The following is a 57671-nucleotide window of genomic DNA, read 5'->3' on the forward strand; positions in this document are numbered from 1 at the left end:
CGGAGCAGCCCGGCCGGAACGGGCAGGGAACGAACCATCCATGTCTCGGCCAGGGTGCGGGCCTCGGCGGCGTGGTCCCGGATCCACTCCGCCAGGGCGGTCAGCTCCGCGAGCGCCGGCTCGCCCTTGAGCGCGGGCGGCACCTTCTTCAGCTCCCGCCCGGTGGCGGTCTTCCGGCACCGCACCGCGGGCTTCGGCTCGGCATACGCGTCGAGCGTCACTTCCCAGTCCCCGACAGCGGTCCAGCCCGCGGCCACACCCATGACGCATCCCCCGTGTCCGTGCCCCCCGCCCCTGCCCGAGCGGGTGATCACACCCTACGGGGAGGCACTGACAGCGCCTCCCCGCAGGGCGTCCCGTCCGGCGGCGGGTGGGCTCACAGGCGCGGGTCGACCGGCTCCGACTCCAGGGCGAGGACGGCGAAGACCGCCTCGTGGACCCGCCACAGCGGCTCACCGCCGGCGAGCCGGTCCAGTGCCTCCAGCCCCAGGGCGTACTCGCGCAGGGCGAGGGACCGCTTGTGGCCGAGGAAGCGGTCACGGAGCCGCTCCAGGTGTTCGGGGCGGGTGTACTCGGGGCCGTAGATGATCCGGAGGTACTCCCGGCCGCGTACCTTGATGCCGGGCTGGACCAGCCGGCCCTTGCCGTCCCGTACGAGGGCCTGCAGCGGCTTGACGACCATGCCCTCGCCGCCGGCTGCCGTCATCTCCAGCCACCAGTCGACGCCCGCCCGCACCGATGTCTCGTCGCCGGTGTCGACGACCATCCGCCGGGTGACCTGGAGCAGGCCCGTCGGGTCGTGCTCCACGAGCCGGTCCAGCCACGCCAGTTGCTCGTCGTGCGGCACGGCAGCGAGCGAGCGTCCCTGGGCGGCCAGGATCTGGAAGGGGGCGAACCGCACTCCGTCCAGACCCTCGGTGTCCCAGCAGTACCGCCGGTAGGCCTCGGTGAACGCGGCCGCGTCCGCGGCCCGTTCCCGCTGCTTGTCCAGCAGCCCGCCGACGTCCAGGCCACGGCCCGCGGCCGCCTCCAGGGCCGCGACGGCGCCGGGCAGGACGGCGCCGGACGCGGCGCCCACCGCGGCGTACTGGGTGCGCAGCAGGCCGGACGCCTTGAGCGACCACGGCATGAGTTCGCCGTCCAGCAGCAGCCAGTCCGTGTCGAGTTCCTCCCACAGGCCCGCGGCCGTGATCGCCGTGCGCAGCCGCTCCAGCACCTGCTCGGTGACGCTCGCGCCGGCGTCGGCGCCGCCGGTCGACTCCGCGAAGAACGGCCGGCCGGTACGGGTGTGCAGGGAGCCCGTCGGAACCGTGCCGGGGCCCTCGGTACCGGCGGTGCCGCCGACGCCGAACCGTTCGCGGGCCGCGTCGGCGTCGCGGCAGACCAGTGCCACCGCCCGCGAGCCCATGTGTTTCTCCTCGCACACCACCCGCTCGACGCCGTCCGACCGGTACTGCGCGAACGCCTCCGCCGGGTGTTCCAGATAGCCCTCCTCGCGGGAGGTCGCGGTGGGCGCCATCGTCGGCGGCAGGTAGGCCAGCAGCCGCGGGTCGACGGCGAACCGGCTCATCACCTCCAGCGCCGCGGCGGCGTTCTCCTCGCGCACCCCGACGTTGCCCAGGTGCCGGGTCTCCACGACCCGCCGGCCGTGCACGTCGGCCAGGTCGAGGGGGCGGCCCTGGTGCCCGCCGGGTGCCTCGGGGGCGAGCGGCTTGGCCGGCTCGTACCAGACCTTCTCGGCGGGTACGTCGACCAGTTCGCGCTCGGGCCAGCGCAGTGCGGTCATGCGTCCGCCGAACACGGCTCCGGTGTCGAGGCAGATGGTGTTGTTGATCCAGGAGGTGCTGGGGACGGGCGTGTGGCCGTAGACGACGGCGGCACGGCCGCGGTAGTCCTCGGCCCAGGGGTAGCGCACGGGCAGGCCGAACTCGTCGGTCTCACCGGTCGTGTCGCCGTACAGCGCGTGCGAGCGCACCCGGCCGGAGGTGCGGCCGTGGTACTTCTCCGGCAGTCCGGCGTGGCAGACGACGAGCTTTCCCCCGTCGAGGACGTAGTGGCTGACCAGCCCGTCGATGAACTCCCGCACCCGGGTGCGGAACTCCTCGCTCTCCCCCTCCAGCTGCTCGATGGTCTCGGCGAGCCCATGGGTGTGCTGGACCTTCCTGCCCTTGAGCCAGCGTCCGAGCTTGTTCTCGTGGTTGCCGGGAACGCACAGCGCGTCGCCCGAGGCGACCATGCTCATCACGCGGCGCAGCACTCCGGGGCTGTCGGGGCCGCGGTCGACGAGGTCACCGACGAAGACGGCCGTGCGCCCCTCGGGGTGCGAACCGTCGTCGTAGCCGAGCTTGGCGAGCAGGGTCTCCAGTTCGGAGCTGCAGCCGTGGATGTCGCCGATGATGTCGAACGGACCGGTGAGGTGGCGCAGGTCGTTGAACCGCTTCTCCAGGACGACCTCGGCGGCCTCGACCTCCTCGACGCCGCGCAGGACGTGCACCTTGCGGAAGCCCTCGCGTTCCAGGCCGCGCAGCGAGCGGCGCAGCTCGCGCCGGTGTCGCTGGATGACGTGCCGGGGCAGGCCGGCGCGGTCGGGCCGGGTGGCGTTGCGTTCGGCGCAGACCTCCTCGGGCAGGTCGAGGACGATGGCGATGGGCAGCACGTCGTGTTCCCGGGCGAGCTGCACCAGCTTGCGGCGGCTCTCCTGCTGGACGCTGGTCGCGTCGATCACCGTCAGCCGGCCGGCCGCCAGGCGCTTGCCCGCTATGTAGTGCAGGACGTCGAAGGCGTCACGGCTGGCGCTCTGGTCGTTCTCGTCGTCGGCGACGAGGCCGCGGCAGAAGTCCGAGGAGATGATCTCGGTGGGCTTGAAGTGCTTGCGCGCGAACGTCGACTTGCCGGAGCCGGTGGCTCCGACCAGGACCACGAGGGAGAGGTCGGTGACGGGCAGCTTGCGGGTCGTACTGGTTGCTTCGGTGGTGCTCATGCGACCTTCTCCTCCTTGTCGGTCGGGGCCTTCGCGGTCAGGGTGAACACGGCCATCTGGGTGGGCGGGCCGACCTCCGGGTCGTCCGGCCCGACGGGCACGAACTCCACGTAGTAGCCGTGCCGTTCGGCGACCGTGCCGGCCCAGGCGCGGAACTCCTCGCGGGTCCACTCGAACCGGTGGTCGCTGTGGCGTGTGTGCCCGGCGGGCAGCGTCTCCCAGCGGACGTTGTACTCGACGTTCGGCGTGGTCACGATCACCGTGCCGGGCCGGGCGGCACCGAACACGGCGTATTCGAGCGCCGGCAGCCTCGGCAGGTCGAGGTGTTCGACGACTTCGCTCAGCACCGCCGCGTCATAGCCCTTGAGCCGCTTGTCGGTGTACGTGAGCGAGCCCTGGAGCAGGGTGACGCGGCCGGCCTGGCGCTCGCCCATCCGCTCCAGCCGCAGCCGGCGCGAGGCGACGGTCAGGGCCCGTACGGAGACGTCGACACCCACAATGTCGGTGAACCGGACGTCCTTGAGCAGTGCCTGGACCAGTTGTCCCTGGCCGCAGCCCAGGTCGAGCACCTTGCTCGCGCCGGCGTCGCGCAGCGCCTTCAGGATGGCGTCGCGCCGCTGCTCGGCGAGCGGCACGGGTTTGGCTTCCGTGTCGGTCGTCTCGTCGACCGCGTTGTCGACGTCCTCGACGTCGAGGTCTTCGGTCTCGGCGAGCCGCACCAGCTCCAGCCTCTCCATCGCCTGCCGGGTCAGGCCCCAGCGGCGGGAGAGGTAGCGGCTGGTGATGAGCTTCTGCTCGGGGTGGTCGGCGAGCCAGCCTTCGCCGGCCCGCAGCAGCTTGTCGACCTCGTCGGGTGCCACCCAGTAGTGCTTGGCGTCGTCGAGGACCGGCAGCAGGACATACAGGTGCCGCAGCGCGTCGGCGAGCCGCAGCTCGCCCTCCAGGACCAGGCGCACATAGCGGGAGTCCCCCCACTGGGGGAACCGCGCGTCGAGCGCCACCGGCTCGGCCTCGACCGACGACCAGCCGAGCGGCCCGAAGAGCGCACGGACCAGGTCGGCACCCCCGCGCGCGGGCAGCGCCGGGACCTCGATCCGCAGCGGCAGCGGCGCCGCGGCCCGTTCCGGCAGGGCGTTGCACACGCCGCGCAGGGCGCTTTTGAAGACCGTGCTGACGGCCACGGACAGCAGCGACGAGGCGGCGTACGGCCGGTCGTTCACATACTGCGCGAGCGCCGCGTCGGGAGCGCCGCCACGGCCCTTGCCCCGGCCGCGACGGACCAGCGCCACGGGATCCACCTCAAGCAGCAGGGCCGCCGTGCAGCGCTCCGACGTCGCCTCGGGGTAGAAGACATGCGCCGTGCCGTGCGAGGTGGAGAACGCCTGCGCCTTGTCGGGATGCTTGTGCAGCAGGAAGCCGAGGTCGGTTGCGGGGCGCTCTGGGGAGCCGGTCGTACTGATCGTCAGGAACACGCGTCCGAGTATGAGCCGCTCCGGCCGCTGTGAACAGCGGTTTTCATAGGGGCCTGGCCGCACCGAGTGGACTCGGCACCGCTGCGGAAGACCATGCGCCGGGGTGTGTGGCCTTCCCCGCGGGAACCGGCGCACGGACAGCGCTCATGGGGCGCGCGCGGAGGGCGCAGGGCGCACGCTCCCCCGTCGCTGTTCCGAACGGTCGTCAACAGGTAGCCCCTGCCGCGCCCACACCGGCACGCCCGGGTGAACCTTCGTCAACCTGGTGGCGCGCGTCCGTCCCCGCCAGTGACCAGCGGCCCGCACCCCTCGTTGGCTCGGGCGGAGCCGGACCGCCCGGCCCGCGCGCCGGCGGCAGCTGTCGGCGCGTCGTAATGTCGCGCCACCCTCCCCCACGGGGTGGGCCAGGGCCGAGGAGGCCGCCATGTCCCAGGAAGCCGTGCCCGAACAGACCACGCCCGAGCAGCCGGTGCAGGAGTCCGTGCCCGAGCAGAAGGGCGCCGGCGCCCCCAAGAACCTGCTGCAGCAGATGGAGGAGTTGATGGCGGCACTCACCGCCGATCTTTCACAGCTCGACGCCGATCTTCAGTCCTCGGCCGACCGCACGGGGTCAGCCGGTTCCACCGCGCCCGCCGAGAGCGCCGCCGAGGGCCGCCCCGCCGACGGGAGCACCTCCACACTCCGCTGACGGCCCGCCCGGCACCGAGGTCAGGACGCCGACCCCGCCGCCGAGTCCGCCGGGTCCGCCATCTCCACCCGCTCACGTCCCGCGCCGGAGGGTCTGCTCCGGTCCCGGACCGCGAGCCGGCGCAGCATGACGCGCACCCGGTCGCTCGACTCGTCGGCGGCGTCGATCGCCTCGATGCACTGCCAGTACAGCCCCTCCTCGTCGGTCGCACAGGCGACGCCGACGAGTGCGATGCCCACCTCGCCCAGCAGCGCGACGAGCGCGAGCAGCGCACCACGCAGGTCGGTGACCACCGTCAGCTGCGCCGCCCGCACTCCTCCCGTGCGCAGCACCGGGTGGTCGGGGCCGGTGCCCCGGCCGCCCGTCTCGCTGAGCCCTCGCGCCTCGCCTCTCAGCTCCGGCGGTCCGCACATCGCCAGATGGCTGCCGAGCGCCTGGGCGAGGGCTTGCGCCTGCCAGGCCTCCGCCACGATGTCCTGCGCCGACCCGCTGTCCGCCAGAGACCGCCGACTGGCCGTGATGAGCCGCTCCGCATCCATGTACGCCGCCCCCGTTCGTACGACTGTCCGCCCATCTATTCACTACCCAGAGTGAAGGCGAACGGACCCAAACGCCAGGGGAATTCGGAAATCTGTGGACACGAAGCTCAGTGTGAATATGTGGATCACTCCGTAGAGTGACGATCCTTGCGTGCGGCACGTCCCGGAGGCCGCCCGACGGGGAAGCGGAGCTCATTGCGGTCGATCTTGGCGGAGAGAGCCGCCAGCGGATCGACGCCCAGGACGCCGCAGAACTGGAGCAGATAGGCGAGGACGTCCGCGACCTCGTCCGCCACGCGATGCGCCGACTCGGGTTCCTCCATCACCCGGTCCGCTTCCTCGGGAGTCAACCACTGGAAGATCTCCAGCAGTTCGGCCGCTTCGACGCTCAGCGCCGCGGCGAGGTTCTTGGGGGTGTGGTACGGCTGCCACTCGCGGGACGCCGCGAACTCCGCCAGCCTGCGCTGCAATCCCTGCACATCCAGTTCTGTCACGGCCCCAGGTCTACCACCGTCACCCCGTCGGCCCGGTGCGCGGCCCCCGCCCCCGTCCCGCCGACGGTCCCCACCAGCCGGATGTGGCCCTCGCCGCAGATCGCCGCTGCCAGCGACATCAGTTCGGCCGCCTGCCGGGGGTCGAGATCGCGGTCGAAGCCGTCGGCGAGGACCGTGAGCGTCTGCATGGCGTCCGGCACCTCCGCCGCCCGGTCCACGGCCAGCACGCCCGGCCCCGTCAGCAGCACGAGCGCGAGGGCGAGGTAGCGCAACTCGCCCTCGCCGAGCCGTTCGACCGGCATGCCGGCGCCGTGCCCGTCGAGTCCGAGCACCGCCCGGACCCTGCCGTCGGCGAGTGTCTCGACGCCCAGCTCCCGCACCGGCCCGGCGCATCCCGCACGGGCGACCGCGGCCAGCCGGGCGTGTCGTCTCGGGCAGTCCGTGCGGGTCCGGTGCAGCACCGCGGCCAGGTTGTCGCAGCCGCGCCGCAGCCGGCCCTCGCCCGGGGCGACGGGTGCCCTCATGTGCTGCGGTTGCGGCTCGCAGGTGAAGAGGGAGCGAAGCGCGACCACGACCTGTTCGGCGGCGGCCAGCACTTTGAGCTGCCCTTGCGTCTTGCCCGCGACGCGCAGGGGCAGCAGCGCCGTGGCCAGACGGTCGTCCGGCAGGGGCGCCCGGGTCACCGGGGCCGCGCCCGCCGTGTGCCACTCGGCCTGGACGCTGCTGCGCCCCGGGTCCCGCAGGGCGGTGGTCAGCAGGGTGCGTCCGTCGCCGTCGGTCAGCCGTTCGCCGGCGATCCGGAGCCGGGGGTGGGCCTGTACGGCGAGGTCGAGGCGTACGGGGCCGGCCGGGCCGTCCACCGTGCAGCCGATCCGGAAGCCGCGCCGCCCCTGCGCGTCGGGCGCGGCGCGCTGGGGCACGCACGCTTCGGGGTCGGGGAAGACGTCGGGGAGCGCGGCCCCGGCGGCGAGCAGTGCGAGCGCCTCGTACGCCTGTAACGCGCCGGACTTGCCGCTGCCGCTCGACCCGGTGAAGAGGGTCACGGGCCCGAGGCGGAAGACGGCCCCGCGGTGCGACTTGAACGAGGACAGCCGCAGCTCGGTGACGGCCGGGCGGCCGGGGCTGCGGAAATGGGAGGGAGTCGGGAGGCCGGCGGGGGCGGGGAAGCCGCCGGGGCCTGAGGGACGGGCGCGGCCGGAGGGGTCCATGGCCGGACCGTATGAGCGCCCGTCCCTGCTGAACCGTTCCGCCCGAACATCTTTCCTACGAATGAGGGACGGAAGCGGCGGCGGCGCCCTCGACCTCCGTGCCGAGCGGCGCGAGCAGGAAGACGTTCCGGTCGACCCGGTGCATACCGCTGCCGAGACCGAAGACGACTCCGCTGCTGAAGTCCAGGATGCGCTTGGCGACCTCGGTGTCCGCCCCGGTGAGGTCCAGCAGGACCGGGATCTGCGCGATGAGGTACTCGGCGACCTCGCGCGCGTCGGCGAAGACCTGCACCCGCAGTACGACCATACGGCGCTGCTCGGCGGCCTCGTAGTCCCGCGGAATCGTCCGGTGGTCGATCCTGGACGGCCACTCGTTGCGCCCCCGCAGCGGGACGACCTGGGCCAGGCCCTCCCACTGTTCGTCGGTGACGTCGTACCTCTCGTACCTACTCATACGCCTATCCTCGCCTCCCTCACCCGTTCGGCCCAACTCCGACACGAACGGGTCCGGAACGAATCCGCGCCGCCCGCCGCTCCGGGGTCCGGGGTGCGGGTCAGCGGCGGGGGCGGAGCAGGGCGGCCGCCCCCCAGGCCGCCGCGGAGGCGCCGAAGCAGTCACCGCCGCCGTCGTGGCCGGTGAAGAACAGCACCACTCCCGCGACGAAGGCGACCACCGCGCTCACGATGGCGACGACGAACAGGGATTTCCGGGCCGCGGCCGGCGCTTTGTGGCGCACGGCACGGCGGGTCTCACGCCGCCTGCGGCGCCGCAGGCGACGCAATTCGGTCCTGGCCGCGGCGGCTTCCGCCCTTCGGCAGAACAATTCGTGCTCGGCCGCGGCCATGAGCTCGTCAAGGTTTGGCATATTCCAGTCGGGCAGGTGCGGGGTGTCCGGGCGCTCGTGCATGCTGGCCATGGGGGGCTTCCTCGGGGGTGTGTGCTCTGGGGACGTCTCCGTCACGCCCGCTGCTCACGGGTTCCTACGCCGGGTGAGCAGCGGGCTCCTCGGTGACTACATGCTGCTGAACTGGCTGATCGCGGCGAGGGCGAGAAGCAGGCCCACCGCCGGTACACCGGTCAGCAGCGGCCAGATCAGACGGCGGGGGCGGCCGGACCCGGCTGGGCCCGCCTCCTTGCCGGCCTGCCGCTCGCTGCGCCGGCGGTCACCCTCGGCGAAGATCCGGTCCAGTTCGGCCTTCACCTCGGCGGGCGGAGTGGAGCCGTAGTGCGCCAGCGCCCACAGGCGCAGAGCCGAGAAGTGCTTCGCGTACCAGCGGGGCGGGATGGGCGGCCCCCCGCCGGGGGTGCCTTCCGGCTGGTTCTCCAACATGATTGATACGCCTTCCTCTGTTGGTCGGGAGGTGAGGGCCGGCGCCGGTCGATCCTGCCCGACGGACCGGGGCCGGCCCCGTGTGCGCTAGATGTCGAAGCGGTCGAAGTCCGCCTTGTGGCGCTCCAGCCGCTCGTGAGCCCGCGTCAGGGCGGTGCGTACCGTCCGCCTGGTCCGGTGGATGCGCTTGGCGATCTCCTCCACGGACAGGCCCTCGCCGTAGTGCAGCTCCATGACGTGGAGCTGCCGGCCCCTGAGGTGCCGACGCATCAGCGTCCACAGCTCGCGGATCTGCTCCGGGGCGTGCTTGCGCACGCTGTCCGGCATCTCTTCCCCGTCGTCACCGTCCACGTCCTGGTCGCGCTCGTCGTCGTGGGACATGAGCGGGTCGAAGACGCAGGTGACGTACTCGTGCTTCCTCTTCCTCCTCCCTTCACTGCGCTTGCCGCGGGCGCGCCGGTACACCTCGGCGGTGAGCCGGTCGGTGACGACCTCGAAGCTGGTGATCTCTTCCGGTCTCGACCACGCGTCGGCGAAGGCCTCGTGGAGGACCTCTTCCTTCTCGTCGTCCTTGAGTCCCTGGAAGTCCAGCCCGGTGAGGAGCTCCGTCCGGAGAGCCTCGTACACGGCGGTGAGGATCTCTTTGGGCTGCTGCCCCCCTCTTTGAGCGGGGATATCAGGCACCGGGTGGCCTCCAGATCGTTCGCTGACGGTGAGAACGCGGAGAACGCGAATACGTCCTCACCCACTAGGCCGTCGGTGGCGGCAAAGATGCCCATGGCAACGGAATTGCCGCGTCCGGAACGCCGGGCGGGGCGGCTTCGTCACTCCGGCGAAAAGGCGGACGGCGCACGGCCCGAGGCGGGCGCCGAAACCCTTTCGGGCCGTGCCGCAATCGACGGGGACGGGTCGGCCGGCCTCACGTGGCGTCAGACGACGGCCATAAGAAGGGTGTTGTCCACAGGGCACGGCGGGCAGCATTGACAGCCCAAATGTGCACGGTTACTTTCGGCCCAGGCCGAAACTGTCCAGGTTCCCAGGCCTTCCGGAGGCCCCCATGAAGACAGGCTTCAAGCGCGCCACCGCACCTCTCGCACTCCTCACGCTCACCGCACTGACCGCGGCCGGCTGCGGCGACGGCGACAGCGGCTCGGGGTCGGACAAGGTCACCGTCTGGATGTATCCGGTGATCATGGATCCGAAGGCCAACGCCGCGTACTGGGACGGGATCGAAAAGGGTTTCGAGGCGGCGGAGAAGGGCGTCGACCTGAACATCGAGCAGCTGCCCTGGGAGAACCGCGACCAGAAGCTCGCCACGGCGTTCGGCAGCGGCAAGGGGCCGGACGTGGTCCTGCTCGGCCCCGACCAGATCCCCCAGTTCCAGGCGAACGGCGCGGTCCAGCCCGTGGACCGGGCCATCGAGAAGTCCAGGAGCGCGTTCCGGCCCGCCGCGCTGGAGGCGATGACCCAGGACGGCAAGGTCTACGCGGCGCCCATCTACCACACCGTCACCAGCACGCTCTACAACAAGAAGCTGCTGGACAAGGCGGGGATAAAGGAGCCACCCACCACCTGGGACGCCATCAGGGCGGCCGCGCCGAAGCTGAAGCAGGCCGGGGCGGCCACGCTGGACTACTCCGCGAGCAACGAGGCGTCGCTCAACATGAGCTTCTACCCCCTGCTGTGGCAGGCGGGCGGCAAGGTGTTCGACGAGAGCGGCAGGAAGACGGCCTTCAACAGCCCCGAGGGCGTGGAGGCGCTCACCTTCCTCGTCGACCTGTACAAGAGCGGGGCCGTGCCGAAGTCCGCCCTGACCAACGCCAACCTCTTCACCGACCAGGCGCTGGGCAAGGAGCAGGTCGCGATGGGGTACACGAACACCCCCGCCGACGCGCTGCTCGCGGAGAAGACCTGGGGCAGGGGGAACGTCATCGTGGGCCCCGCCCTCGCCGGCCCCGGCAAGCAGGTCTGCTTCGGCATGCCCGGCGGCCTCGGCATCAATGCCCGGACGAAGAACCTGGACGGCGCGGAGAAGTTCATCGCGTACATGACCGAACCGGCGCAGATCGAGTCCATGGGCAAGGCCGGTGGCTTCTTCTCGCCACGCAAGGACGTCACGGTACCCAGCGACAACGCGTTCGCGAAGGAGTACCAGGCGGCGCTGGAGCACACCTTCCCCGGTGAGCCGAACCCGGCCGCCCGCCAGCTGATGGCGCTCGTGTCGCCGGAGATCCAGGCCGCCCTGACCGGCAAGAAGAGCCCCAAGGAGGCGCTGGAGGCGGCGGCGGAGGAAGGCGACGAACTGCTGGCGCGGCAGCGTTGAGCAAGGTCGAGCCCCGCGAGGCCGCGCCCGACGAGCCCGACGAGCCGGGCCCCGGACCCACGACCGGGCCCGGCTCGGCGACCGGGACCGGCGCCGGTGCCGGTGCCGGTGCCGGTGCCGAATCCGCCCAGGGGGTCGCCGGGGCGGTCACGACCGCTCCGGCGACCGCCCCGGCAGCCGCACCCGGGCCCGCCTCGCGGCGGCGGCCCGCGGTGCCGCGACGGCGCGAAGCCCTCGCCGGGCTGGCCTTCGTCGCACCGATGCTCGTCCTGTTCCTCGTGTTCCGGTTCGGGCCGACGCTCGGTGCGGCGTTCCTCTCCCTCACCGACTACCGGCTCAACGGCTCCTGGGAGTTCATCGGGGCGGCCAACTACACCCGGCTCCTGGACGACGACCTGTTCTGGGAGAGCCTCGGCGTCACGGCGCTCTACACGGCCCTGTACGTCCCCATGACCGTGCTGCTGGCGCTCGGCACGGCCGTGCTCCTGCACCGCACGCTCTGGCTGCGCGGCTTCTTCCGGGGCCTGTTCTTCCTGCCGTACGTGACGAGCATCGTCCTCGCCGCCGTGATCTGGAAGTGGATCTACGAGGTGGAGGACGGGCTGCTCAACAGCACGCTGGGCGCCCTCGGCCTGGGGCCCGTCGACTTCCTCGGCAGCGACTCCCTGGTCCTGCCGTCCATCGCCGCGGCCTCCGCGTGGAAGGGCTTCGGGTACTCGATGCTGATCCTCCTCGCCGGGCTGCAGTCGATCCCGCGCGAGGTGGTCGAAGCGGCCACCATCGACGGCGCGAGCGCCTGGCAGCGCTTCCGCTGGGTGACGCTCCCGCTGCTGCGGCCCGTCCTGTTCTTCGTCCTCGTCATCGAGGCGATCCAGGCGTTCCAGGTCTTCGACGCCATGTACGTGATGACGGCCGGAGGCCCGGTCAGGGCCAGCTATTCGCTGGTGTACTTCCTCTACGACTCCGGCTTCAAGTTCTTCGACTTCGGTTACGCCAGCGCGGTCGGCCTGGTCCTCTTCCTCGTCGTCCTGGTCTTCTCGCTGATCCAGCGCCGGCTCATCGGAAGGGACGCCGACTGATGGCACGGCTGAGACTGCCGGTCCTGCTGATCCTGGTCGCCGTCGTGACGGTCACGCCCTTCGCCATCATGGTGCTGGTGGCCTTCGCGCCGCCCGGCGGCCGCACCCTGCCCGGCGCCCTGGACATCACCCGGGCCACCTGGCAGAACTTCTCCGACGTCCTGGCGAGCGCCGACATCACCCGCTGGGCGATCAACTCGCTGGTCTACTCGCTCGTGTCGGTGCTGCTCATCCTGCTGTTCGCGTCGATGGCCGGATACGCGTTCGCCAAGAAGCGGTTTCCCGGCCGCGAGCTGCTGTTCTGGTCGTTCCTGGCCACCCTCATGGTGCCGTTCCAGGCCACCCTCATCCCGTACTACATCCTGGTCTCCGAACTCGGCGGCGTGGACACGTACTGGGGCCTGATCGTGCCGACCCTGGCCAACTCCCAGGCCGTCTTCCTGATGCGGCAGTTCATCGTCCAGCTGCCCGACGAGCTCTTCGAGGCCGCGAAGATCGACGGGGCTTCCGAGTGGCGGGTCTACACCACGGTCGTTCTGCCGCTGATCCGGCCCGTCCTCGCCACACTCGGCGTCTTCGTCTTCCTCTGGCACTGGAACGACTTCCTGTGGCCGCTGGTCATCGGCCAGTCCGAGGGGATGCGCACCCTCACGGTCGGTCTCGCCACCCTGGAGGGCGAGAACGTCACGATCAACCAGATCATGGCGGGCGCCACCATCACCGTCATCCCCTGCCTGCTGGTCTTCGGGCTGCTCCAGCGCTATCTCACCGACTCGATCGCCACCAGCGGCCTCAAGTCATGACGGGGCACGCCGGCCCGGCCGCCGCCCCGGTCGTCGATCTGAACCGGATGCTCGGCCCGCTGCCGTACGACTGCGTGCCCAGCCGCGACGAGAAGGGGCTCGTCGGGGAACTGGACCGGCTGCGGATCGACGCCGCCTGTGTGGTCCACGCGCACGCCGTGCACGGCGATCCGCGCGACGGGAACGAGCAGCTGGAGCTCATCCGTGACGCCCGGCTGCGACCCGTGCCGGTCCTCGTCCCGGGCCCGCTGGGCACCGGGGCGTGGCCGGACGGCGACGCCCGGCTGGTCCGGCTGTGTCCGCGCCTGCACGGCTGGTCGCCGGCCGGCCCGCACGCCCTCGTCCTCGCCGCCGAGCTGGCCGGAGCCGGCACCAGCGTGCTGCTCGCCCGCGACGAGGTGACCGGGCCCGAGCTGCACACGCTGGCCACCGCCGTGCCGGACCTGCGCGTCGTCCTCACCGGCACCGGCTACCGCGGTCTGCGCGAGCTGACCGAACTGCTCGACACCCACCCCCTGCTCCACGTCGAGACGTCGACGCTGTGCGGGCACCGCCAGGTCGAGTGGTTCGCCGAGCGGTACGGGGCCCGGCGCGTCCTGTTCGGCACCGGCGCGCCGGTCACCGATGACGCGGGGCCGCGTTTCCTGCTGGACACCCTCGATCTTCCCGAGCGCGACGCGGCGCTCGTCGCCGGCGGCAACGCCCTGCGGCTGCTGGACGGTGAGCCGTGACCGGTACCGCCCTCGACATCGTCGACGCCCACGGGCACATCGGCCGGTGGTCCGCGTTCGCCGTCCCGGACGGCTCGGCGGACGGGTTGGTCGCCATGATGGACCGGTGCGGAGTGGCCACCTCCTGCGTGTCGCACCTGCTGGCGGTGGGGCCGGACGCCCGTGCAGGCAACGCCCTGCTGCTCGACGCGCTCGACGCGCACCCCGGCCGGCTCCTCGGATACGCCGTGTTCTCCCCGCACGATCCCCAGGCTGCGCCGCGGCTGCGCGATCTGCTGGACGTGCCCGGGGTCATCGGCGTGAAGCTGCATCCGGAGACGCACCGAACGGCCCTCGACGACCGCGCGTACACCCCCGCGTTCGAGGCGGCCGCCGAGCGGGGCCGGATCGTCCTCGCCCACAGCCAGCACGGCAGCCCGTGGGCCGATGCCCGGCACTTCGCGGCGGTCTCGCCCCGCCATCAGGGCGTGCCGCTGCTGATGGGCCACACGGGGCTGTTCCCCGAGGGCTTCGGCCCCGCCGTGGAGACGGCGGCCCGGTGCCCGGACGTGGTGCTGGAGACCTGCGGCTCCAGGATGACGGCCCGTCATCTTGTGCGGATCGTCGCCGAGGCGGGCGCCGACCGGGTGGCGTTCGGGTCCGACGCCGTCTTCCTCGACCTGCGGACCGGACTCGGCCGGGTGCTGCTGTCCGAGCTGACCGACGCGGAGCGGGAACAGGTGCTGCACGGCACCATGGACCGGCTGCTGAAGGAGATCCGGTGACCGGACGGCAGGACCGTCCCGGCCGCCCCGTGTGGCCCGACTGGCCGCCGACCCCCACCGATGAGCAGCGCAGGGCTCTGCTGCGGGTGCTGGACAGCGGGCGATGGGGCGCCACGTGCGGCACGGCGACCGAGGAGTTCGCGGCGGCGTTCGCCCGCCGGGTGGGAACGGCCCACGGCGTGTGCACGGTCAATGGGACGGTCGCGCTGTTCTTGGCGCTGCGCGCGCTCGGGGTGGGCCCGGGCGACGAGGTGATCGTGCCGGCCTACACGTTCGTGGCGAGCGCCACCGCCGTGGCGCTGGCGGGGGCCGTGCCGGTCGTCGCGGACGTGGACCCGGACACGCTGCACCTCGATCCCGGGGCCGCGCGGGCCCTCGTGGGGCCCCGCACGAGGGCCGTGATGGCCGTGCATCTGGCCGGCGCCCCGGCCGACACGGAGACCCTGCGGGGATTCGGCCTGCCCGTGGTGGAGGACGCGGCGCAGGCGCACGGCGCGGAGCGGCACGGCCGTCCGGCGGGCACGCTCGGCGACCTCGCCTGCTTCAGTTTCCAGTCGGGCAAAGCGATGACCGCGGGCGAGGGCGGCATCGTGGTCACCGGTGAGCGTGCTCTGTACGAGCGGGTGTGGTCACTGCACAATGTGGGCCGCCGGCCCGGCGGCGACTGGTACGACCATCCGGAGCCGGGCTGGAACCTGCGGATGACCGAGTTCCAGGCGGCCGTCCTGCACCCGCAGCTGGCGCTGCTGGACGGCTGGATCGAACGGCGTGCCCGGGCGGCCGCCGCGCTGGCCGGTGCCCTCGCCGCCGTACCGGGGCTGGATCCGGTGCCGGTGCCGCCCGGCACCACGCGGCACACCTGGCACCTGGCGATGCTGCGGTACGACCCCGAGGCGTTCGGGGGGCGGCCGAAGCCTGCGTTCCTGGCGGCGATGGCCGCCGAGGGGGTGCCGCTGGACGCGGGCTACCGCTCGCTGAGCCGTCTGCCGTACGTGTCCGCGCCCGCGCCCTGCCCGGTCGCCGAGGCGGCCGAGGAGAGCGTGGTGTGGGTGCGCCAGCCGATGCTGATGGCCGGTGAGGCGGCGATGGCGTACGTGGCCGGGGCCGCGCTGGCCGTGAGGGAGCGGTTCAGGAGCTGACGGGGGCCAGTTGCAGGTCGCCGAACGCCTCGATGGCGCGCAGGGCGTCGGCCTGTGGCATGCCGGGCGGCTGGACGCGCAGGACCAGCCCGTCGGCGCCCATCTCGGCGTACCGTCCGATCCGTTCCTCGCACTCGGCGGCCGAGCCGATCACGGAGCGGGCGGCGATGTCCTCCCACGGCTGGGCGTACCGTGCGGCGTCGGCGGAGGTCCGCTTCCAGTCGCCGTAGGCGTCGTACAGCCCGCGCAGCGGGCCTTCGAGGGTGTCGCGGGCCTGCTGGGAGGTGGGCGCGGCGTACCCCTCGCGGCAGACGATGACCTCGGCGCCGAGCGAACGCGGGCCGCGCGGGTACGAGCGGTAGGCGGCGATCTTCCCGGGCAGTTCCTCGTCGGTCTCGTTGAACGAGGTGGTCCAGCCGTCGCAGACGAGAGCGGTGCGCTCCAGGGCGGCGGTCACGCGTCCGCCGTTCCAGACGCGGGGGCGCGGTGTCTGGACCGGGCGGGGCGAGAGGAAGGCGTCCTCGACCCGGTGCCAGCGGCCTTCGTGGGTGACCTTGTCCTCGGTCCAGAGCCGGGTGACGAGCTCCAGGCACTCCTCGAAGCGCGACACCCGCTCGTGGGGCCGGATGCCGTACAGCGTGAACTCCTCGGGGCGGTAGCCGAGGACGAAGCCCGCGGTGAGCCGGCCGCCGGAGAGCACGTCGATGTGGGCGAGGGTCTCGGCGAGCCACACGGGGTGGTGGACCGGCGCGATCAGCCCCGCGGTGGCCAGCCCGATCCGGTCGGTGTGGGCGGCGAGATAGGCCAGTGAGGTGATGGCCTCGTGGTACCCGGGCCGGTGCAGGTGGCGTTCGCCGAGGACGGCCCAGGCGAAGCCGGCCTGCTCGGCGAGGCGCACCTGTTCGACGGCGTCGGCGAGGCGGGGCCGGTCGGCCCCGCCGGCGTAGAGATTGACGTACAGACCGAGTCGCATGGGAGAGCGTTCCCTTCCTTTACGGTCCGGGCCGTAAAGGCTAGCGTGTCGGCGACGACCGCGACAGACGGGAGCAGGCCCATGTCCCCCACGGAGGCTGTGGAGTCCCTGGTGCGGCGGGTGCGTGGGACGGTGCTGCCCGCCGTCGCGACTCCCATGGACTCGCGTGGTGTTGTGGACTTCGGGGCGCTGCGCGGCTACGCCGAACGGATCGCCGCCGCGCCCGTCGGCGGGGTCGCCGTGTGGGCGCACACCGGGCGGGGACTGTACCTCTCGGAGGGTGACCGGGACCGCGTGCTGGCGGTGTGGCGGGCGGCCGTCGAAGGGCCTGTGGTCGCGGGTGTGGGGGTGCCGCGCGCGGACGGCGCGGTGGGGCTCGGTGACGCCGTGGAGGCGACCGTGGCGATGGCGGTGCGGGCCGCGGAGGGCGGCGCGGACGCGGTGATGGTGTATCCGCTGGCGCAGCTGGACGGGGACGACGGCGCGGCGGTCGCACTGCACGAGCGGGTCGCGTCGGCGAGCGGCCTGCCGGTGATGGGGTTCTTCCTGCACGGCGAGGCGGGCGGCTATCCGTATCCGCCGGCTCTGGTGGAGCGGCTGCTGGCGCTGCCGTCGGCGGCGGGGATCAAACTGGCCACCCTGGACCGGGCGATGGCCTGCCAGGACGCGATCGGTGCGGCGCGGAGCTCCGGCCGTCTGGTCGTGACGGGTGAGGACCGGATGTTCGGTCCGTCGCTGATGTGGGGCGCGGATTCGGCGCTGGTGGGGATCGCGGCGGCGCGGGTGACGCTGACGACGGCGGTGCTGGACGCGTGGCGGGCGGGGGACCACAGCGGCTTCGTCCGGGCGTCCGCGCGTCTGGACCGGTTCGCGGAGGTCACCTTCCTCGCGCCGATCGAGGGCTATGTGCAGCGCATGCTGTGGGCGGCGGTGTGGGAGGGACTCCTCCCGGAGGAGGCCGCGCACGATCCCTACGGGCCCCGGCTTGCGGACGCGGAGCGGCGGGCCGTCGTCACCTGCCTGGAGGAGCTCTCCAAGGAGGCGGACGACGGCCCGCCGTCGTGACCCGGACGGGTGACGGCCCGTCACGGTCCCGCCCGGTGGGCCTGCCCGGTGCGGTGCCGGCCCGGTGCCGTCAGTTGGCGAGCAGTGACTTCAGGATGGCCTCGATCGGTTTGGTGACGACCTCGTCGACGAGCGGGCACAGCGGGTCGAGCCGCAGCCGGGCGAGGTTGCGGGCGGACATGCCCCAGGCGTGCCAGGACGAGCGCTCCCACGCCAGCTGGGGCGGGTTGTACCAACCGTCACCGAGCCCGCTGAGGAGCAGTTCGGCCTCGCTGAGCCCGGGTCCGAGGCGGTACACGGAGCCGCCGAACACCGAGGCGTACACCTGCCCGAAGTGCACGGAGATCTCGCCGTAGCTGGGCAGCTGACCGGTGGCGAGGACCGTGCGGGTGTCCAGGTCCATGGCGAACCAGGTGCCGGCCGCGCGCTTGTAGACGCCGTACAGCACACCGTTGTGGACCTCGATGTGCTGGAGGCTGGCGTGTCCCTCGACCGGTGTGGTCTCCCACAGGACGGTCCGCGTGTGCAGGTCGAAGGCCGCCACGGTGGCGCTGGACCGGGTGGGCGGCACACTGCCCCCGCCCCAGGTGTCGCCCGCGAGGTAGGCGACGCGGCGGCCGCGCCGGTCGTCGAGGGCGACGGACATGACGCTCTGGTCCGGGATGACGTCCTTGTGGACGGTGAGCCTGCGGCGGCCGCGCTCCACCAGGGTCAGCGCGCCCTTGAGGGCGCCGGCCGGGGGTGCGGTAGCGAGGAGCAGCAGGTCCTTCTCGGGCAGGTACGTCAGGTCCGTGGGGCGCTGCTGGTCGTTGTCGACGAACCCGATCGACCGGATCCTGCCGCGTTCGGGGTCGATCTCCAGGAACTCGGTGCTCGGGTACATCGCCGCGTACACCCGGCCGCCGACGAAGCGCAGTTGCTTGGGCTCGCCGGGGATGCGGATGCGGTGGGGCGTGGTGGCCGAGCGGGTCGGCCGGTGCGTGGTGAGGGAGAAGTGCCCGCCGACGTACACGGTGCCCTGCGAGCCGTAGGTCATGGACTGTACGGGGTCCGGCCCGGACAGGCCGATGTCGATGAGTTCGAGCAGGTCGGAGGAGCCGGTGGTGAGGTCGAGCCACCACAGCCGGCCGCTGCCGACGGCGCCCAGCATGGTCCGGTCGGACAGCGGCACCAGCGCGCGGTGCTCGTCGCCGCCGGCGGGCGCGGCAACGGCGACGAGCCGGTCGCCGTCGCGCCGGTAGACGGTGCCGGTCGGGCGGCCGACGCAGTACAGCGTGCCGTCGGCCGTCACGGTCATGGCGTCGGAGAGCCGCTCGGCGGCGGGGATCGCGACGACCCGCGCGTCGCTGCCGTCGGGCGCCATGTCGACGATGGACTTGCCGAGGGAGCCGATGACCCGGCCGCCGTGGGCGAGGAGCGCGGAGGCGCCTCCGTACGGCGTGGGGGTGATGCTGCGTTTCGCGCCGGTGGTGCGGTCGTACGCGACGACATGGCCACGCGGCAGGGTGCCCGCGTACACATGGCGGTCGTCGGCGGCGATGCCTCGGACGTACTGCTCCCCCGGCATGGCCTGGCCGAGGTTGCGCAGGGCACCGGTGGACGGCGTGTACTCCCAGACCTCGCCGCGCGGGTACGTCCCGGCGTACACGGTGCCGTCGGGCGCCGTGGTGAGGCACCACACGAAGCCGCCGGTCGGGCCGACGGTTCCGACCCTGGTGACGGCGCCGGTGGCCGGGTCGAAGCGGTAGATGTCCGGGTAGGGGTAGGTGCCGATGTAGAGGTGGCCGCCGGAGACGGTGGTGGCCCAGCCGCCCTCGCCTCTCTCGAGCCGGACGGCCCGGGAGAGTCTTCTGGTGGTGAGGTCGATCTCGCCGACCAGGGGAGGGTTCTGGCCGCGTGCGACCACGTAGGCGCGGTTGCCGATGACCGCCGTGCCGACGATCGCCGCGGTCATGGACGCCACACCGTAGGTGACGATCTCGGGAGTGGAGCAGCGCCCGGTGGCACTGCCGCTGGTGTCGGCCGGTGCGGTGCCCGTCACCGGGCCGGCCGCATGGGCCGCGGGGGCCACGGCCTGGCCCGTCACGGTCGCCAGGACGAGCCCGGCTCCGGCATTGAGCAGTCGCCTGCGTTCCATGTGTCCCTCTCCTCCTGAGAGTTCGGATCCTGAGGGTTCGGATCGCGTCACCCGGTCGGCGGCGTGGCGTGCGGCCCCGTGAGGCCGAACAGCTCCACCGCGTTGCGCCACAGCACTCGCTCCAGTTCGTCCGTCGTGAATCGCGCGTCCCGTATCACGCCCAGGGAGACACAGGGGTCGATCAGGGTGGCGTCGGTGCCGAACAGGATGCGTTCGACGGGCACTCCGGCCTCGCGGGCGTAGGCGATGCGGCCGGCGTCGGTCGCGGTACGGCAGTGCTCCATGTAGAGCCGGTCGCAGGCGGCCGCGGCGTGTGCCGCCTCGCGCCAGGCGTCACCCCCGGCATGCCCCATGATCACGCGCAGTCCCGGCCGGGCCGCGACCAGCTCGGGCAGCAGGGTGACCTCGCGGCCCCAGGTGTGCAGCAGCAGCGGTACGCCGGCTTCGGCGACGAGGTCGAAGGCCTCCGCCATCTCCCGGGTGCCGGGCAGCCGGCCCGGGTAGTGGGTGTGCATCTTGGCGCCGACGAACCGGCCGCTGTCCAGACAGCGCCGCAGGTCCTCGGCGCTCTCCTCGATCCGGTTGGGGTTGACGACGGCGTAGCCCAGCAGCCGGGGCCGGGTCTTGAGGGCTTCGAGCAGGGCCGCGTTGCCCGCCACCGCGTCGTACACCACCGCCTCGGACGCCGACACGATCTGCAGATCGATGCCGTACCGGTCCATCTGCTCCAGGTTGGTGTCCGCGTCCCCGGTGGTCAGATGGAACTGCCAGCGCCCCACATGGGCGTGCACATCGATGATCGGCATCAGGCGAGCAGCTCCTCGACGTTCTTGGTGGCGATCGCGGCGCGGTCGTCGTCCGAGATGTCCGCGTACCGCAGTTTCAGCGTCTGGGGCGAGATGTCCATGAAGGGCGTGCGCGAGCCGAAGACCAGATGGCGCGGGCCGACCGCGTCGACCGCCCGCTCGATGGAGTCGGGCCCGGACAGCATGCGGGTGGTGGCCCTGAAGCCGGGCTCCTCGCGGGCGAGGAGCAGGAAGTCGGCCAGCAGATAGGCGTGCAGGTCCAGGAAGACGACATCGGCTCCCCGGTCGGCCAGCGGCGGTCCGAAGCGGCGCGGGTCGCCGTCGTGGAGAAGCACCATGTCCCGTTCGAGGGCCAGCTTCAGGACGCGCCGGTAGCCGGGGAATCCGGGCTCGGCCGCCTGTTCCACGGTGAAGAGCCGCAGGAAGCGCACTCCGGCGGCGGTCAGTTCGTCGAGCCGGTCCTCGGCGGTCAGCGCGTCCCGTACGTCGACGGTGCCGACCGGCAGCAGCTCCGGGCAGTCGGCGAGGTCACCGATCGTCTCGGCGTTGCCGGCGCCGTCGTCGAAGAGGGGGCCCCGGGTGGACAGGGCGAGCGCCCCGGCGACGGGCGAGTCCCGCAGGCGGGCACGGACCTCGGCGAGACCGGTGTCGCGGTGGTGGCGGGGCCAGGGCCCGTACAGCACGTCCACGTCCCAGCCGATGTGCTCCTGCGGCGTGGTCTCGAGCCACGCGTACGTCTCCTGCGGCGCGCTCATGCGGTCGCGACCTTCCCCAGCGCGGCGGCGATCCGGTCCACATCGCCCTCGCTGTACCCCTCGTTCCACGGCAGGACCAGCAACGTACGGGCGATCAGCCGCTCCGCGCGAGGACACAGGCCCGGCGGGTACCCGGACAGTGCCGGATTGGCGTACAGCGGACGTTCCAGGTAGCCCGGCAGACTGGGCACTCCGAGGGCTTCCAGGCCCTTGGCCCAGCGGCTGTTGTCGTCCACCAAAAGGGGGACCACCCACCAGGCGTGTCCGATGCGCCGTTCGGGCACGGTGACCTCCGGCACGGCGGCGAGGGCCTCGACGAGGCGCCCGGCGCTCTCGCGCCGGCGGGCGACGACCCCGGCGACCCGGGTGAGCTGGACGCGGGCGACGGCCGCGACGAGTTCCGTCATCCGGTAGTTGAGGCCCATGGTGCGGTGGATGCGGCCCTCGGCCCGGTCCCAGCCCTTGTCCATGAACAGCCGCATCCGGGTGGCGAGCGCCGGGTCGTCGGTGACGGTGAGTCCTCCGTCGCCCGCGGTGATGTGCTTGTACTGCTGGAGGCTGAAGCAGGCGATGTCGCCGGCGGTGCCGAGCAGCCGGCCGGCCGGGTCCTCGCCGAGCCACGCCTGGGCGCAGTCCTCGATGAGCAGCAGCCCGTGCCGGTCGCACAGTTGGCGCAGCCGTACGGTGTCGGCGGCGCCGCCGAACAGGTGGACGGCGATGACGGCCTTGGTGCGCGGGGTGATGGCGGCCTCGACGGCGAGCGGGTCGAGGTTCCCGTCGTCGGGGCGAACGTCGGCGAACACGGCCCGCGCGCCCTGGGCGAGGACGGGGGCCACGGTGCCGAAGTCGGAGATGGGGGTGGTGACGACCTCGTCGCCGGGGCCGATCCCGGCCGCGGCGACGGCGAGGTGCAGGGCGGCGGTGCCGGAGCTGCACGAGACGGCCTCGGCCCGCCCGTACAGGGCGGCCATCTCCGCCTCCAGCGCGCGGGCCTCCCGGCCGAACGCCCCGCAGAGGACCGCCGAGTCGAGGACCCGGAGCACCGCTTCGCGCTCCTCCTCGCCGAATGTCCTTCCCCGTGGATCCAGAACTGTGGGCAGCGGCATTTCCCGTGGCGGCATCGGGGGATTATCCTCTCGGCAGCACGCGATTATGGCCTGGGCCGAAAGTAGAACTCCCGTCGACGGCCGTCAATCAGGCGTAACCACGCAAGTCGCAACCCCGGCAGAACGGAGACCGGCATGCCGCTCACGGTCGGCGTGATAGGTCCCGAGGACCTGGTCCACAAGGTGGTGGTGGTCGGCGGGCAGGCCGGACCCGCGCAGCTGCTGCCGCTGGCGTACCGTCACGAGGACGAGACCGGTGAGGTCGTGGCCCGTGCCGCCACCCGGGCGGACGCCCTGCTGTTCACCGGAGTCGTGCCGTACGCGCGGGCCGCCGCGGCCGGTCTGCTGGACCGTCCGGCGATGTACGTGCCGTACAACGGCGCCACTCTGCTGCGCACGCTGGTCGAGCTGCTGCGCCTCGGCCACGACGTGTCGCGGGTCTCCATCGACACACTGCGCCGCGACGAGGTGCTGGAGACGCTGACCGAGGCCAAGCTGCCCACCGAGCACGTCCGGGTGCTGCCGTACCGGCCGGGACTCACCTCGCAGGACCTGGTCGACTTCCACCTCGACGCCCGCGACACCCATGAGTCCCGGGTGGCCATCACCTGCCTGGGCTCGGCCTTCCACAGCCTGGAGCACCGCACCCACGCGGTGCGTCTGGCGCCGTCGCGGCATTCGATACTGGCCACGCTGCAGGCCCTCGTCCTGGCCACGGCGGGGCGGCACAGCGGGGACGCCCAGGTCGCGCTCGGCATCGTCGACCTGCCCGCCGCGGACGAGCGGCTGCCCGACGACATTCGCGTCCTCGGCGGGAGCCTGGCCGAGCTGCCGGACGGCCGGCGGCTGGTGGTCACCACGCGCGGCGCGCTGGAGAAGGCGACCGAACAGTTCACCCGTCTGCCGCTCCTGGACGACCTGGCGGACCGGCACGGCACGGCGCACGTCGGGTTCGGCCTCGGCCGGACCGCCGCGGAGGCGGAGGCGCTGGCCCGCCGGGCCGTCGGCAGGGCCCGGGCGGCAGGCCGAGCGGCCGGCGCGGTCTCCATGACCGACGACGTCGACATCGTGATAGCCCCGGGGGTGGCCGCCGAGACCGAGCCGGCCGGGCCCGAGAGCACGGCCCTGCTGGCCCGCAGGACCGGCATCCACCCCCAGACCCTGGACCGCCTGCGGGAACTGGCCGCGGCGGACCGCGGAGCGGGCGTCACCGCCCATCTCGTGGCGGAGCACCTGTCCGTGCAGCAGCGCACGGCCCGGCGTCTCCTCAAGCGCCTCGAGCGGGCAGGCGTCGCCGTTCCGACGGGCACCCGCCTGGAGGGCCGCACCGGCCGCCCTCCGATCGTCTACCGGGTGCACCTCTGACTCCCGGCGACCGGGTTACGGCCCGGGCCGAAACCAGAATCGACTCGACCAGGGGCGAGTGGGCCGAAGGGGCCCGGGGCGCCCTTCCGATGAACCGAACCCGGAAATCCAGGGGCGAGTGAGCCGAAGGGGCGCGTGGGCGTCGAGAGGGAGAGCGCGCGAAGGTCCGCGAGGGCCGCGATCGATCCGCGGCTACCGCCGCGTGAGCGACCCGAGCACGATCGACCGCCGACGCACACAGCAGGCGCTCCGGAGGCGAACCGAGCCCCCCGAAGAAGAGGGAGCTGGCGGGTGGAGATCGTCTCGTTCCACACGCGTGTCGTTCGTGCCCGGTACCGCCGTCCGTTCGTGATCAGCAGTGGCACGAGCCCCGAGCTGGTCAGTCTGGTCGTGGAGGTGCGGACCTCCGACGGCCTGTCGGGGTTCGGCGAGGCGTCGCCGATGACCGCGTACACCGGGGAGACGCTGGCGGGGCTGGCCGCGGCCGTCGAGGAGCATGTGGGGCCCGCGCTCCTCGGCCGGGATCCGCGTGATCTGGCGGGGGCGCACGTCGCGATGGACGCGGCGATCCGGGGCCAGCACCTCGCCAAGGCGGCGCTGGACATCGCGCTGCACGACGTCGCGGCGCGGGCCGCGGGCTGGCCGGTGCACCTGTTGCTGGGCGGCCGGGGTTCCGGGCGGGTGCCGACCACATGGGTGGTGGGGCTGGGCTCGCTGGAGGAGATGGCCGAGGAGGCGGCGCGGTACGCGGCGCTGGGGTTCCCGCACATCAAGGTGAAGGGCGGCGAGGACCCGGCCCGCGACGTGGAGCTGGTGACGGCCGTGCGGGCGGTCGTTCCGGAGTCGGTGGAGCTGTCGCTGGACGCCAACGAGGGGTACGCGCCCGGGGAGGCTGCCCGCACGGTCGCGCGGCTCGCGGACGCCGGGCTCGATCTGGTGGAGCAGCCGTTGCCGCGCTGGGACCTGGCCGGGCTGGCGGCGCTGCGCTCCGGCGGCGGGGTGCGGGTCATGGCGGACGAGTCGCTGCAGTCGCTGCACGACGCGCTGGAGATCGTGCGGCGGGGCGCGGCGGACGTGCTGAACATCAAGGTCCTGAAGGTCGGCGGGCTGTTCAGGGCCCGTCAGGTCGCGGCCCTGGCCGAGGCGGCCGGGCTGGCGGTGAAGGTGGGGACGATGCCGGAGCTGGGCGTGGCGACGCTGGCGGCTGCGCATCTCTCCGCCGCGCTGCCGCATGCGACGGTGCCGCCGGATCTGGTCGGCCCGCTGCTGGTCGAGGAGGAGCCGCTGGCGCCGAAGGTGTTCGCGTCCACCGCCTCGACGGGACATGTGGAGCTGCCCGGTGTGCCGGGGCTGGGGGCCGAGCCGGCCCTGGGCGCGGCCTAGCGGTCCGCGCGGCGCCTCAGTGGTGGAAGCCGGACGCCGGCGCGGCGCCGCCGCCGCGGCGGTCGAGTTCCGTCAGGGCGGTGCGCAGGTCGTCGAGGAGCAGCCGGGACAGGTCCCGGCTGACGCCGTGGCGGACCACGACACGCTGGACGACGGTGTCCTGGCGGTCGGCGGGCAGTGGGTAGGCGGGGACCTGCCAGCCGCGCAGGCGCAGGCGTTCCGCCAGATCGTAGAGGGTCCAGTCGGTGGCCGCGGGGTCGGCGAGGGTCCAGGTGACGACGGGCAGGCCGGTTCTGGCGTCGTGGAGGAGTTCCAGTGGGGCGAACCCGGCGATGCCGTCGGCGAGGTCGGCGGCGGTCCGGGCGCAGGCGTTCTGCACGGCCCGGTAGCCGTCGTGGCCGAGCCGGAGCAGGGCGTAGTACTGGGCGATGACCTGGCCGCCGGGGCGGCTGAAGTTGAGTCCGAACGTGGGCATGCTGCCGCCGAGGTAGTCCACGTGGAAGACGAGTTCGTCGGGGAGGTCGTCGGCGGCGCGCCAGACGACCCAGCCGACTCCGAGCGGGGCGAGTCCGAATTTGTGGCCGGAGGCGTTGATGGACTTGACCCGGTCGAGCCGGAAGTCCCACGGCGGGTCCGGCTGGAGGAACGGTGCGACGAATCCGCCGCTCGCGGCGTCCACGTGGAGGGGCACGTCGACGCCGGTGCGTTCCTGGATGTCGTCCAGGGCGGAGCTGATGTCCGCGACGGGTTCGAACGCGCCGCTGTAGGTGACGCCGAGGGTGGCGACGAGGCCGATGGTGTTCTCGTCGACGTAGTGCGCGATCCGGCGGGGGTCGGTGGTGGTGCGGTCCTCTTCGAGGGGGATCTGGCGCAGTTCGACGTCGAAGTAGCGGGCGAACTTCTCCCAGCAGACCTGGACCGGCCCGCACACCAGGTTGGGCCGGGTGTCGGGCTGTCCGGCCGCACGGCGGCGGGAGCGCCAGCGGCGGTGCAGGGCCAGCGCGGCGAGCATGGCGGCCTCGCTGGAGCCGGTGGTGGAGCAGCCGACGGCGGGTGCGTCGCCGCGGGCGTTCCAGAGGTGGGCGAGGATGTTGACGCACCGCCGCTCGATCTCGGCGGTCTGCGGGTACTCGTCCTTGTCGACGAGGTTCTTGTCGAGGGTGTCGGCCATCAGCAGCCGCATCTCGGGTTCGGCCCAGGTGGTGCAGAAGGTGGCGAGGTTCTGGCGGGAGTTGCCGTCCATGGCCAGTTCGTCGGCGATCAGCTGGTAGGCCTCACGGGCGGGCATGACGTGCTTGGGCATGCGCAGCCGTGGCAGGGGCTTGGCGCTGCCCGGCATCGCGAACAGGTCGTCGGCCGGCGCCTCGCCGGTCTTCGCTCGATGCAGCACGACCCCACCACTCCCTCACCAGCCTCATCGGCCCCGTTCAAGGGTCGGCCGGTGCGGGGCGGGCCGCAAACGGGAGTGCGCCGGGCGGGGCCCGGCCGGGGGCACGACGGGACCCCGCCGTGGGCCCGGGCGCGGTCACCGTGGGTGTCCGTGCCCGGGCCTGCCGGGTCAGGGCGTGCGGTGCGGCAGTTCCGCGCGTACGGCGCGGGCGGCGGCGACGAGGTTCTCGAGGGAGGCCCTGGTCTCGGGCCAGCCGCGGGTCTTCAGCCCGCAGTCGGGGTTGACCCAGAGCCGCTCCGCCGGGACGGCTTCGAGCGCCCAGCGGAGCAGGGCGACGATCTCGTCGGCGTCGGGGACGCGCGGCGCATGGATGTCGTACACGCCTGGCCCGACCTCGCGCGGATAGCCGGCTGTGGCGAGTTCGTCCGCGACGCGCATGTGGGAGCGGGCGGCTTCGAGGCTGATGACGTCGGCGTCGAGGTCGTCGATGGCCCGGAGGATGTCGCCGAACTCGGCGTAGCACATGTGGGTGTGGATCTGGGTGTCCGGGCGGACGCCGCTGGTGGTGAGGCGGAAGGCCTCGGTGGCCCAGGCGAGGTGGGCGGTACGGGCGGCGGCGCGCAGCGGGAGGGTCTCGCGCAGGGCGGGTTCGTCGACCTGGATGACGGAGGTGCCCGCCGCTTCGAGATCGGCGACCTCGTCGCGCAGGGCGAGGGCGACGTGGCGGGCGGTGTCGGCGAGCGGCTGGTCGTCGCGGACGAAGGACCAGGCGAGCATGGTGACCGGGCCGGTGAGCATGCCCTTGACGGGGCGGGTGGTGAGGGACTGGGCGTGACGCGTCCAGCGGACGGTCATCGGTCCGGGACGGGAGACGTCGCCGGCGAGGATCGGCGGGCGGACGTAGCGGGTGCCGTAGGACTGGACCCAGCCGTGCCGGGTGGCGAGGTAGCCGGTGAGCTGTTCGGCGAAGTACTGCACCATGTCGTTGCGTTCGGGTTCGCCGTGGACGAGGACGTCGATGCCGGCCTTCTCCTGGAAGGCGATGACGTCGCGGATCTCGGTCTCGATGCGCTGCTCGTAGGCGGGGGTGTCGAGACGGCCCTCCCGCAGGGCGGCACGGGCGGTCCGCAGTTCGGTGGTCTGCGGGAAGGAGCCGATGGTGGTGGTCGGCAGTGGGGGCAGGTTCAGATGGGCGCGCTGGGCGGCGGCGCGCCGGGGGTAGGGCTGGGCACGGCGGGTGTCGGCGGTGGTGACGGCGGCGGCGCGGGCGCGGACGGCCGGGTCGTGGGTGAGGGCGGAGCCGGCGCGGGAGGCGAGGCCGGCGCGGTTGGCGGCGAGTTCGGCGGCGATGGTGTCGGTGCCGTGGGCGAGGCCGCGGGCCAGGGTGGCGATCTCGGTGGTCTTCTGGCGGGCGAAGGAGAGCCAGCGGGCGATCTGCGGGTCGATGTCCCGTTCGGCTGTGGCGTCCAGGGGCACGTGCAGCAGGGAGCAGGAGGCGGCGACGTCCACCCGGTCGGCGAGTCCGAGGAGGGTGCCGAGGGTGGCGAGCGACGCGGAGAGGTCGTTGATCCAGATGTTGCGGCCGTCGACGACGCCGGCGACGAGGCGCTTGCCGGGCAGGCCGCCGGTTGCGGCGAGGTCGTCGAGGTTGGCGGCGGCGGGCCCGGTGAAGTCGAGCGCGAGCCCGTCGACGGGTGCCTCGGCGAGGACGGGGAGGGCTTCGCCGAGGCGGTCGAAGTAGGAGGCGACGAGCAGCCTGGGCCGGTCGCCGAGGGTGCCGAGGGCGCGGTAGGCGTGTGCGGTGGCGGCGAGTTCGGCGCCGGTGCGGTCCTGGACGAGGGCCGGCTCGTCGAGCTGGACCCAGGGGGCGCCCGCGGCACGCAGGTCGGCGAGGATCTCGGCGTACACGGGCAGCAACCGGTCGAGGAGGGTGAGCGGTTCGAAACCGGTGGGGACGTCGGGGGCGGGCTTGGCGAGCAGGAGGTAGGTGACGGGTCCGAGGAGGACGGGACGGGCGGTGTGGCCGAGGGCGAGGGCTTCGGTCAGCTCCGCGACCTGCCGGGTGGAGTCGGCGGAGAAGACGGTGCCGGGGCCGAGTTCGGGGACCAGGTAGTGGTAGTTGGTGTCGAACCACTTGGTCATCTCCAGGGGCGCGGCGTCCTGGGTGCCGCGCGCCATGGCGAAGTAGCCGTCGAGGGGGTCGGCTTCGAAGGCGGCGCGGTGGCGGGCGGGGACGGCGCCGACCATCACGGTGGTGTCGAGGACGTGGTCGTAGTACGAGAAGTCACCGGTGGGCACTTCGTCGAGGCCGGCGGCGGCCAGCTGCCGCCAGGTGGCGGCCCGCAACTCGGCCGCGGTCCGGTGGAGGCGGGCGGCGTCGACACGGCCCTTCCAGTAGCCCTCGACGGCCTTCTTCAGTTCCCGGTCCGGGCCCTGACGGGGGTAGCCGTACACGGTGGCCCTTGCTGCCGCGGCTGCGGACTTCGCTGTCACGGAACTCTCCTTCGCGAGCTGTTCACGACGAACGACCCCGGTGAGGGGTGAGGAGGCGAAGGAAACGGCCGAACGGGGCGGACGCACGGAGTCCGTGCCCGCCCTGTGTGTACGCCGACCCGCCCTCGAGGTCACCGGGATCTCCGCGCACGAGCCGGTCGTACGCGGGCAGTGGCAGGTCTTCGGACTCGCGGGCACGTCTGCCGGTGGATGACCGGCGGACCCCTACTGGCCGTCGCTTCCCGGACCTTGACGGATCCAGTGCGTATGACGGCGGTCGTTCCCGCTCACCGCTGCGGGGCAGTCCCGGATTCCCACCGGGTTCCCTCTTGCGACGCGCCTGCCTGGCGGGCAGGGCGAACCAGCTGCGCCGGACAGTCTACGGCGGTCGGCCGGCGCGGGGCGGGGCACGGGGCGGGGCGGGCGCCGTGATGCGGTCCGGTGCCGTGACGCGGTGCCGTGACGCGGTGCCTGGGGCGGCACCGTCAGGGCGGCGGGTGGCACACTGACCGCCGGTCGTTCGAAGGAGCCAGCACGTGTCGATGATCCGCAGCCTCCGGCGTCTGGTGCGCCGGGCCTACCGCAGAAGGGTCGACCTGAGCCACCCGGCGCGGTCGCCGCTGGGCACCGCGGTGGTCAATTGCGTGATCTACGAGGACGGTGTGCGGCAGCCGGAGGCGTGGACGGCGTCCGAGGCGGTGGCGCGGGTGCGCAAGTCGGGCCGGGGTTTCGTGTGGATCGGTCTGCACGAGCCGTCGGCCGAGGAGATAGCGGAGGTGGCCGAGTTGTTCGGGCTGCATCCGCTGGCCGTGGACGACGCGGTGCAGGCCCATCAGCGGCCGAAGTTCCAGCGGTACGACGGGACGCTGTTCGCCGTGTTCAAGACGTGCCGTTACGTCGAGCACGCGGAACTCACCGCGACGAGCGAGGTGGTGGACACGGGTGAGGTGATGGTCTTCACCGGCCACGACTTCGTGATCACGATCCAGCACGGGAGGCACGGGTCGCTGGGGCCGCTGCGGGAGGCGCTGGAGGCCGTGCCGGAGCAACTGGCGAAGGGGCCCGCGGCGGTGCTGCACGCGGTGGCGGACCGTGCGGTCGACGACTACCTGACGGTGACGGACGCCCTGCAGAGCGACATGGACGCGGTCGAGACGGCGGTGTTCAGCGAGCACGCCGCCCGCACCGACGCGGGCCGCATCTACCAGCTCAAGCGGGAACTCATGGAGGTGAAGCGGGCGGTGGGTCCGCTGCACCGCCCCCTGCAGGAGATCATCAGCTCCCCGCCGCCGCCGATCGAGGCCGGGCTCGAACCGTACTTCCGGGACGTGGCGGGCCATCTGGAGCGCGTGAACGAGCAGATCTCGTCGTACGACGCCCTGCTCGACTCCATCCTGCAGGCGCACCTCGCGCAGGTGACGCTGGCCCAGAACGAGGACATGCGCAAGATCACGGCCTGGGCGGCGATCGTGGCGGTGCCCACGATGGTGTGCGGCGTGTACGGCATGAACTTCGAGCACATGCCCGAACTCCGCTGGACGTACGGGTACCCGGCGGTGCTCGCCGTCATGGCGGCGGCCTGCTACCTGATCCACCGCAGCTTCCGCCGCAACGGCTGGCTCTGAGCCCCTCAGTCCGGGCGCCGGGCGCGCCGGCGGCGCTTCACGGCCGTGTAGCCGGCGAAGAAGAGGGCGGTGCCCGCGAGGGCAGCGCCGACGGCCGTCTCGATGCCGGTCGGCCGCGACGTCCCGCCGACACCCCCGGCGACACCCCGGGTGGGCCGGGCGGTCACCCCTGCACGGCTCTCCCCGGCTGTCGGCACGGCCGTGACCGCCCCTCGCCGGGGCAGCGCCTCGCAGGCGATCCCGTCATCCGGCCCCGGGTCCTCGTCGAGCCGGTGCGGGTCGCTGCGGTCCCGGTCGAACTCGGCCTGCGCGTCTTCCTGGAAGGCGAAATCCCGGCAGTCCAGATCGGTCTGCGCTTCGGCGGCCCCGGCCAGTGGTACTGCCGTGACCACGGCCAGGGCCAGGGCCGTCCCGGCGATGCGGAAGTCCATGGCGAAGCCTCCTCGCGGTCCGATGACCGTCCCGACGACCCTATGTCCGGCTCCGAGGTACGGCGCGGGCGGCTGGGCCGAATGGGGGTCTCCCGGCGGCGGGCCTGGTTCAGGCGGGGGGCGTCCGGCGGGGTGGGGTGCGGAGGTGGGGGCCGTAGGACCGGGTGAGCCAGTCGTCGTCGTAGATCGTCTCCAGGTAGTTGGCGCCGAGGTCGGGGGCGATCGCGACCGCCGTGGTGTCGTCGGGGACGTCGTGGGCCGACAGCCAGGCCAGGGCGCCGCTGACGACCGTGCCCGTGGAGCCGCCGAAGAGGAACCCGTGGCTCACCAGGCGGTGGCACATGCGGATCGTGTCGGTCTCGGAGACGTGGACGACGTCGTCGACGTACGACGGGTCGAGGATGGCCGGGCGGACGCCGGTGCCGAGGCCGGGGATCAGGCGGCGGGCGGAGGGTGTGCCGAAGGTGACGGAGCCTTCGGCGTCGACGGCCACGACGGTGACCGAGGGCTGGTTCTCGCGGAAGTAGGTGGCGCAGCCCATCAGCGTGCCGGTCGTGCCCGCGCCGATGAAGAGGACGTCCAGCACGGGGAACGCCTTGGCGATCTCGGGGCCGGTGGTGCGGTAGTGGCCCGTCCAGTTGCCGTCGTTGGCGTACTGGTTGAGCCACAGGTAGTTCTCGTTCGCCGCGCAGAGTTCTCGTACGTGGGCGAGCCGGGCGCCCAGGAAGCCGCTTTCGGGGTCGGGCTCGGTGATGACGTGGACCTCGCTGCCGAGGGTCTCCATCAGCCGGCGCGCGGTGCGTGTGCAGCGCACATCGGTCACGCAGAGGAAGCGGTAGCCGCGGCTCGCGGCGACGATGCTCAGGGCGACACCCATGTTCCCCGACGACGACTCGATCAGTGTGGCGCCCGGCGCGAGCAGCCCGGCGCGCTCCTTGGCCCGCACCATCTCGGCGGCGGCCTTGAGCTTGACCGAGCCCGCGAAGTTGAACCCCTCGCACTTGAGGAAGAGCGTTCGGCCCAGGCTGGGCCGCAGGTCGACGTAGAGGTCCTCCACATTGAAGTCCATGGGATTCGAGATGATTGCCGTCACCTGATCCAGCCCAATCTCTTCCGGGGAAGCCCTCCGCGGTTCGCATATCAATGCTGGTCATCGCCGCGATATTTGACCTATACCGCAGCTATCGACGTGCCTTCGGGCGCGCCGGCCGGGCATCGGGCGGACCATGTTTACAGAATTCATACATCCGGCGGCGGCGTGCACCGAACGACCACTACCAGTACACCGGACCGCACTTCGCACGGGGAGGTGCCGCCCGACAACAACACCTGCCAACTCTTTCTGGCAGGTGCCCTGCCAATGATCTGTTGCAGGTTTCATGAACAGCGGTAACCGCATTCCGCCCGCCCGGGGATCGTCATGATTCCGACATAGCCGCAACTCCGCGACCAAGGGGGCGATCACCATGGATTCCACCCGCCGAAAAGCTCTCCCGACCCACTGAATTTGGCCACATGAACAGTGGCCGATCGGTCGGCAAACGGCCGCCCACCATTATCAACTGCGCCTTGACTCATGTTCCCGGGCGTGACTACAGTCACTTCGGCGGCCAAAAATCGACCAACGGACCGCCCACAAGCAATAGTTCACGGGGGAACGGGGACTAGACAATGCTTCTGACGCACATTCGGACCTGTCCGCCGGCCCTGGATATCTAGAGCGCGCGCCGCCGACCGCCCGCCGACAGGGTTCCGCATCATCTGACGTCCACTCCGCGACACCTTTCCGACACCCCGCTCTCCGGCTCCCTTCTCATTCCGGAGATTGTGGCGTGCCATCGAACTGGCGCCACCGGACGGGCTTTCCGGTTCGACCACTCCGGCCTGCCCGGGCTGCACCCCCCACCTTACCGACGCAAAAGGAGCACTACCGGTGATGGAGTTTCGGATTCTCGGCCCTGTGGGACTGTGGCTGGAGAACAATGAGATTCCGCTCAACGGCACGAAACAACGGACCATGTTGGCCGCATTATTACTGGCCGGTGAGCGGGTCCTGCCCGACTACCGGCTCGGCGAGGCGCTCTGGGGCAAAAGACCACCCGGCACCTACCAGGCGCAGATATACACCTACGCATCACGCCTGCGACAGCACCTGGAGAATCACGCTGAAATAATCCGCAAGGGCTCCGGCTACATGTTGCGGCTCATCTCTGGGCGATTCGACTACCGCGAGTTCGACGAGCTGTCCCGGTCGGGCCACGCGCATCTGCGGGAACGCAGGTACCGGGAGGCGGCCCGGTCCCTGGGCGCCGCCCTGGAGCTGTGGCGGGGCCCGACCCTGACGGACGTGACCGACCACCTCGGCGAGACGGAGCGGCCGAGCATCGACGAGGCGTACATGGAGGCGCTGGAGAGCCGCATCGCGGCCGATCTCGCGCTCGGACGGCACATCCAGGTCACCTCGGAACTGGTGGGCCTGGTACGGGCGTACCCGCTGCGTGAGCGGCTGCGCGCCCAGCTCATGGTGGCGCTGTACGCGACGGACCGGCAGGCGGACGCGTTCGCCGTGTTCCACGAGGGGCGGCAGCAGCTGGAGGAGGAGCTCGGCGTCGACCCGGGTACGGCGCTGCGCCAGACGTACCAGGCGATCCTCACCGGCAATGTCGACGAGATCGGGCACGAGATGTTCGCCGGCTCCCCCGAGCGCACATTGGGCGCGGACGATTTCGTGTGGCGCCCGGGGCCGCTCCTCGCGGCGAACGCACCCGGTCAGCCGTAGCGCCGCTCTCCCCCCGTAGCGCTTCGTTTCGCGGAAGTCCTCGGGGACGGGGCGCCGGGCACCGTCCCCGAGGACTTCGCCGTGGATGGATCAGGTCTGCCGCGCGGGCCTCAGTTCCCCTTGGTTCAGGGTGGAATCGAGTTCGGAGCGGCGCAGCCGCTCGTCGGCCGTCACCTCGACCCGGGCAATGGCCCGACGCAGGATCGGCGGCCCCATGAGCGAGGTCACCACGGCGATCAGGACGATGACGGTGTACATCGCCGTGTTGATCACTCCGAGGCGCAGTCCGACCATGGCCACGATCACCTCGACGACTCCGCGGGCGTTCATGCCGGCCCCCAGCGCGACGGCTTCCCAGCGGCTGAGCCCGCTGGCCCAGGCTCCGATGAAGGCGCCGGCGAACTTGCCCACGATCGCGATCAGCAGCAGGATCACCGCGGACACCAGCACCGCGGGGTCGGCCAGTGCGGTGAGGTCCATGCGCAGGCCCGCCGTCGCGAAGAACACGGGTGCGAGCACCGCCATGACGAACGTGCGCATCGGGGCCAGCCGCTTCAGCACGTCCTTGCCGCCACCGCGGATGAGGATGCCGGCCACCAGCGCCCCGAAGATCGCCTCGAAGCCGAGCGCGTGGGTGGTGGCACTGAACCCCACGACGATCACGACGGCCGAGCCGAGCGTGACGCCCGGTTCGGGCGACTTGAGCGTGGTGGCCATGAGCTTGCGGACGAGGGGCCGGCCGATCAGCAGGGAGGCGGCGAAGAAGAGGATGAGCAGGGCGACCATCCTGGCCAGGCCCGCGGCGTGCAGTCCCGTCGTGGCCATCGCCGTGACGACGGAGAGGCCGAGCCATCCCAGCACGTCGTCCACGGTCCCCGACATGAGGATCAGCTGGCCGACGTTGCGGTGGAGCAGGCCGAGATCCATCAGAGTCTTGGCGATCACGGGGATGGCGCTCACGCACATCGCGATGCCGAGGAAGGTCGCGAAGACCGCGCGGTCGGAGCCCTCCCCCATCAGAGAGGCGGGGACCAGCCCGCCGGCGGCCACACCCAGCCCGAGGGGGATGACGAACCCGGGCAGGCTGACCCCGGCGGCCGTGCCCGCCCGCTTCCGGATGAGCGCGGTGTCCATCTGGAGACCGGTGATGCCGACCAGCAGGATCACACCGATCTGGCCGAAGGCGTCCAGCAGATGGGCCTGTTCCGGCACCGGCGGGAACAGCCAGTCGGCGAGCCGGGGCAGGGTGCTTCCGAGGAGGGACGGGCCCAGCAGGAGTCCGGTCAGCAGCTCTCCGACGATCGGGGGCAGCGACAGCCGCGCCGCCAGCCTCCCCAGCAGCGTCGCGACGAGCAGCAGCAGACCCACCTGGAGGAAGAAGATGGCCAGCGGATGCCCACCTATGGGCGGCACCGGCCCCGTCGCGATCACCACAGGGTCTCCCGATCGGATACGAAGTGAGGTTCAGCAGGTCGTGGGGGGCAGCAGCGTGGGCCGGAGCGGCGCCGGGGCGCAAGAAGGACGGACGCGCCTAGTCGGACATCGCGACGAGGACGCGCCGGCGCCCCGTGAACGGTCGGCGGCCGTGCCCGACCAGCATGTTGTCGATGAGCAGCAGGTCACCGGTCCGCCAGTCGACGTCGACGGCGGCTTCGAGGCCGCGGTCGCGCACCTGGGTGATGTACGCGGCCGGGATCGGTGATCCGTCCGCGAAGGTGACCGACTGTGGGAGGTCCTTCTCCGGCATGATCCGGTAGAGCGCGGCGGCCGTCTCGTCGCCGAGGCCCGCGGCGTGCCACTGGTCGGCCTGGTTGAACCAGACCTCGGTGCCGGTCACCGGGTGAGTGGCCGTGGAGGGCCGTACCTGGCTCACCCTCAGGGCGCCGTCCCGGGTCCATTCGTACGTGGCGCCGGTGTCGTCGAGGAACGCCTCGGCGCCGGCGCGGTCGCCGGTCTCGAAGGTGTCCTGCCAGCTCTTGCCGAAGCCCTTCCCCCCGTGCAGGTTCTGGGTGTAGCGCACTCCGCCGGCGAAGGCTTCGCGGATTTCGGCGTCGAGGGACTCCAGCCACAGCGCGGCGTCGACGACGGGGGTCGCGCCCCCCGTTTCGGCGGCCTGGTCGCAGAAGAAGAGCAGCCGGGCGGGCCACTGGTGGGCATAGCTCATCTCGTTGTGCATCGAGATGGTGTACTCCGGCGGGTACTCGGTCGAGGTGTAGACGTTCTGGCCGACCTTGGTGCGGGGCGAATTGCCGTGGACGTAGGCCAGCCGGTTCGGCAGCAGCAGATCCATGACGTCGTCGAGTTCGGCGGTGGTGACTCCGAACCCGCGGAACACCAGCGCCTTTTCGCTCACCAGCAGGGCGTCGAGGCCGTCGAGGGCCCGGAGGTGGCCGATCAGACCGCCCGGGGTGGGCTCGGCCCCGATGTCGGCCGGCTGGATCACGAGCGGCTTCCAGGGGCTTTGGTCGTCCATCGGACTTCTCCTTTTCGGCAGGACCGCGGTCCGGTCCGACCTTGCGGAGGCCGTCTATATTTCTTCGCTATCCGGTCTATCCGACCCGGACCGGGGCCGTATAGGCGGTCTATAGCCGCGATCTCCAGGCTGGTCTTTACCGTGCACCTCTGTGTGCGGTCGAGCAGGAGCCTCGAGAATCCGCGAGCGATGGAGTCGGGAATGGTCGACGGGGACGCGATACGGCTGCCTTTGTCCGCCGGTCAGCAAGGGGTGTGGTTCGCTCACCAGCTGGACGCGTCCGGGCAGAAATACAACTGCGCGGAGTACATCGCCGTCGACGGTCCGCTCGATGTGGCGCTGCTCGGCAGAGCCTGGTCCTTGCTGCGCGCCGAGGCGGACATCGTCCGTATCCGTACCGTCGTCCGGGACGACGACGGGTTGTGGCAGGTCTTGGATCCGGCGCACGCGGCGGTGTTGCCGCTCACCGACTTCACGGCTGCGGCCGATCCGGAGGCGGAGGCCCGGCGGTGGATGCGCGAGGACGTCCGGCGCCCGCTCGATCTGGCCGCCGGACCGATTTCCCGCTTCGCCCTGCTGAGGCTTTCGGAGCAGAGGTTCTTCTTCTACTACCGGCTCCACCATGTGGTCGTCGACGGCTACGGAGTTCATCTGCTGGGCCACCGCCTCGCGGAGATCTATTCCGAACTGGCCGCCGGGCGGGAGGAAGTCGAGCCGGTATTCGGCCCGCTGGCCGAGTTGCTCGCCGAAGAGACCGCGTACCGCGCCTCGGCCGATTTCCACACGGACCGCGCCTACTGGCTGGAGCGCTTCGCCGACCCGCCGGAGCCGTTGTACGTGCCCGGCAGGCAGGGCGCGGAAACGGTCCTGCCGGAGGACCGGCTGCGGCTGCGGCTGACCGCGCCGATCCCCGCGGACGATCTCGGTCTGCTGCGCACGGCTGCCGCCGCGGCCGGCACCACCTGGCAGATCCTGTTCACCGCCGTCGTCGGCGCCTACGTCCACCGCGTCACCAATCGCCGGGACGTCGTCCTCGGCCTGCCCGTGACGGGCCGGCGCAGCGTCGCCTCCCGTCGCATCCCCGGCATGGCCACCAACAGTGTGCCGGTGCGCCTGGACTTTCCGCCCGGGCAGAGCCTCGCCCGACTGGTGCCGCGGCTCACCCGCGAGATCGCCGACACACTGAAGCACGAACGGTTCCGGCTGGAGGACCTCCAGCGCGAACTGGCCCTGGACGGCGGGGCCGGGGCGCTGCTGGGCCCGATCGTCAACTTCATGCCGTACGGCGGCCCGCTGCGGTTCGGGGACACCCCGGCCACCAGCCACAACCTGGCGTCCGGGCCGACGCTCGACCTCTTCGTCACCGTCCGCCCCGAACCCGGCGGCGAAGCCATGTCGCTGGTCCTGGACGGAAATCCGGAGCTGCACGACCTGGAGAGCCTCACCGCTCACCGGGAACGGTTCCTGGCGTTCCTCCGCACGGCGGCCGGCGCCCCGGACACTCCGGTGGCCTCGCTCGACGTGCTCGGTGCGGCGGAGCGGCACCATCTGCTCACCGAACTCAACGCCACCGGTCTGGCGCTGACCGACGAGACGGTGCCCGGCCTCGTCGGCGAATGGGCCGCCGCGGCCCCGGGGCGGATCGCGCTGGTGCACGGCGCGCGCACCCTGACGTACGGCGAGCTCGGCGCGCGGGCGGAGCGGCTCGCCCACGAGCTGGCGGACCGGGGCGTCGGCCCGGAGGATCGCGTCGCCCTGGCCCTCCCCCGCTCGCCGGGACTCGTCGTCGCGATGCTGGCGGTGCTCGAGGCGGGTGCGGCGTTCGTGCCCGTCGACACGACGTACCCGGCCGAGCGCATCGCGTACATGCTCGCCGACTCCTCGCCCGCGCTGGTGATCACCACGGAGGCCTTCGGCGGACTGCTGCCCGGGGACACTGCCCGGCTCCTGCTGGACGAGGCCGACGGCGGTGAACGGGTCGACGCCCGCGATGAACGGGCGGACGTCGGCGGTGGATCAGCGGCCGCCGGGGAGCGCCCTCCGCTGCCGGGCCCGGACCCTGACCACCCCGCCTACGTCATCTACACATCGGGGTCGACCGGCTCCCCCAAGGGTGTGGCCGTGCCCCACCGGGGCCTGCGGAACCTGGCCGAGGACCACATACGGCGCTATGGACTCGACTCCGACAGCCGGGTGTTGCAGCTGGTCTCCCCCAGCTTCGACGTGGCGATGGGGGACATCTGGCCGACCCTGATGGCCGGCGGCCGGCTGGTGCTGGCGCCCGCCGGGCGGACCGTCACGGGACCGGCGCTCGTCCGGCTGCTGCGCACGGAGCGGATCACCCAGGCGGCGATCCCGCCGGTCTTCCTGTCCCGGATGGCGCCCGAGGAACTGCCGGATCTGCGGGTACTGATCACCGGCGGTGAGCCCATGGCGCCCGAGGTGCTGCGGCGCTGGGCCACGGGGCGGCGGATGTTCAACGAGTACGGCGTGACGGAGGCGACCGTCACCACCACCGTGAGCCGGCCGCTGGCCCCCGACGGCACACCGCCGATCGGCGGGCCGGTCGCCAACTCCCGGGTGTACGTGCTGGACGAGGCCATGGCGCCGGTCCTGCCGGGCGTCGTCGGCGAGTTGTTCATTTCCGGCGCCGGGCTCGCGCGCGGCTATCTGCGCCGCCCGGCCCTGACGGCCGAGCGGTTCGTGCCCTGCCCGTACGGCGAGCCCGGCTCGCGCATGTACCGCACCGGCGATCTGGTGCGGTGGCGTGCCGACGGCCAGCTCGAATACGTGGAGCGGGCCGACCACCAGGTCAAGATCCGTGGCTTCCGCATCGAACTCGGGGAGATCGAGGCGGTGCTGGGCCGACACGCCTCGGTGAGGACGGCGGTCGCGGCCGTCCGGGAGCACCGCCCCGGACGTAAGCGGCTGGTGGCCTATGTGGTCCCCGAGCCGGGCGCCGTGCCGGACCCGGCCGGGCTGCGCGCCTTCGCGGCCCGTTCGCTGCCGGACCACATGGTGCCGTCGGCCGTCGTACCGCTGGAGGCCGTGCCGGTCACCCCGAACGGCAAGGTGGACCGCCGGGCGCTGCCCGCGCCGGACTTCTCGGCCGCCCTGACCGACCGGCCGCCGCGGGACGCCCGCGAGGAGGTCCTGTGCGAGCTGTTCGCCGAGGTGCTCGGGCTGGACCGGTGCGGTGTGGAGGACTCCTTCTTCGACCGCGGCGGCGACAGCATCACCGCACTGCAACTGCTGTCCCGGGCGCACACGGCGGGGCTGGACCTCGAGCTGGGTGACGTGTTCCGGTATCCGACGGTGGCCGAACTCGCCCCCCACGCACGGGAACTGCCCGGCCGTGCCGGGCAGCGGGAGGACGGGACGCCGGACGAGGGAACCGGGCCGGTGGCCATGGTGCCCGCCCTCGTCAGGGCGGCGCGCGCCCCGGGCGGCCCCGCGGCGGCGGGCCACGAGTCGGTGCTGCTGCGCCTGCCGGCCGGGGCGCGGTTCGACACGGTGGCCGAGGTCGTACGGGCCGTGGTGGACCACCATGACGCCCTGCGGCTGCGGTTGTCGGTCGCGGACGACGGCCGGTGGGAGGCGCGGACGCTCCCCGCCGGAACGTTCGGCGCGCCGGATCTGGTCACGCGGGCCGGTGACGCGGACCCGGAGGCGTCGGCGGACCGCCGTGGGGAGAGGACCCGGGAGGGCTCCCAGGCGGCTTTCGGGGATTCCTTCGAGGACGTGCGGGCCGCCGCGGAGTCCCGGCTGTCGCCGGCCGAGGGGCTGATGGTGCAGGGCGTGTTCTTCGACGCGGCTGCCGGGCGCACCGCCCGGCTGCTGCTCGTGGCGCACCGGCTGGTGGTGGACGCCGAGTCGTGGCGCGTGCTGCTCGGGGACCTGGCGGCCGCCTGGGCGGACGTGGCCGCGGACCGGCCGGTGGCCCTCGCCCCCGTCGGCACGTCCCTGCGGACCTGGGCCGCGCGGCAGTCGGTGCCGGACGCGGCGGACGAGGCGCACCGCGGCACGGACGCGGCGGACGGTGGCGCGGGTGCGGCGGACGACAGGGCCGGCGGGGCGGACGACGGTACGGCCGGCGCGGCCGCGGGGCGGGCGCGCAGTCTGCGGCTGACCCTGCCCGCCGGCGAGTTCGGCGCCCTGTCGTCCAGGCTCGCCGGGCTGTACCGGGCCGAACCGGGCGAGGTGCTGGCGGCCGGCCTGGCACTGGCGTACGCGCAGTGGGCGTACCGTCCCGCGGACGACGCGGCGACCGGCGGCGGCGTACCGCTGGAGTGGGAGCGCCGCAGGCCCGGTCACGCCGGCCGGCCGGCCACGGGTCTCGAACGGACCGTCGGGCCGCTCGCCGGCACGGTCGCCGTCCGCATCGACACGGACGGGGTGACCTGGGAGGAGGTGTGCGCGGGGTCCGACGCCCTGGGCGGGGTGCTCAAGCGGGCCAAGGAGAGGTTGCGCGCCGGCGGCCCCACGGCACCGGAGGCGGCCCCACCGCTCGCGCTGCGCGACCGCGGGTCGCTTCCCCTGGCCGGGGCCGGGGCGGGGGCCGACGGCGACTGGCTGCCGGTGGCCGGTCCCGACGGGCTGCCCTCCGCCTTCTCGTTCGCCGCCGAAGCGGCGACCGTCCCCGCCGGCTCGGTCACCTTCACGACCGTCGCCTACGACCTGGGCGGGGGGCCCGAACTGGACGTCACGGTGGTCTGGGACGGCGACCGGTACACCGACTCCGCGGTCAAGGAGCTGACCGAGCTGTGGTCCACGGCGCTGACCGGCCTGGTCGCGCACAGCCGCTCGGCCGGGGCCGGCGGGCTGACACCCTCCGACCTGCCGCTGGTGGCGCTGGACCAGGCGGAGATCGACGCGCTCACCGCCGCACACCCGGACCTGTCCGACGTACTTCCGCTGACCCCGCTGCAGGAAGGGCTGCTCTTCCACAGCATTCTGGCCCAGGACGGCGTCGACGCCTACGCGGCGCAGCTGCGCTTCGACCTGGAGGGCCCGCTGGACACGGCGGCGCTGCGGACGGCCGCCGGCACGCTGCTGCGCCGGCACACCGCGCTGCGCTGCGCGTTCCGGCACGGCGAGACGGCGTCGCACCCCGTACAGATCGTCGGTGAGGACGTCCGGCTCCCGTGGGCGGAGCGGGACCTCACCGGGGTGCCCGGGGACGGGCGCGAGGAGGAGGCCCGCCGGCTCGCGGCGGAGGAGCGCGCCCGCCGGTTCGACATGGCGGCGCCCCCGCTGCTGCGGTTTCTGGTGCTGAGGCTCGGAGAGGGCCGCCACCGGGTGCTGCTGACGGCGCATCACATCCTCTGGGACGGCTGGTCGACGGCGATCCTGGTCCGCGAGCTGTTCACGCTGTACGCGCGTGGCGGGGACCCCTCGGTCCTGCCGCCGGCACCGCCGCACCGCGACCACCTGGCCTGGCTTGCCGCCCAGGACCGCCCGGCGGCCCGGCAGGCCTGGGCGCGGGCGCTCCACGGCCTGCCCGGCCCCACCCTGGTGGCCGGCGGTGCTCCGGAACCGGCGCCCGCGCAGGAACACCTCACCGAGCGGCTGGACGAGGAGCTGACCGCGGCGCTCACCGCGCGGGCCCTGGCCCACGGGATCACGCTCAACACGGCCGTCCAGGGCGCCTGGGGACTGCTGCTGTCCGCGGTCACGGGCAGCGACGACGTGGTGTTCGGCGCCTCCGTCTCCGGGCGTCCGCCCGGGCTGCTCGGGGTCGAGGACATGGTGGGCCTGCTGACCAACACCGTCCCGGTACGGGTGCGGCTGCGGGCCGGTGAACCCCTGCCGGAGACGCTCGCGCGGCTGCAGCGGGAGCAGATGGCGCTGTCGCCGCACCACCATCTGGCGCTGGGGGACATCCAGCGCCGGGCCGCGGGGCCGGACGGCGTCACCGGCGCCACCACCGGCGGCGCCCTGTTCGACACCGCGATCACCTTCGTCAACCACTCCTTCGACGCCTCCGGTCCGGCCGCCGCGGGTGGCCTGCGACTGGTGTCCTCCGACGTGGACGACGGCACCCACTACCCGCTGCGGCTGGCCGCCGTGCCGGGCCCCACCCTGACGCTGCGGCTCGGCCACCGGCCCGACGTCTTCTCGCGCACCCGGGCGAAGCGGCTGCTCGGGCGGCTGGTGCGGACGCTGGAGGCGTTCGCGCACCGGCCGCCGGCGTCCTGACCCCCGGTTCGCGCACCCGGTCACGACCCATCCGACACAAGAGGAGGCGAGGCGGCCTTGCGGACGCCCGACGTATTCATCAAAGGGCTCGGAGTCTTCCTGCCCGGCACGGTCACCGTGGCGGAGGCCGTGGAGAGCGGGCGGTACTCCGCCTTCGAGGCCGAGCTGCACGAGCTGACCGGCGCGGCCGTGGCCGGGGAGACACCGGCGCCGGAGATGGCGCTGCGCGCCGCCCAGGAGGCGTACAAGCGCTGCGGACACCGCCCCGACGACACCGATCTGCTGCTGTACGCCGACTCCTGGCACCAGGGGCCCGACGGCTGGCAGCCGCAGTACTACCTCCAGCGGCATCTCGTCGGCGACGAGGTGCTCGCGCTCGAGGTGCGGCAGGGCTGCAACGGCATGTTCGGCGCCCTGGAGCTGGGCGCCGGCCATCTGCGGGGCCGGCCCGGGAGAGGTGCGGGGCGGCACGCCACCGCGCTGCTCGTCGCGGCCGACAACTTCGGCACCCCGATGATGGACCGCTGGACGATGGGGCCCGGCTACATCGCCGGGGACGCGGCCAGTGCGGTCGTCCTGACCACCGAGCCGTCGTTCGCCCAGCTCCTCTCGGTGGGGTCGGTCGCCGTGTCGGAGGCCGAGGGGATGCACCGCGGAGCCGAGCCGCTGTTCCCGCCCGGTCCGACCGTGGGGCGGCCGCTGGACTTCCAGGCCCGCAACACCGAGTTCAAGCGGGCCGCACTCGCCGACGGCACGGGCACCGGGTCTCTGGTCCGGGTCCACGGGCTGACCCTGGAGCTGGTCGAGCGCACCCTGTCCGAGGCCGGCATCGGTCTCGCGGACGTCGCCCGCGTCGCGTACATGAACTACTCCCGGGAGATCGTCGAGCAGCGCTGCATGGCCGCGCTGGGCCTGCCCATGGAGAAGTCGACCTGGGAGTTCGGCCGGACGGTCGGCCATCTCGGGGCGAGCGACCAGATCGTCTCCCTCGACCATCTGCTGGGCACGGGCGAACTCGGGCCCGGTGACCACTTCCTGATGCTCGGCGTCGGCCCCGGCGTCACCCTGTCCTGCGCTGTCGTGCGGATCCGGCACACCGCCCCGTGGTGCGGTTGATCATGGCTAAGGAGACCGAAGTCGTGTCCATCGAAGACGAGTCCGCAGCGACCGGCTCACCCGTCCCCGGACCCGCGCCCCTGCCGCCTTCCGGGGCCGTGCCGCCGGAACCCGTCGCGGTGATCGGGGCCGGGTGCCGGCTGGCGGGCGGAGCCGACTCGCCCGGCGCGTTCTGGGAGATGCTGCTGACCGGCCGGGACGGCATCGGCGACATGCCGGGCGACCGCTGGGGCCCCTACCGGGACCTCGGGCCCGAGCACGGCGCCGCGGTGCGCCGCGCCGACATCCCGGGCGGGTTCGTCGAGGACGTCGAGGGGTTCGACTCCGCGTTCTTCGGCCTCACGCCCCGCGAGGCGGAGCTGATGGACCCGCAGCAGCGGCTGCTCCTGGAAGTGGTGTGGGAGGCGCTGGAGGACGCGGGCATCCCGCCGCAGAGCCTGGCGGGCGGTGACACCGGGGTCTTCGTCGGCATCGGGTCGGACGACTACGGCCGGCGGCTGCTGGAGGACCTGCCGCAGATCGAGGCCTGGACCGGCATCGGGAGCGCCATGTGCGCGGCCGCCAACCGGATCTCGTACGCCTTCGACCTGCGCGGCCCCAGCATGGCCGTCGACACCGCCTGCTCGGCCTCCCTGGTCGCCACCCATCTGGCGTGCCAGAGCCTGCGGGCGGGGGAGAGCGGCGTCGCCCTGGTCGGCGGGGTCAACCTGATCATCTCCCCCGGGCTGTCGCTCACGCTGGAGTCGGCCGGCGCCACCGCGCCCGACGGCCGCTGCAAGCCGTTCGACGCCTCCGCCAACGGCTACGGGCGGGGCGAGGGCGGCGCCGTGCTCGTCCTCAAGCGTCTCTCCGACGCCGAGCGGGACGGCGACCGCGTACTCGCCGTGATCCGCGGCAGCCACGTCAGCCAGGACGGCCGCACCAACGGCATCATGGCCCCCAGCGGCACCGCCCAGCAGGCGCTGCTGGAGACCACGCTGCGCCGCTCCGGCATCGAGGCGGGCTCCGTCGACTACATCGAGGCCCACGGCACCGGAACCCGCCTCGGCGACCCGCTCGAAGCGGGCGCCCTCTCCGCCGTGTACGGCAGGGGGCGGCCCGCGGGCGAGCCGGTGCTGATCGGCTCGGTGAAGCCCAACATCGGACACCTGGAGGCCGGTGCCGGGGTCGCCAGCATGCTGAAGGCCGTCCTCGCCCTGAACCACGGCGAGATCCCGCCGAGCCTCAACTACCACCGGGGCAATCCGGCGATCGACTGGGACACCAACGGGCTGCGGGTCGTCACGAAGCGTACGCCGTGGCCGGACCGCGGACGCCCGCGCCGCGCCGGTGTCTCCGGCTTCGGCTACGGCGGCACCATCGCGCACGTGCTGCTGGAGCAGGCCCCCGAGCCGGCCGGCACCGCGCGGCGACCGGCGTCCGCACCGGCCCCGGAACGCACCCGGCTCTTCCCCGTCTCCGCCAAGTCCCCCGCCGCGCTGCGGGCGTACGCGGGCACGCTGGCCGACTGGCTGACCGCTCCCGGCGCCGGCCGGGAGGCCGGTCTGGACTCGCTGGGCCACACGCTGGCACTGCGCCGCTCGCACCTGGACCACCGGGCCGCGATCGTGGCCGCGAGCCGCGAGGACCTGGTGGCCGGGCTGCGGATCGTCGCCGACGGGGAACAGTCCCGGGAGGCGGTCACCGGATCGGCGACCGCCGCGCCGGGCGGCGGGCCGGTGTGGGTGTTCTCCGGCCACGGTTCGCAGTGGGTGGGCATGGGACGCGACCTGCTGGCGTCCGAGCCGGCGTTCGCCGAGGCCATCGACGAGCTGACACCGGTCTTCCTGGAGGAGATCGGCTTCTCGCCCCGGCAGGTGCTGGTCGACGGCGACTTCGGCACCGTGGACCGCGTCCAGACGATGATCTTCGCGGTGCAGATCGGGCTGGCCGCCGTCTGGCGGTCGTACGGCGTCGTCCCGGCCGCCGTGATCGGGCACTCCGTCGGTGAGATCGCGGCAGCGGTCACGGCCGGGGCGCTGTCCCGGCAGGACGGCGCCCGGCTGATCTGCCGCCGTTCCGCACTGCTGCGCCGGGTCGCCGGCCGGGGTGCGATGGCGATGGCGAGCCTGCCGCTGGAGGAGGTCACCGAACGCCTCGCGGGCCGCACCGACGTGGTCGCCGCCATCTCGGCGTCGCCCTCCTCCACCGTCGTCTCCGGCGACGTCGCCGCGATCGAGGCGTTGACCGGGGAGTGGCAGGCGGAGGGCGTCCAACTGCGCCGGGTGGCCTCCGACGTCGCCTTCCACAGCCCGCAGATGGACGAGCTGCTCGACGAACTGACGGCGGCCGCAGCCGATCTGACCCCGCGCGAGCCGGTACTCCCGATGTACTCGACCGCACTCGACGACCCGCGTACGACTCCGCGGGCGGACGGCGCCTACTGGGCGGCGAACCTGCGCAACACGGTGCGGCTGGCGGCGGCGACCCGGGCCGCCGCGGAGGACGGTCACCGGGCCTTCCTGGAGATCTCCGCGCATCCGGTGGTGGCCCATTCCCTCGGCGAGACCCTCGCCGATCTGGGGGTGGAGGACGCTTTCGTCGGATCGTCGCTGCGGCGCAACCAGCCGGAGGAGTCCTCGCTGCTCGCCGCGCTCGCCGCCGCCCACACCGCGGGCATCGCGTGCGACTGGACCCGTCTGGCCCCGGCCGGCGGCCTGGTGACGCTCCCCCGGGTGGCCTGGCAGCGGCAGCCCCACTGGCGCGAGACCCGTTTCCCGGGCGCGGGCCAGGGCCTCGGCCACGATGTGGACGCCCATGCGCTCATCGGTTCTCCGGTCGCCGTGTCCGGCCGGTCTCTGCGGCTGTGGCGGACGGTCCTGGAGGACGCGAACCGCCCCTACCCGGGCAGCCACACCATCAACGGGACGGAGATCGTGCCCGCCGCCGTGCTGATCAACACCTTCCTCGCGGCGGCCGGGAACGGTGGGGACGCGGACGGCGGGGACGGCAACGGCCGGCGGGCACTGGGCGAGGTCGCGCTGCGGCTGCCGCTGACCGTCGGCGAGCGCCGCGAAATCCAGGTCGTGCACGACGACAACGGGCTGCGGGTGTCCTCGCGCGTCGCGGACGGCGACGGCGCCTGGCTCACCCACACGACCGCCACCACCCTGAACACCCCGCCGGCCCCACCGGACCGGTTGCCCGCACCGGACGCCTCGCTCGCCCCGGCCGATCCGGGCGGGATACAGCGCCACCTGGCCTCGGTCGGCGTGCCCACCATGGGTTTCGAGTGGACCGTCGGGGAACTGCTGCGCGCCGAGGGCACCCTCCAGGCGCGCGTGACGGCGGAGCAGCCGGAGCGGGCGCCCGCGACATGGGCGCCGCTCTTCGACGCCGCCCTGTCGATCGCCCCGTCCGCCTACCCCGGGCCCGCCGCGCTGCGCATGGTCGCGCACCTCGCCGCCGTGAGTGTCGGGGGCGCGCCCCCGGCGTCGGCAGTGGTCCACGTCACGCACGACCCGGCGGCGGACGCGGTGGACGTCCTGATCGCGGACCCCGGAGGACGGGTGCTGGCCGCGCTGACCGGCGTACGGTACGCGTCGATCGGCCAGGAGTCGATGGTGGCCGCCCCGCCCCGGGAGCTGGTGCACGAGGTGGTGTGGCGGCCGCTGGAGACCGGGGCCCGGGCAGAGGGCGCCGGGCGGGACCTGGTCCTGATCGGCGCGGTCGACCATCCCCTGGCGGGCGCCCTGCGCGACCTGGTCACCGCCGTCGGTGGCCGGTTCCGGGCCCTCAAGGCGCCGGGGGACCTGGCCTCCCCGGCCGGGCTCGACGCGTCCACGGACGTGCTGGTGCTGCCGCCGCCGCCCGTGCCGGGCGAGTCGGTCCCGGGCTCGGCGGCGGGCAACGCGTGGCTGCTGCTGGAGACGGCACAGCGGCTGGCCGCCCTGGACACGGTGCGGTTCCCCCGCCTGTGGGCCCTGACGACGGGCGTGCGGGAGAGCCGGGGGACGACGGGGCTCACCCACTCCGCGCTGTGGGGGCTCGGCCGGGTCGTCGCCGGAGAACACGGCGAGCTGTGGGGCGGGATCGTCGATCTGCCGGCGGACGCGGGAGCGGAGACGGCCGGCGCGCTGCTGGACGTCCTGCGGGCGGCTCCGCACGAGGACGTGGTGTCGCTGGGGTCCGATGGCGCCGCCGAGACGGCCCGGCTGGCCCGCACGGATCGGGAGGCCCGGCACGAGGCACCGGCCTGCCGTGCCGACGGCACGTACCTGATCACCGGCGGTCTCGGTGTGCTCGGTCTGGAGGTGGCGCACTGGCTGGCGGGGCGGGGCGCCCGGCGTCTGGTGCTGGCCGGACGGCGGGGGCTGCCGCCGCGGGCCGAGTGGGACAACGTGACGGACGAGGTGACACAGCGTCACATCGACGGAGTGCGGGCGCTGGAGGCGCTCGGGGTGACCGTGCGCGTGGTGGCCCTGGACGTCGCCGACGCCGCCGCGGCGGCCCGGCTGCTGGCCCCTGACGCGCTCGGGATGCCGCCGGTGCGGGGCATCGTGCACGCCGCGGGTGTGCTCGACAACCGGATGGTGCCGGACGTGGACGAGGCGTCGCTGCGGGCCGTGATGCGTCCGAAGGCCGAGGGCGCCTGGGTGCTGCACGAGCTGTTCCCCGCCGGCAGTCTGGACTTCTTCGTGCTCTTCTCCTCCTGCGGTCAGCTCCTCGGGCTGCCGGGGCAGGCCAGTTACGGCTCGGCCAACGCCTTCCTGGACGCGCTGGCGCACCACCGCGGCGACACCACGAGCTTCGGCTGGACGTCGTGGCGCGGCCAGGGCATGGCGGTGAACGAGGTCGTCGACCTGGAGCTGCGGGAGCGCGGAGTCACCGACATCTCGCCTGCGGAGGCGTTCGCGGCGTGGGACCACGCCGCGCGGCGCGGCACCGGCCACTTCCCGGTGCTGCGGACGACACCGCTGGAGGCGGGCGCCGAACGGCTGCCGCTGCTGCGGGAAGTCGGCGCGGAGGAGCCCTCCCCGGCCGGTGCGGCGGAGGGCGGCGGTGACTCCTTCGCCGGTCTGTCGGGCGAGGAACTGCGCGAGCGGCTGGTCACCGAGATCGCCGGCCAGATCGCCGGGGAGATGCGGCTGCCGGTGGCCTCCCTCGACATCCGCCGCTCGCTGGTGGAACAGGGACTGGACTCGGTGATGACGATCGTCATCCGCAGGCGCCTGGAGAAGCGGTTCGGCCACAAGCTCCCGGCCACCCTGCTGTGGCACCGGCCCACGGTGGTGGCGATCAGCGGGCATGTGGCGGAGCTGCTGTCCGCCGGGTGAGCCCACCCGCAGACGCGTCTGCCCCCCTTCCCCGGCCGGGGAAGGGGGGCAGACTCGGTCCTGCCGTGGAGCGGGCCGGTGCCTCACCAGGGCGGGCACTCTCCGACGTACCGGTCGTCGAGTGCGTTGCCCCGGACGTCCCGGACGTCGACCGTGTACTTCCAGCCGCCGATGGACTTCCAGCCGGTGCTCCACGTCCCGTCGGCCTTGACGACGAGGGTGTCCGGCGCCGGATCCGGTCCCTCGCTGAGGTGACGGACGACGATCGTCAGGCCCGGCGTGTACCCGCTGCCCCACGCGCGCCCCCGGAAATCGGCATCGACGTCGGTGCAGTCCAGCTCACCGTCCGTGTGCGGCGCCTGCGCCGACGACCGTGCCGCGGCCGGCGCCGGAGCGGCAGAAGCCGTCGCCGGGGCCGCGCCGGTACCCGTCACGGCCAGTGCCGCCGCCGCAACGACACCGGCGGCCCTGATGGTGCGTAACATCCGAGAACTCCTTCGTCGGGATTTCCGGGGAAAGCGTGCGCGGAGATCGTAGCCCCCGCTTCCGGAATGCACGGTGCGAGCCGGGTGAATTGGACTGGATTGCGGCCGGTGAAGTCCGGCGTATCACCTGCGACTTTCACTGGTCACTTAAGGACCTTCCGGGGGTTTCCGCACCCACCTAGTGTCGAGTTCCATCTGGCCCTCGCGGAGTTACGGGATTGGGGACGCGCATGCTCAACAGAGTCGTCATCGTCGGTGGCGGTACGGCGGGTTGGATGACCGCCTCGTATCTCAAGGCCGCATTCGGCGACCGGATCGACGTCACTCTGGTGGAGTCCGGGAAAGTCGGAACCATCGGTGTGGGTGAAGCCACTTTCAGTGACATCCGGCACTTCTTCGAGTTCCTGGGGCTCAAGGAGAAGGACTGGATGCCGGCCTGCAATGCCACGTACAAACTGGCGGTGCGGTTCGAGAACTGGCGCGAGAAGGGGCACTACTTCTACCACCCCTTCGAACAGATGAGATCGGTCAACGGCCACCCGCTGACCGACTGGTGGCTCCAGAACGGTCCGACCGAGCGGTTCGACAAGGACTGCTTCGTGATGGCCTCGGTCATCGACGCCGGGCTCAGCCCGCGGCGGCTCGACGGCACCCTGCTCGACCAGCCCTTCGACGAGGGCGCGGACGAGATGCAGGGGCTGACGATGTCCGAGCACCAGGGCAAGACCCAGTTCCCGTACGCGTACCACTTCGAGGCCGCGCTGCTGGCCAAGTACCTGACGGCGTACGCCGTGGAGCGCGGCGTCAAGCACATCGTGGACGACGTGCAGACGGTCGACCTCGACGACCGGGGCTGGATCAGCGCGGTCCGGACGGCCCAGCACGGCGACCTCACCGGCGACCTGTTCGTCGACTGCACCGGCTTCCGCGGCCTGCTGCTGAACAAGGCCCTGGAGGAGCCGTTCCTCTCCTACCAGGACACCCTGCCCAACGACAGCGCGGTCGCGCTGCAGGTCCCGATGGACATGGAGAAGCGCGGCATCCGGCCGTGCACCACCGCGACCGCCCAGGACGCCGGCTGGATCTGGACGATCCCGCTGATGGGACGGGTCGGCACCGGCTACGTCTACGCCAGGGACTACCTCTCGCCCGAGGAGGCGGAGCGCACCCTGCGCGAGTTCGTCGGGCCCGCGGCGGCCGACGCCGAGGCCAACCACATCCGGATGCGCATCGGCCGCAGCCGCAACTCCTGGGTGAAGAACTGTGTCGCCATCGGCCTGGCCAGCGGGTTCGTCGAGCCGCTGGAGTCGACCGGCATCTTCTTCATCCACCACGCGATCGAGCAGCTGGCCAAGAACTTCCCCGGACCGGACTGGGACCCCACCCACCGGGACCGGTACAACGACGCGATCGCCCATGTCATGGACGGGGTGCGGGAGTTCCTGGTGCTGCACTACGTCAGCGCCAAGCGGTCCGACACGCAGTACTGGCGGGACACCAAGACCCGGCGCCTCCCGGACGGGCTGGCCGAACGCATCGAGAAGTGGCGCACCCAGCTTCCGGACAGCGAGACGGTGTACCCGTACTACCACGGCCTGCCGCCGTACTCGTACATGTGCATCCTGCTCGGCATGGGCGGCATCGAGGTGAAGCCGTCGCCCGCGCTCGCCCTGGCCGATCCGGGCGCCGCCCAGCGGGAGTTCGAGGCGATCAGGGAGAAGACGCAGGCGCTCACCAGGACGCTGCCCAGGGCGTTCGACTACTTCTCGCAGATGCGCTGAGGCGGCGATGGCGCCTCTCGTCCCGTCGGACCGTGGTGGGGCTGCCGTGCGGCGGCCCCGTCGCGGCGGGCTCCCGCGGGTGTCCGTGATCACAGAAAGCGGAGCGCGATGAGCGAATCGGCCGTGCGGACGGCGGCACCGGCCACCCCCGACGAGTTCCGTACGCTGATGAGCGGCTTCCCCACCGGGGTCGGCGTCGTCACCGCGACGGACACCGGTGGTGTCCGCCGCGGTATGACCTGCTCGTCCCTGTGCGGGGTCTCACTGGAGCCACCGGTGCTGCTCGTGTGCCTGCGGGACGGCAGCCCGACCCTGGCAGCGGTGCGGGGGTCGGGGACCTTCGCGGTGAACCTGCTGCACGCGGGCGCGCGGCGGACGGCCGAGCTGTTCGCCTCCGGCGATCCGCACCGGTTCGGAAAGGTCGCCTGCGAGACGGACGGGGAGGCGGCGGGGCCGCATCTGACCGCCGACGCGCACACGGTCGCGGACTGCGAGGTGCTGCTGGCCCAGCCGGTGGGCGACCACGTGGCGGTGTACGGGGAGGTCCGCCGGGTCACCCGGCGAGGCGACCGGGTCCCGCTGCTGTACGGGCTGCGGCAGTTCCGTACGTGGCCTGAGGTCCGGCCGGACCGGGGGTGAGCGACCCGGCGGCACCGTCGCGCAGCCGGCCGCCGAGGAGCGCCATACCGAGCGGTGTCACCGTGTGCAGCACGTTGTTGCGGACGCGGCGCGTGGTGATGAGGCCCGACTGGCGCAGCACCGCGGCGTGCTGGCTGGCACCGGCCGAGGAGATGCCGAGCCGGGCAGCGAGCTGACTGGTGGTACAGGCGGCGGTGAGCGCGCGCAGCGCGGCCGCCCGGGTCTGGCCGACCAGGGCGCTGAGCGCCTGACCGTGGTCGTCGGGCCGGCCCCACAGGTCGGCGGCCTGGCCGCCGGCCGCGGGGGCCGCGAAGACCAGGGCCGCCATACCGGTGTCCGGCTCGCACTCGACGACCCTGCCGGTGCGGCCGGGCAGGAAGACCGAGGGGCACAACAGCAGGCCGCGGCCGTCGAGGTGGAGGTCGCGGTCGGGTCCGTCGGGGATTTCGAGGACCGGGCCCTTCCACACGATGCGCGGGTGCAGGGTGGCGAGCAGCTGCTCGACGCCGCCGGCCATGGCGATCCGGCCGCGGGCCTCGCACTCGGCGTCGAGCCGCTCGCGGATGCGGTCCCAGTACGGGACGACGGCCGACCGCCACACGTCGAGCGCCAGCCGGTACGCCTCCGCGTGGGAGGTCCCGGCCTGGGGCGCGCGGTTCTCCGGTGATGCCCGCTCCAGCAGGAACAGCACGTCGTCGGGGGTCTTGAGGGTGCGCAGCAGCCGGGCGGGCGGTGGCCAGGAGGCGGACCGCTGGAGCAGCCGGCGATGGGCCTCCGCGCGCCAGCGGGCGTAGTCGGCGTGGCCGGAGGCGGCCAGGACACCCAGTGCGAGGGCACCCTCGGCGAGGGGGCCGAGGGTGCCGCGCAGCCGGGTGCGGGCCAGGTCGGACGCGGTGAAGTGGATTCTCTGCATGGGTCTCGCCCCCGTGGGTGGTGGACGGCCGGACTTTCCCGCTCACCGGCACGGACTTCCGCCCGGCGCCGCGGCGCCGGGCGGAGGTCGGCGGACGCGTGGCCGGCGCGCGGTCAGAACGCCGGGGCCGAGGTGGGGGCCCGCAGGGTGCCCAGGTAGGGGTGCCACAGGTGGTCCGGGTTGTTCTCGACCTCCGCGACGATCTCGCGCATGGCGGCGAGCGCCTTGGGCTCCTCGCCGTCGTAGACGTCGCCCTGGAGCATCTTCAGTACGTCGATGCGGTGGCGCGGGTCCTGGACGAAGGCGGTGAACAGCACGTTCAGGCGGTAGTAGATGGAGATGAACTCGTACCAGTACTTCACCGCGCGCCGCAGCTTGGTCTCGTAGGTCTCGAAGCGCTTCCTGGCGAAGTCCCCGGCCTCGTGCGCCGCGATGATGTCCTGGGCGGCGATGCGGGCGCTGTTGAGGGCGACGCTCACACCGCTGGAGAAGATCGGGTCGACGAACCGTGCGGCGTCCCCGATGAGGACGAAGCGGTCGCCGCAGATCTGCCGCATGGCGTAGCTGTAGTCGCCCTCGGCCTTGAACTCGCGGATGCGCTCGGCGTTCTTCAGGGCGTCGTGCAGTTCGGGACGGCTGGAGACGAAGTCCCAGAAGAAGCCCTCGCGGTCGGTGGCCGCGGCGGCGAAGCGCTTCTTCTGGGTGACCACCCCGATGCTGGTGATGGTGTCGGTGATGGGGATCTGCCACAGCCAGGTGTCCTTGATGGGCAGGAAGTGCACGAAGATGTGGTCGACCTGGGAGGCGTCGCCGGCGATGGCGTCGCGGTCCAGCCCCTCGAACCAGGTGTGGACCGCGTACTGGTCGAAGACCGGGTCGGCGACCTTCACCTTGAGCTGGCGGCCGAGCAGGGTCTGCCGGCCGGAGGCGTCGACGACCATCCGGGCGGTGAAGTCGACCTCCTTGGCGGCCAGGCGCACGGTGAGCCGCACCAGCTCGGGGTCGGTGAAGTCGGTCCTGAGGACCCGGACGCCGTTGAAGACGGTGGCGCCCTGCTCGTCGGCGTGGCGCAGCAGGATGGCGTCGAAGCGGCCGCGGTCCACGTGGAACGTGTAGTCGCGGTCGACGCCGGGCTGGTTGCGCTCGACGAAGGCGATGTCCGCGGTCCAGCCGTGGCTGAGGCCGCTGTAGCCCATCCTGGGAATGTCGCGGGACTCGGCGGAGGTCCAGGAGGCGCCGTATTTCTTGGGGAATTTCGCCTCGTCGATCTTCTCCAGAGCGCCTATCTCGTGCAGGACGGGCGTGGTCGCCGGGACGAGGGATTCACCGACGTGCGGCCGGGGGAAGGTCTCGCTCTCGAAGACGGCCACGGAGAGTCCGGCCCGGGCGAGGTAGGAGGCCATGGTGGAGCCGGCCGGTCCGCCGCCGATGACGGCGACGTCGAAGTCAGCCTTCATGCCTTTTCCCCCTGTGTCGTCGATTCCTGCGACAGTTCGTGGAGCATTCCGGCGATGGTCCGGATGTCCTTGAAGTGGTGGGCGTCGATCTTCGCGGGCGACACGTACAGACCCAGTTCGTCGCGGATGTGGGTGAGCAGGAGGGCGACCCGGAGCGAGTCGAGGACTCCCGATTCCATGAGCGGGGTCGTGTCGTTCAGCTCCGCCTGCGCGTCACCGTGGAGGAATTCCTCCCCGATGAATTTCACGAGCGCGGATACGTAATCGTCTTCGGTCATTCCTCTTCGCTTTCTGCACGGTGCCAGGTCTCTAGTTCGTCCGGCGACATCCGGTCGATCTCGGCGCGGACCTCCTCCTCCACCACCCGGGCGAGTTCGGCCACGGTGCCTCCCTCGAACACGGCCCGGGTCGGGAAGTCGATGTCGAAGGACTGCTGGATCTCGGCGATGAGCCGGATCGCGAGGATCGAGTTGCCACCGCTGCGGAAGAAGTGGCTGTGTGCGCCGGCGGGGCTGCCGAGGAGCTCCTGGAAGATCTCCGCGATGCGCTCCTCGACGACTCCGCGCGGCGCCACCGCGTCGTCCGCCGTCTCACGGTCCGCCCGCGGCAGGGCGTCCCGGTCGAGCTTGCCGTTGGCGTTCAGCGGGACCGCGGGAATCGGTGTGAACACGGGCGGGACCATGTAGTCGGGCAGCCGTTCCGCACAGTGCGCGGCGAGGGCCTCCCTGATCGCGTCCGGGTCGTCCGCGCCGGGGGCCGGCACCCAGTAGGCGGCCAGGCTCGCGCCACCGCCGGCGTCCTCGACGGCGATCACGACGGAGTCCGTTACGGCCGGATGGCCGTCGAGCACGGTCTTGATCTCACCGGTCTCCACGCGGTAGCCGCGGATCTTGACCTGTCCGTCGCGCCGGCCGATGAAGTCGACGTCCCCGCCGGGCAGCAGCCGTACGAGGTCTCCGGTCCGGTACAGCCGGGCCCCGGCGGGCCCGTAGGGGTCCGGTACGAAGCTCGCGGCGGTCAGGTCGGGGCGGCCGGCGTAGCCGCGGGCCACGCCGGTCCCTCCGACGTACAGCTCGCCGACCACACCCACCGGTACCGGGCGCATCAGGTCGTCGAGGACATGGACCGCGACGCCGGGCAACGGCCGTCCGACGGGCACCGATTCGCCGTTCACCGGGGCGGTCACGGGGTGGACGGTGGTGCCGACGGAGGCCTCGGTGGGGCCGTACTCGTTGATGAGCCGGCCCGGCCCCAGGGCCCGGGCCCACTCGTCGGCCTGCCGCACCGGCAGGGCCTCGCCCGCGACCACGATGACACCGGCCAGTCCGGCCATCCGCTCGGGGGTGAGCCGGCGTGCCAGGATCTCCAGGTGCCCGGGCGTCAGCTTGAGGAACGAGTACGGCGCCCCGGCCCGCAGGAGGTCTCCCAGCCCGGCCAGGTCCAGGTCCTGCGGCAGCAGACGCATCGGCTGCCCGGCGAGCAGCGGCGCCCAGAGGTTCGGCACGACCAGGTCGAACGCGACCGAGGAGAAAACCGCGCCGCCGCCTGTGCCGCGGGACGCCAGCTCGTCGACCGCCCACGCGATGTGGTTGGCGAGGCCCCGGTGGGTGACCTGCACTCCCTTGGGGCGGCCGGTCGAGCCGGAGGTGTAGATCACGTATGCCAGCGCCTCGGGGTCGGGCTCGGTGGACACGCTGCCGGTTCCGGACTCGGCGCCGGGGCCCCGGCCGGACACGGCCCGCGGGTGCCGTTCGTCCGCGGCCGGATCGTCGTCCGTGACCACGAGCCGTCCGTCGAACACGGCGGCGAGCCGCTCGCGGTACGACGCCTGGGTCACCAGGATGTCCGCTCCGGCGTCCGCCAGGACCCGGCCGACGCGTTCGGGCGGGAACGACGGGTCGAGCGGCACATGGGCGGCTCCCGCCTTCCACACGCCGAGGAACGCGGTCGGGAGGTCGAGTCCCCGGTCGAGGAGCACCCCGACCACGGACTCGGGCCCGGCGCCGAGGGCGCGCAGCCGGCCGGCCAGTTTCCCGGCCTCGTCGTCGAGTTCCGCGAAGGTGCGGGTCGCGTCACCGGCGATCAGGGCGGTGGCGTCCGGTGCTTCCGCGGCACGCCGCGCGAACAGCGCGGGGACGGAGGCGGTCACCTCGGGCCCGGGCGTACGGCTCCAGCGCGTGAGCGCGGCCCGCTCGTCGCCGGGCAGCATGTCGAGGGTGTCCAGGCGGCCGAGCGGGGCCGCCGCGACGGACGCGAGCAGTCGCTGGAAGTGGGCGGCGAGCCGCTCGGCCGTGGAGCGCTCGAAGAGGGAGGTGGCGTACTCCAGGGCGCCGACGACCGTGCCGTCCGGCTGTCCCCGCATGTAGAGCGTGAGGTCGGTCTTGGCGATGGTCGACACGGCGGTCACGGTGTCGAGGTCGGCGGCGTCGGCGGCCGAGCCGGTGAGTTCCACGTCGTGGTAGTCGAACGCCACCTGGTAGAGCGGGGTGCGGGAGAGGTCGCGTTCGGGCGCGAGTTCGGCGACCAGTTCCTCGAAGGGCAGCTCCTGGTGGCCGAACGCCTCCTTGCAGACGTCCCGGACGCGCTCCAGTGCCTGCTCGAAGGCGAGTGAGCCGTCGAGGGCGCAGCGCAGGACGAGGCTGTTGAGGAAGAACCCGACGGTGTTCTCGATCTCGGGGCGCTCCCGGCCCGCGACGGGTGTCCCGATCACCACGTCCCACTGCCCGGTGTACCGGGCCAGCAGGGTGGTGAACGCGGTCAGCAGCACCATGAACGGGGTGGCGTCGCCGCGCCGTCCCACTTCGGTGAGCGACCGGGCGACACCGGCGGGCACGGTGAAGGTGACGAGCGCGCCACGCGCGTCGCGGGCCGGGGGCCGGGGCCGGTCGGTGCGCAGGGTCAGCGGCGCGGCCCCGTCGAGCACGGTCCGCCAGTGGTCCAGCTCGCGCGCCACGACGTCGTCGGTGAGGCGGGCACGCTGCCAGACGGCGTAGTCGGCGTACTGCACGGGCAGTTCGGGCAGATCGGGACGGCGGCCCGCGCGCAGGGCGCCGAGGATCTCGTGGAACTCGCGGCGCAGGACGGTCGCCGACCAGCCGTCGCCGACGATGTGGTGCATCAGCAGGACGAGCGTGCGGTCGGGTGCGGACACGTGTGTGGCCGCCTCGGGCCCGGTGGCCGTGGCGGGCCCTGTGGCCGTGGCGGGCTCGGTGATGAGCAGTGCGCGGACCACGGGGCCCTGTTCGAGGTCGAAGCCCCGCTCGGCGTCCTCCTCGACGATCGCTCCGGCCGCCGACCGCGGCGCGGTGACCGTGCGCAGCTCCATGGGCTCGGGTGGGTCGACGATCTGCACCGGCTCTCCTTCCCTGCCGCCGTCGGCGACGACGAACCGGGTGCGCAGCGCCTCGTGCCGGGCCCGGAGTTCGTCCAGGGCCC

General features: G+C 72.7%; 43 protein-coding genes and 1 riboswitch (2 of these 44 cut by a window edge). Of the genes, 17 read left to right on the plus strand and 26 right to left on the minus strand.

What is annotated here, in order from left to right; genetic code table 11:
• The 3 genes from ACY34K_RS20555 to ACY34K_RS20565 all read right to left on the minus strand — a co-directional run.
• On the minus strand, positions 1–263 hold the start of the coding sequence (locus ACY34K_RS20555; RefSeq protein WP_462749124.1) for a DUF4132 domain-containing protein. The gene continues 2758 nt to the left of window position 1, outside the view; only the first 263 of its 3021 coding nucleotides appear in the window; it begins with the start codon at positions 261–263; its stop codon lies beyond the left edge, outside the window.
• 113 nt (positions 264–376) lie between these two features.
• A complete protein-coding gene (locus ACY34K_RS20560; RefSeq protein WP_462749126.1) occupies positions 377–2980 on the minus strand; it encodes a polynucleotide kinase-phosphatase in 2604 nt (867 codons plus the stop codon).
• A complete protein-coding gene (locus ACY34K_RS20565) occupies positions 2977–4452 on the minus strand; it encodes a 3' terminal RNA ribose 2'-O-methyltransferase Hen1 (RefSeq protein ID WP_462749127.1) in 1476 nt (491 codons plus the stop codon). Before ACY34K_RS20565 ends, ACY34K_RS20560 begins: the two co-directional genes overlap by 4 nt.
• A 424-nt stretch (positions 4453–4876) precedes the next feature.
• Here ACY34K_RS20565 and ACY34K_RS20570 point away from each other — a divergent pair, with 424 nt between their 5' ends.
• The gene (locus ACY34K_RS20570) at positions 4877–5140 is read left to right on the plus strand and encodes a hypothetical protein (RefSeq protein WP_462749129.1); all 264 of its coding nucleotides are present in this window, start codon (positions 4877–4879) and stop codon (positions 5138–5140) included.
• Between the two features lie 20 nt (positions 5141–5160).
• On the opposite strand, the gene ACY34K_RS20575 is transcribed toward ACY34K_RS20570, so the two are convergent.
• The 7 genes from ACY34K_RS20575 to ACY34K_RS20605 form a co-directional block, all read right to left on the minus strand.
• Complete coding sequence (locus ACY34K_RS20575) at positions 5161–5679, minus strand: DUF6099 family protein (RefSeq protein ID WP_462749131.1); 519 nt, start codon at positions 5677–5679, stop codon at positions 5161–5163.
• A 125-nt stretch (positions 5680–5804) separates the two neighbouring features.
• Entirely contained in the window at positions 5805–6173 is a 369-nt protein-coding gene (locus ACY34K_RS20580) for a nucleotide pyrophosphohydrolase (RefSeq protein WP_462749133.1), read from the minus strand.
• Positions 6170–7381: an AAA family ATPase gene (locus ACY34K_RS20585; protein WP_462749135.1), complete on the minus strand. Its 1212-nt coding sequence runs from the start codon at positions 7379–7381 to the stop codon at positions 6170–6172. The genes ACY34K_RS20580 and ACY34K_RS20585 overlap by 4 nt, the downstream gene beginning before the upstream one ends.
• Before the next feature lie 55 nt (positions 7382–7436).
• Positions 7437–7835: a cell division protein SepF gene (locus ACY34K_RS20590; protein WP_462749136.1), complete on the minus strand. Its 399-nt coding sequence runs from the start codon at positions 7833–7835 to the stop codon at positions 7437–7439.
• Positions 7836–7935: 100 nt separating this feature from the next.
• Positions 7936–8298 (minus strand): hypothetical protein, encoded by a 363-nt coding sequence (locus ACY34K_RS20595; RefSeq protein WP_462749137.1) that lies wholly within the window; start codon positions 8296–8298, stop codon positions 7936–7938.
• A 96-nt stretch (positions 8299–8394) separates the two neighbouring features.
• The gene (locus ACY34K_RS20600) at positions 8395–8712 is read right to left on the minus strand and encodes a hypothetical protein (protein WP_462749139.1); all 318 of its coding nucleotides are present in this window, start codon (positions 8710–8712) and stop codon (positions 8395–8397) included.
• An 87-nt stretch (positions 8713–8799) separates the two neighbouring features.
• Positions 8800–9339 carry a sigma-70 family RNA polymerase sigma factor gene (locus tag ACY34K_RS20605; protein ID WP_462749140.1) on the minus strand — a complete coding sequence of 180 codons (540 nt, stop codon included), beginning with the start codon at positions 9337–9339 and terminating at the stop codon, positions 8800–8802.
• A 430-nt stretch (positions 9340–9769) separates the two neighbouring features.
• Here ACY34K_RS20605 and ACY34K_RS20610 point away from each other — a divergent pair, with 430 nt between their 5' ends.
• From ACY34K_RS20610 to ACY34K_RS20635, 6 genes are read left to right on the plus strand one after another with little or no spacing between them, the layout of a single operon-like run.
• Entirely contained in the window at positions 9770–11035 is a 1266-nt protein-coding gene (locus ACY34K_RS20610) for an ABC transporter substrate-binding protein (protein WP_462749141.1), read from the plus strand.
• Complete coding sequence (locus ACY34K_RS20615; protein ID WP_462749142.1) at positions 11032–12114, plus strand: carbohydrate ABC transporter permease; 1083 nt, start codon at positions 11032–11034, stop codon at positions 12112–12114. Before ACY34K_RS20610 ends, ACY34K_RS20615 begins: the two co-directional genes overlap by 4 nt.
• The gene (locus ACY34K_RS20620) at positions 12114–12917 is read left to right on the plus strand and encodes a carbohydrate ABC transporter permease (protein ID WP_462749143.1); all 804 of its coding nucleotides are present in this window, start codon (positions 12114–12116) and stop codon (positions 12915–12917) included. Before ACY34K_RS20615 ends, ACY34K_RS20620 begins: the two co-directional genes overlap by 1 nt.
• Positions 12914–13648, plus strand: a complete 735-nt coding sequence (locus ACY34K_RS20625; RefSeq protein WP_462749145.1) for an amidohydrolase family protein — start codon at positions 12914–12916, stop codon at positions 13646–13648. Before ACY34K_RS20620 ends, ACY34K_RS20625 begins: the two co-directional genes overlap by 4 nt.
• Entirely contained in the window at positions 13645–14412 is a 768-nt protein-coding gene (locus ACY34K_RS20630; RefSeq protein ID WP_462749146.1) for an amidohydrolase family protein, read from the plus strand. Before ACY34K_RS20625 ends, ACY34K_RS20630 begins: the two co-directional genes overlap by 4 nt.
• Complete coding sequence (locus ACY34K_RS20635) at positions 14409–15551, plus strand: DegT/DnrJ/EryC1/StrS family aminotransferase (RefSeq protein ID WP_462749148.1); 1143 nt, start codon at positions 14409–14411, stop codon at positions 15549–15551. Before ACY34K_RS20630 ends, ACY34K_RS20635 begins: the two co-directional genes overlap by 4 nt.
• Here the strand turns inward: ACY34K_RS20635 and ACY34K_RS20640 are convergent.
• Entirely contained in the window at positions 15541–16524 is a 984-nt protein-coding gene (locus ACY34K_RS20640) for an LLM class flavin-dependent oxidoreductase (RefSeq protein ID WP_462749150.1), read from the minus strand. The genes ACY34K_RS20635 and ACY34K_RS20640 overlap by 11 nt on opposite strands.
• Positions 16525–16605: 81 nt before the next feature.
• Between ACY34K_RS20640 and ACY34K_RS20645 the strand changes: the two genes are divergently transcribed.
• A complete protein-coding gene (locus tag ACY34K_RS20645; RefSeq protein WP_462749151.1) occupies positions 16606–17589 on the plus strand; it encodes a dihydrodipicolinate synthase family protein in 984 nt (327 codons plus the stop codon).
• Between the two features lie 70 nt (positions 17590–17659).
• Here ACY34K_RS20645 and ACY34K_RS20650 read toward each other — a convergent pair whose 3' ends face one another.
• Genes ACY34K_RS20650 through ACY34K_RS20665 form a run of 4 tightly spaced genes read right to left on the minus strand, consistent with a single transcriptional unit; the run spans position 17660 to position 22408 of the window.
• A complete protein-coding gene (locus ACY34K_RS20650; protein ID WP_462749152.1) occupies positions 17660–19726 on the minus strand; it encodes an NHL repeat-containing protein in 2067 nt (688 codons plus the stop codon).
• Positions 19727–19773: 47 nt separating this feature from the next.
• Positions 19774–20532: an amidohydrolase family protein gene (locus ACY34K_RS20655; RefSeq protein ID WP_462749153.1), complete on the minus strand. Its 759-nt coding sequence runs from the start codon at positions 20530–20532 to the stop codon at positions 19774–19776.
• On the minus strand, positions 20532–21287 hold the full coding sequence (locus ACY34K_RS20660) for a hypothetical protein (protein ID WP_462749154.1): 756 nt from the start codon (positions 21285–21287) through the stop codon (positions 20532–20534). The genes ACY34K_RS20655 and ACY34K_RS20660 overlap by 1 nt, the downstream gene beginning before the upstream one ends.
• On the minus strand, positions 21284–22408 hold the full coding sequence (locus ACY34K_RS20665) for a DegT/DnrJ/EryC1/StrS family aminotransferase (RefSeq protein ID WP_462749155.1): 1125 nt from the start codon (positions 22406–22408) through the stop codon (positions 21284–21286). Before ACY34K_RS20665 ends, ACY34K_RS20660 begins: the two co-directional genes overlap by 4 nt.
• Positions 22409–22528: 120 nt before the next feature.
• Between ACY34K_RS20665 and ACY34K_RS20670 the strand changes: the two genes are divergently transcribed.
• Positions 22529–23758 carry a hypothetical protein gene (locus ACY34K_RS20670; RefSeq protein ID WP_462749156.1) on the plus strand — a complete coding sequence of 410 codons (1230 nt, stop codon included), beginning with the start codon at positions 22529–22531 and terminating at the stop codon, positions 23756–23758.
• Positions 23759–24049: 291 nt separating this feature from the next.
• Complete coding sequence (locus ACY34K_RS20675) at positions 24050–25141, plus strand: mandelate racemase/muconate lactonizing enzyme family protein (RefSeq protein WP_462749157.1); 1092 nt, start codon at positions 24050–24052, stop codon at positions 25139–25141.
• Positions 25142–25157: 16 nt separating this feature from the next.
• On the opposite strand, the gene ACY34K_RS20680 is transcribed toward ACY34K_RS20675, so the two are convergent.
• Positions 25158–26480, minus strand: a complete 1323-nt coding sequence (locus ACY34K_RS20680; protein ID WP_462749188.1) for a glutamate decarboxylase — start codon at positions 26478–26480, stop codon at positions 25158–25160.
• A 219-nt stretch (positions 26481–26699) separates the two neighbouring features.
• Complete coding sequence (gene metE, locus ACY34K_RS20685) at positions 26700–29024, minus strand: 5-methyltetrahydropteroyltriglutamate--homocysteine S-methyltransferase (protein ID WP_462749158.1); 2325 nt, start codon at positions 29022–29024, stop codon at positions 26700–26702.
• Between the two features lie 156 nt (positions 29025–29180).
• A riboswitch (cobalamin riboswitch) is annotated at positions 29181–29406 on the minus strand.
• A gap of 160 nt (positions 29407–29566) precedes the next feature.
• On the opposite strand from metE, the gene ACY34K_RS20690 reads away from it, so the two are divergent.
• Positions 29567–30649 carry a magnesium and cobalt transport protein CorA gene (locus tag ACY34K_RS20690; RefSeq protein WP_462749161.1) on the plus strand — a complete coding sequence of 361 codons (1083 nt, stop codon included), beginning with the start codon at positions 29567–29569 and terminating at the stop codon, positions 30647–30649.
• A gap of 5 nt (positions 30650–30654) precedes the next feature.
• On the opposite strand, the gene ACY34K_RS20695 is transcribed toward ACY34K_RS20690, so the two are convergent.
• Both ACY34K_RS20695 and sbnA read right to left on the minus strand, forming a co-directional pair.
• Positions 30655–31080 (minus strand): hypothetical protein, encoded by a 426-nt coding sequence (locus ACY34K_RS20695; RefSeq protein WP_462749162.1) that lies wholly within the window; start codon positions 31078–31080, stop codon positions 30655–30657.
• 109 nt (positions 31081–31189) lie between these two features.
• Positions 31190–32149 (minus strand): 2,3-diaminopropionate biosynthesis protein SbnA, encoded by a 960-nt coding sequence (gene sbnA / locus ACY34K_RS20700; RefSeq protein ID WP_462749164.1) that lies wholly within the window; start codon positions 32147–32149, stop codon positions 31190–31192.
• An 867-nt stretch (positions 32150–33016) separates the two neighbouring features.
• On the opposite strand from sbnA, the gene ACY34K_RS20705 reads away from it, so the two are divergent.
• The gene (locus ACY34K_RS20705) at positions 33017–33859 is read left to right on the plus strand and encodes an AfsR/SARP family transcriptional regulator (protein ID WP_462749165.1); all 843 of its coding nucleotides are present in this window, start codon (positions 33017–33019) and stop codon (positions 33857–33859) included.
• Positions 33860–33949: 90 nt separating this feature from the next.
• Here the strand turns inward: ACY34K_RS20705 and ACY34K_RS20710 are convergent, their stop codons facing one another.
• Positions 33950–35293 (minus strand): cation:proton antiporter, encoded by a 1344-nt coding sequence (locus tag ACY34K_RS20710; protein ID WP_462749167.1) that lies wholly within the window; start codon positions 35291–35293, stop codon positions 33950–33952.
• 97 nt (positions 35294–35390) lie between these two features.
• A complete protein-coding gene (locus ACY34K_RS20715) occupies positions 35391–36332 on the minus strand; it encodes a TauD/TfdA family dioxygenase (protein WP_462749168.1) in 942 nt (313 codons plus the stop codon).
• A 189-nt stretch (positions 36333–36521) separates the two neighbouring features.
• On the opposite strand from ACY34K_RS20715, the gene ACY34K_RS20720 reads away from it, so the two are divergent.
• Genes ACY34K_RS20720 through ACY34K_RS20730 form a run of 3 tightly spaced genes read left to right on the plus strand, consistent with a single transcriptional unit; the run spans position 36522 to position 48961 of the window.
• Positions 36522–42530, plus strand: a complete 6009-nt coding sequence (locus tag ACY34K_RS20720; protein WP_462749169.1) for an amino acid adenylation domain-containing protein — start codon at positions 36522–36524, stop codon at positions 42528–42530.
• A gap of 57 nt (positions 42531–42587) precedes the next feature.
• Complete coding sequence (locus ACY34K_RS20725; RefSeq protein ID WP_462749170.1) at positions 42588–43646, plus strand: ketoacyl-ACP synthase III family protein; 1059 nt, start codon at positions 42588–42590, stop codon at positions 43644–43646.
• A gap of 23 nt (positions 43647–43669) precedes the next feature.
• Positions 43670–48961, plus strand: a complete 5292-nt coding sequence (locus ACY34K_RS20730; RefSeq protein WP_462749172.1) for a type I polyketide synthase — start codon at positions 43670–43672, stop codon at positions 48959–48961.
• Between the two features lie 83 nt (positions 48962–49044).
• Here ACY34K_RS20730 and ACY34K_RS20735 read toward each other — a convergent pair whose 3' ends face one another.
• A complete protein-coding gene (locus ACY34K_RS20735) occupies positions 49045–49446 on the minus strand; it encodes a hypothetical protein (RefSeq protein WP_462749173.1) in 402 nt (133 codons plus the stop codon).
• Positions 49447–49676: 230 nt separating this feature from the next.
• Here ACY34K_RS20735 and ACY34K_RS20740 point away from each other — a divergent pair, with 230 nt between their 5' ends.
• Positions 49677–51227 (plus strand): tryptophan halogenase family protein, encoded by a 1551-nt coding sequence (locus tag ACY34K_RS20740; protein WP_462749175.1) that lies wholly within the window; start codon positions 49677–49679, stop codon positions 51225–51227.
• A 108-nt stretch (positions 51228–51335) separates the two neighbouring features.
• A complete protein-coding gene (locus tag ACY34K_RS20745) occupies positions 51336–51866 on the plus strand; it encodes a flavin reductase family protein (RefSeq protein WP_462749177.1) in 531 nt (176 codons plus the stop codon).
• Here ACY34K_RS20745 and ACY34K_RS20750 read toward each other — a convergent pair.
• From ACY34K_RS20750 to ACY34K_RS20765, 4 genes are all read right to left on the minus strand, one after another.
• On the minus strand, positions 51781–52779 hold the full coding sequence (locus tag ACY34K_RS20750) for an ArsR/SmtB family transcription factor (RefSeq protein WP_462749180.1): 999 nt from the start codon (positions 52777–52779) through the stop codon (positions 51781–51783). The genes ACY34K_RS20745 and ACY34K_RS20750 overlap by 86 nt on opposite strands.
• Before the next feature lie 113 nt (positions 52780–52892).
• Positions 52893–54236 carry an NAD(P)/FAD-dependent oxidoreductase gene (locus tag ACY34K_RS20755; RefSeq protein ID WP_462749182.1) on the minus strand — a complete coding sequence of 448 codons (1344 nt, stop codon included), beginning with the start codon at positions 54234–54236 and terminating at the stop codon, positions 52893–52895.
• Positions 54233–54514: a phosphopantetheine-binding protein gene (locus ACY34K_RS20760; RefSeq protein WP_462749183.1), complete on the minus strand. Its 282-nt coding sequence runs from the start codon at positions 54512–54514 to the stop codon at positions 54233–54235. Before ACY34K_RS20760 ends, ACY34K_RS20755 begins: the two co-directional genes overlap by 4 nt.
• Positions 54511–57671 carry the 3' portion of an amino acid adenylation domain-containing protein gene (locus tag ACY34K_RS20765; RefSeq protein ID WP_462749185.1) on the minus strand. It continues 1969 nt past the right edge of the window, so only the last 3161 of its 5130 coding nucleotides appear in the window; its start codon lies beyond the right edge, outside the window — the gene reads right to left on this strand; its stop codon occupies positions 54511–54513. Before ACY34K_RS20765 ends, ACY34K_RS20760 begins: the two co-directional genes overlap by 4 nt.

The sequence above is a fragment of the Streptomyces sp. STAM6 genome (assembly GCF_054963715.1).

Excerpts from the sequence above, each read along its gene's own strand:
- ACY34K_RS20655 (WP_462749153.1), bottom strand. The coding sequence starts at position 20,532 with ATGCCGATCATCGATGTGCACGCCCATGTGGGGCGCTGGCAGTTCCAT.
- ACY34K_RS20640 (WP_462749150.1), bottom strand. The coding sequence starts at position 16,524 with ATGCGACTCGGTCTGTACGTCAATCTCTACGCCGGCGGGGCCGACCGG.
- ACY34K_RS20585 (WP_462749135.1), bottom strand. The coding sequence starts at position 7,381 with ATGGACCCCTCCGGCCGCGCCCGTCCCTCAGGCCCCGGCGGCTTCCCC.
- ACY34K_RS20755 (WP_462749182.1), bottom strand. The coding sequence starts at position 54,236 with ATGAAGGCTGACTTCGACGTCGCCGTCATCGGCGGCGGACCGGCCGGC.
- ACY34K_RS20560 (WP_462749126.1), bottom strand. The coding sequence starts at position 2,980 with ATGAGCACCACCGAAGCAACCAGTACGACCCGCAAGCTGCCCGTCACC.
- ACY34K_RS20705 (WP_462749165.1), top strand. The coding sequence starts at position 33,017 with ATGGAGTTTCGGATTCTCGGCCCTGTGGGACTGTGGCTGGAGAACAAT.
- ACY34K_RS20645 (WP_462749151.1), top strand. The coding sequence starts at position 16,606 with ATGTCCCCCACGGAGGCTGTGGAGTCCCTGGTGCGGCGGGTGCGTGGG.
- ACY34K_RS20620 (WP_462749143.1), top strand. The coding sequence starts at position 12,114 with ATGGCACGGCTGAGACTGCCGGTCCTGCTGATCCTGGTCGCCGTCGTG.
- ACY34K_RS20740 (WP_462749175.1), top strand. The coding sequence starts at position 49,677 with ATGCTCAACAGAGTCGTCATCGTCGGTGGCGGTACGGCGGGTTGGATG.
- ACY34K_RS20665 (WP_462749155.1), bottom strand. The coding sequence starts at position 22,408 with ATGCCGCCACGGGAAATGCCGCTGCCCACAGTTCTGGATCCACGGGGA.
- ACY34K_RS20610 (WP_462749141.1), top strand. The coding sequence starts at position 9,770 with ATGAAGACAGGCTTCAAGCGCGCCACCGCACCTCTCGCACTCCTCACG.
- ACY34K_RS20735 (WP_462749173.1), bottom strand. The coding sequence starts at position 49,446 with ATGTTACGCACCATCAGGGCCGCCGGTGTCGTTGCGGCGGCGGCACTG.
- ACY34K_RS20660 (WP_462749154.1), bottom strand. The coding sequence starts at position 21,287 with ATGAGCGCGCCGCAGGAGACGTACGCGTGGCTCGAGACCACGCCGCAG.
- ACY34K_RS20590 (WP_462749136.1), bottom strand. The coding sequence starts at position 7,835 with ATGAGTAGGTACGAGAGGTACGACGTCACCGACGAACAGTGGGAGGGC.
- ACY34K_RS20695 (WP_462749162.1), bottom strand. The coding sequence starts at position 31,080 with ATGGACTTCCGCATCGCCGGGACGGCCCTGGCCCTGGCCGTGGTCACG.
- ACY34K_RS20690 (WP_462749161.1), top strand. The coding sequence starts at position 29,567 with ATGATCCGCAGCCTCCGGCGTCTGGTGCGCCGGGCCTACCGCAGAAGG.
- ACY34K_RS20745 (WP_462749177.1), top strand. The coding sequence starts at position 51,336 with ATGAGCGAATCGGCCGTGCGGACGGCGGCACCGGCCACCCCCGACGAG.
- sbnA (WP_462749164.1), bottom strand. The coding sequence starts at position 32,149 with ATGGACTTCAATGTGGAGGACCTCTACGTCGACCTGCGGCCCAGCCTG.
- ACY34K_RS20650 (WP_462749152.1), bottom strand. The coding sequence starts at position 19,726 with ATGGAACGCAGGCGACTGCTCAATGCCGGAGCCGGGCTCGTCCTGGCG.
- ACY34K_RS20575 (WP_462749131.1), bottom strand. The coding sequence starts at position 5,679 with ATGGATGCGGAGCGGCTCATCACGGCCAGTCGGCGGTCTCTGGCGGAC.
- ACY34K_RS20750 (WP_462749180.1), bottom strand. The coding sequence starts at position 52,779 with ATGCAGAGAATCCACTTCACCGCGTCCGACCTGGCCCGCACCCGGCTG.
- ACY34K_RS20600 (WP_462749139.1), bottom strand. The coding sequence starts at position 8,712 with ATGTTGGAGAACCAGCCGGAAGGCACCCCCGGCGGGGGGCCGCCCATC.
- ACY34K_RS20760 (WP_462749183.1), bottom strand. The coding sequence starts at position 54,514 with ATGACCGAAGACGATTACGTATCCGCGCTCGTGAAATTCATCGGGGAG.
- ACY34K_RS20670 (WP_462749156.1), top strand. The coding sequence starts at position 22,529 with ATGCCGCTCACGGTCGGCGTGATAGGTCCCGAGGACCTGGTCCACAAG.
- ACY34K_RS20595 (WP_462749137.1), bottom strand. The coding sequence starts at position 8,298 with ATGGCCAGCATGCACGAGCGCCCGGACACCCCGCACCTGCCCGACTGG.
- ACY34K_RS20715 (WP_462749168.1), bottom strand. The coding sequence starts at position 36,332 with ATGGACGACCAAAGCCCCTGGAAGCCGCTCGTGATCCAGCCGGCCGAC.
- ACY34K_RS20625 (WP_462749145.1), top strand. The coding sequence starts at position 12,914 with ATGACGGGGCACGCCGGCCCGGCCGCCGCCCCGGTCGTCGATCTGAAC.
- ACY34K_RS20720 (WP_462749169.1), top strand. The coding sequence starts at position 36,522 with ATGGAGTCGGGAATGGTCGACGGGGACGCGATACGGCTGCCTTTGTCC.
- ACY34K_RS20680 (WP_462749188.1), bottom strand. The coding sequence starts at position 26,480 with ATGCCGGGCAGCGCCAAGCCCCTGCCACGGCTGCGCATGCCCAAGCAC.
- ACY34K_RS20570 (WP_462749129.1), top strand. The coding sequence starts at position 4,877 with ATGTCCCAGGAAGCCGTGCCCGAACAGACCACGCCCGAGCAGCCGGTG.